The organism is Psychroflexus salinarum (assembly GCF_042677225.1).
Taxonomy (GTDB): domain Bacteria; phylum Bacteroidota; class Bacteroidia; order Flavobacteriales; family Flavobacteriaceae; genus Psychroflexus; species Psychroflexus salinarum.
Window position 1 is genome coordinate 57672 of sequence record NZ_JBHTIV010000003.1, and the last position, 57671, is coordinate 115342.

Genomic DNA, 57671 nt, shown 5'->3' on the forward strand with positions numbered 1-57671 from the left:
GTTATGGCACTGAGTTTTATTTAAAGTTAGAAAATCAAAAATCTAATGAGATTCTGTTTTTTGATTATAGTTCTAGGTATAGTAGTTCTTTCCCATTCATTACAGTAGGTTATTTTGAAAAAAATAAAGAATTATTAAAGGGAGAGAGTTTTATTTTTAGAAAAGGAATACTTGACGGCTTAAATGATATAGATACTGGAAATCTCATTACAAATGAACTTGGTCAGAAATGGGATTATGTTGATTTAACTATTGAGCAAAAATATTATACGTTGTCAGTTATCTTAGAGAATGATAAAGAAGAAAAAATAACATTTAGTTTTAGTTCAATTTACGGTGAAAATGCAAGAGGTGTTTTTGAAGCTGAAGATGCTGAAAGATATATTAGAGATTATGGAATTGAGGCTTTCAATAAAATGCTAAATGGTAAAGTATTAATAGGGTTTACAGAAGAAATGGTTGTTGATACTTGGGGCAAACCAGAAAGTATAAATAGAGCATCTTATGGTGATCAATGGGTTTATGACGGTCAGTACCTTTATTTCAAGGATGGAAAGCTAGAATCTTTCAATTAATTTTTTTTCTATTTTAGGGTAATCTCATAAATTTTAAATGAATGCTTTTAGCACTTTCTGATAAAACACTAATTCCGCCTTTTAAAAATACCACAGCTCTATGTCCTTTATGTGAATCAAAAGTAGTGTCCAAATGTGGGGAAATAAATATTCACCATTGGGCTCACAAAAATGGTGAAGGCTGTGACAGTTGGAGCGAGCCAGAAACTTATTGGCACAAATCCTGGAAGGAAAGCTTTCCTCTAGAAAACAGAGAAGTCGTAATTGATAAACAAGGTAAAAAGCATTTCGCAGATTTATGTATTGATAATGACGATGGTGATATTGTAATCGAATTACAAAATTCTAGTATTAGTTCGGAGACAATTAAAGAAAGAGAGGATTTTTACGGTGAGAGAATGTTATGGGTTATCAATGGTGCAAGATTTAGAGAGAGTATAAGTATTTGTTCAAACTTAAGTTTGCATGAAAGGATTTTGGGAGATAAACAAGATCATCCTCACATTGGAATGGATTTAAGCTTTGATAATATAAATGAAATTTTGAAAACTTCTAAAGAATTTCCGTTTTGCTGGAAAAATCCAGTTCGATCTTGGTTAATATCAAGGCGACCTGTTTTCTTAGATATAGGTGAAGACTATATTCTTAAATTTAATGAAGGGCTTGGAGCTAATCATGGAACATTTAGGGTTTATCCAAAACATACATTTTTTAAAAAATACAAAGGCGATTATTCTAAATATCAAAAGTTAAATGACCGAGAAAGGCTAATTAAATACAGTGATCTTGTAAATATTGCTAGAGACGTTTTCTTTGAATTTGACAGTGATTTTAAAACTTACAGAGATCCTCCCTTTATATCACTTCAGGTTTATAACAACCAAACAAAGAAAACTTGTTTGAATAGAGTAAGGTGGAAAGAACTCATAATTCCGAATGGTAATAGCAAAGGATTATTTTTTATGTTTTGTGTGAATTTGAAAAATCCTAATCTGATTGGTCTATATGCTCAGAATGCAAAAAATGAGACGATAAAGAAAAACATCTTAGAGATTATTGAAAAAGATGATCTTAATTCCTTTTACCATATTGATAATACCTGGAAATTAGATTGTATAGCATCTATTCCATTCAATAACTCAGACAATGAATATTTATCTCAGTTATTGCTGGAATTCTTTTTAAAAAATATCCGACAGAGAATAATGGATAACAACAAAATGGAAATTATAAAAATTACAGATAAAAGTGAATAATGTAAATTGCAGAATTTCACGTAATTAATTAAGTAAAACAATTAATAGATTGAAGTTAATAACTTGGAATTGTAATATGGCTTTTAGGAAGAAACTTGAGATAATACTCGAAGAAAAGCCTGATATTTTAGTAATTCCTGAAAGTGAAAGCCCAGACAAATTCATTTTAAAGAAAGAAATACCTAAGCCAGAAGATTCATTTTGGTTTGGAGATAATCCAAATAAAGGGATTGGTGTTTACACTTATAATGATTTTAAGATTAAAGTATTAGAAGATCATAATCTTGAATTTAGATTCATCATACCATTATTAATATCAAACCAAGAAATTGAATTTATTCTACTTGCAACTTGGTGTCAAAAACCTAAAAAAAGTGATAATTATGGAACTCATACTTGGAATTCAATAAATTATTATACTAAACTGCTTGATAACGAAAAAGTTATTATAGCAGGGGATTTTAATAGTAGTTCAATTTGGGATAAACCAAATAGAGAAGCCAATCATACTAATATTGTAAATCGGTTTAAAGAAAGAGGAATTAAAAGCACTTATCATATTTACCACGAAGAAGAGCAAGGAAAAGAAAAGCATGCTACTTTAAACTTACACAGAAAAATTGACAGACCTTATCACATAGACTTTTGTTTTGCTTCGGACTATTTCATTAAAAGACTTGAAAGAGTTAAAGTAGGTGAATATGAAAAATGGACAAACTATAGTGATCACAAGCCATTAATTGTAAACTTTAAAATAGGCGACAATTTAATTTAGTACGCAATTGAGGGCTGAGTTTATCTTATAAATATTTATTTCAAACATTTAAATAATACATATATATAACTAACTGCCTGCAAACTTAATTAATTAAAAATGAGTTATATTCGAAAAAATAATTTAATCCGACTCGATGTTTTTGTTTGATCCAACCGCCAAAGACTTCGGTAACACATTAGAAATTCACTATTGGTTTAATGACAACTCGCATTCTATGAATGCTTACGTTGAAAATAAATGTGAATATGAGTTACTGGGTATAATTAAAGAGATATCAAAAGTTTACAATGTCAAAATCACAATTGAAACTGAACCATTTGGGTCTGGTGGATTAATAAAATGGTTAAAAGTAGTATCAAAAGATGAGAACAAGAATGCTACTATTACAACTGCATTTATTATTTTCTTAGTTACTACAATACTTCTCTCACCTATTACGAAAATTACTGACCACCTAATAGATAAATTATTTGAAGACACAGAGTTAACGGAACTTCAAAAAGAAAAACTACGACTAGAAATTAATCAATTAAGAGAGAATGCGTCATTACAAGCAAAGCATCTCGAACAAAATTCTTTAATAAAAAAGAAAAAATCAAATTTCTATGAAAGTCTAGAGCATTACAGTAAGGTTAAGCAAGTATCCTATACCGTAAGTAATAATGAAAAAGAAAAAAAATCAATAGAGAAATTTGTAGATAGAGCGGAATTTAAAAAGTTCATTTTAACTTCTGATGATATAGATCCCATCAAAATTGAAAAAGCAGAAATAGAGATAATTTCACCTGTCCTTAAAAAAGGTAAATACAAATGGACAGGATATTTTAAAAGTGAACCAATATCATTTTCAATGCAGTCTCACGAGTTTAAATCACTGGTTCAAACAGGTGAAATAGAATTTAAAAATGGTTCCTCAATAAACTGCTCTTTAACTATCAAAAGAAAAATTGATAATGAGGGAATTGAAAAGATTGTTGGATATGAGGTAGATAGAGTAAATTTTTATTTCCAAAACGATAAACCAATAGAAACAAGTGAAGGAAAACATCATCGAAAAATAAAAGAAGCCGAGAAAAATCAAACGAAATTGTTCGACAACGAATAAGAAAATTTAACTGCAATTCGCCAGAAGGCAATAACGGTTATCAGGAGTGTTTTTTATTGTGTGAGTTAATTTGCTACATTTATTTCCATTAGAAAAATCCTTTAGGCTGGAAAGTGATTCTTTCTTTACAACCTTGTCTTCTTAATAGGAGACGTTAGATACAAATTTAAGACGAAAAATGCGGTAACCGAAAAGCTTATAAAATATTTATCGTCTTTTTAATTACATGTGTTTTAGGATAGATTCTATTAAGGTAAAAATAGATAAAGAGGAATTTTAAATAAAATTAAATAACAGATATAAAAGCTTTTATAAAGATGGGAATAGCAGAACAAGTAATGTTAGATAAAGAATATAATGATGATTTAATTGAGTTTTTAAAGGGGTTATTAGAAAACAATGAACTAACCGGATCAGCTCAGGGAATTTCTAAGCTTGTAATTGACAAAGGAGTCGATTCGGTATCAAAAAAACAAAAATATGTGATAGATAGTATAATAGATACCTATAGAGATAAATACGCATGCGAAACATGCTCTAATGGAAATATTGCTAGGCTAACCGACCACTTATTTATTGCAGAATATGGTTTATGTCCTATGTGTGATAATGACAGAGAAAAATTTATGGAAGATTAAATGGTTTCAACTTAGCAATGTTTTAAAGAGCCTATGAAATTTCAAAAAAAGCTTATATTTACATTCAAATTGTTCTTTAAGGTAGTGAAATAAGAGACCGCCTTTTTCTTCTAGACGGTAAAAGCTTCAATAACAATACAGCAGGGTGAGATCATCGAGTCTCGTCCAGACCGCTTTAATTTTCACAAAAGTGGAAATCTTATTAAGAAGTTGTGTTGTGAATGTGTAAAATCATTCTTAGGTTTAGAAAGTTAAACCACTAGAAGTCTTTCCAAACAGGAAGGGCTTTTTTATTTGGTGTCAATTGCAAATATAATTACTATCCTACGATGTTATCAGCCGCATAAACTGCAGGTAATAGTTCGAGTTTGATTCTTGCTTTAAAGCCTAAGGATTCTACATAACCAACAGCAGCTGTTACCACTTTATTAGATTTATATTTTGGGTTCACATTATAATCAAGGTCAATCGTATCGATTTCAATTCCATTCTCCCTTAGATATAATGCCACCTCTACAGAACGTTCAGCCTCACCCCATAGTCTTGTCCACATGTCCGATATAAGTGGAACTATTTCTTTCTTATAGATGATGTGACAACCAGAGGAAGCTACATTAAATACCAAGGTAGTTGCATAAGTGGTTTGTAAGCGATTTTGACTATCACAGCCCAAGTAGATTCGAAGCTTCTGGCCTTCATATAATGTAGAATACTGCTTTACATATCTTGCAACATCAAAAGGCTCGTCACTGGTTAGTTTTTTAAATAGCATTCTAAAAGATTTCTATTTCAAATAGGGACTGAATATCAGATAGTTTCATTGAAAATTCAATTAAATCTAAGCCTCTTAATGCTTCTTTATGAGGTTTTCAATTTCAATTTTCCCTTTATACACAATCCAACTAGAAAGGTGATGGTAAAACAATTTTTAAAATGATTTTGTTTTAGAAAACTTAATGCTTTACGATATATTTCTCAAAGCTGTTAATGACTTAACAATCCCAGTCTGGATTTATGATGTACTGAAGGTTTTACGATCATTTGAAATACAGATTTATTAAAAACTTAAATCGATGTCCAAAAATAGTCCTCTTAACTAAGCACTTTTTTTAATTTATAATGGCTTTTATTATTGCGACTAATTATTTAAGTAATAATTTAGAATTGTTGATTGTACTTCATGATAATGGGTGAATATTTTGTATTTTTTTGCTATTAGTAGAATTAATAGTTCTGCTTTAGTAATTCTCAAATAAATTAATTTGATATAGTATCTCAGTGGATTCTTATTTCCATAGAGTTAGCAGGTTCAGAGCAGAGATGTGTTGAACACGGACTAAAACACAATTTGACTTATCACATTTATTGATAAGGGGCTATTGATCTCAAGCTATAACAGGATTTAATTTTATTCATTACAACATTATAACTCATGAAAACAAAATTACTTGTCACAGTTAGTCTATTGATAATCACATTTCTTGGAAATGCACAGGTCGGAATAGGGACTGAGACACCAGATCCATCTTCTATACTAGATATTCAATCAGCAACTCAGGGAGTATTAATTTCCAGAATGACCTTGACAGAAAGGGATGCTATTGGGACTCCGGCAGATGGATTACAAGTTTATAACACCACCAACAATACTTTAGATATATTCAGTAATGGGAGCTGGAAATCGTTTGCGTATTCCACCAACTCCAACCTTGTTTATATTTATTCTTTAGATGATTTGCCTACGCCTGAAGGTGGTGCCATCACACTCGATTCTAACAAAATGTACGTGTTTTCTGGAACTGTGAATATCATCGATAATTATATAAATATAAACGGCGCTGGACTTAGGGGAACTGATCCTCAAAAAGACATGATAATTTCTGCTGTATCTGGTGCTGTATTAAGAAGCACTAATAAAGGTATATATATAAAGGAGCTAGCCGTTGTACCTGCCAGCCCAAACACTCAAGCTTACAGTTTTACAGATGATGGGACACATTTTTGTAATATTTTTTCAGGATCCTCAGTGGTGGGAGATGGAACGTCTCTGGGTGTAGAAGAAATCTCCGGGTTTGCAGCTATTACTATACTTCAAAATTATTGGAATACCTCAAATGGTGTGAAAATAGGCGGTAATGTTGGGAAATTTACTTCGGGTTACAATTTTATTGTAGATGTAACCAATGGTGCTGGTATAGAATTTTTGCCTGATCTTGATGCTAATGATGTAGATATAGCTAATAATTATTTTATTTATACTGGTCAAATCGGCTTGAAGGTAAATTCTCTTACGAAAGTAGATAGAGGTCGTCTTACTTCGAATATGTTTAGAAATGTTGGAGCTCCATTGGATGGTATAACTTTTTTTGAAATAGGATGGAGCTTTTTGCAAAACACAAACATTTCTGACTCAAGAGCAATTGGCTTTGTTTACAATAATAACAATACTACAGCAACAACTTTTACTAATACCACTGATTTTGTAAAAGTAGCTGGACCCACAACTGCTGCAGTTCAACAAAAGTTTACGGCAGAGAATAATAAGTTAACTTATGATGGCAGAAGACCAATTGTAGCTAATATTGTCGCATCTATAAATGCAACATCTCCTAGTAATGGTTCCGGATTTACGATTGCAATTTCGAAAAATGGACAGCCTATAATGGCAGCACCAGTTAATTCAATTTCTGATTTAGGAAACAACAATAAATTTCAACTTTCTATAAATACAAATATAAATTTAGAGACAGATGACTTTATTGAAATTTTTATCCGATCAGATGTTGGAACTTCACCGTTAATAGTGAGTGGACTGCAGTTCAATGCAACCGATTAAGGTACTCTTGAAAAGACGTAAATCTAAATTGAGTAAAATGATTTTTGCTATGATTGAAATCTAAGAATCCACAATTTTCGTTGCGGGTTTTCCTTTTGCGTACAAATAGGATTTACTGTGTTGATCCCAGAAACGGTATCCTGAATAAGCATAGAAATCCCAATCAGGCTGGCGCCTGCTTTTTTTTTTAATGCCTGACCTCTTACAAAAGCCTTGCTTTTGACGCGACTGGACATTAAAAAACCCACAACTTTCGTTGCGGGTTTTCCTTTTGCGGAGAAAGAGGGATTCGAACCCCCGGAGGTGTGACCCTCAACAGTTTTCAAGACTGCCGCATTCGACCACTCTGCCATTTCTCCAGTAAACCATAAATGGTTTTCTTTAGCGGTTGCAAATATACTAAGTTTTTTAGTTTAACAAAATTATTCTCATTTGTTTTTAAAAAAATGTTTCAGGAAAACTTTTCTTCATCAGTAAGGTTAGAGTTAAAAGCTATAGCTTCAGACTGTATCAAAATCAGTAAAGAATTATACCTCAGGACTGGATAGTTAAGCCACCTAAAAGCTTTAAGGAATGTATCGCTAAACATACAAATCAGTAGTGTGCAAATTCAGAATAGATTTTCAGCCAGATTATTTCAAAGTCAGAGGTTTTACTAGTATTTTAGCGTCAAACAATTGATCCATGAGAAAAATAATATTACCACTAGTAGTGGCTTTGAGTCTTATAGGCTGCAAAACACAAATGAAAGATGTCACTGAAGTTGATCCCGTTCGGTTTTCAAAATCGATAACCTCTTCAGAATTAAGTGATTATCTATACACAATAAGTTCGGACGAATTTGAAGGCAGGGATACTGGCAAAGAAGGTCAGAAAAAAGCAGCTCAATACCTTAAGAATTACTACAGCAGTTTGAATATTCAGGGAGGTTCTATGGAAGATGAGCCTTATTTCCAAACTATTGATTCTTCTTACTTCAATGGTAAATTGCCTTCTAGTGAAAATGTAATTTCTATCATTAAAGGGAGTGAATTGCCTGAAGAGTATCTTGTGATTACTTCACACTACGACCATGTTGGTATTAAGGATGGTGAAATTTATAATGGAGCTGATGATGATGGTTCTGGAACTGTAGCGATAATGGAAATTGCAGAAGCTTTTCAGAAAGCGGTTTCGGAAGGTTACAGACCAAGACGATCTGTGGTTTTCCTTCATGTTACAGCAGAAGAAAAAGGACTTTTGGGTTCTAAATACTATTCAGAAAATCCTATTTATCCTTTAGATAATACAGTGGCTAACTTGAATATTGACATGATTGGCCGTATCGATGATGATCATAAAGAGGATTCGAACTATGTTTACCTCATAGGTAGTGATAAGTTGAGCACAGAGCTTCATGAAATTTCTGAAGTCGCAAACTCTAAGTATACCAACCTTAACCTGGACTATACTTACAATGACGATAATGATCCTAACAGATTTTACTATAGAAGTGATCATTACAACTTTGCAAAATTTGATATTCCAATTATTTTTTACTTCAATGGTGTTCATGAAGATTATCATAAACCAACTGATACACCAGATAAAATTGAATACGAATTGCTAGAAAAGAGAGCTAAGCTGGTATTTTTTACTGCCTGGGAAATTGCAAATCGCGATGAAAGACCATTTGTAGATAAACCTACTTTATAAAAGACAAATATTATAACAAAAAATGGCAACTGTAAAGTTGCCGTTTTTTTTGTTTTAGATATTAGCTGATCCTTTACCTTGTCTTATTAGTTCTGGTTCTGGTTGAGTAAGATCAATAACCGTAGAAGCCATGTTATCTCCATATCCGGCATCAATGACTATATCCACTAACTTATCCCATTTTTCTACTATAAGTTCTGGATCTGTAGTGTATTCAACCACATCATCATCATCTTTTATTGATGTCGAAATAATAGGATTTCCAAGGTGATGTACAAGCATTTGGGCTATCCTATTGTCCGGAACACGTATTCCTACAGTTTTTTTCTTCTTAAAAACCGAAGGCAAATTATTGTTACCTGGTAAAATAAAGGTGTAAGGTCCTGGTAAATTACGTTTTAATATTTTGAATGTTGCAGAGTCGAGCTGAGCAACATACTCAGAAAGATTGCTTAAATCTTCGCATACAAAGGAGAAATTCGCTTTTTCAAGTTTTACTCCTTTAATTCGTGCAATTTTCTCTAAAGCTTTAGTATTATTAATATCACATCCTAAACCATATACCGTGTCTGTGGGGTATATGATTAAACCACCATCTTTAAGAACTTTTGCAATGCGTTTTATTTCTTTTTCTGAAGGATTTTCTTCGTAAAGTTTGATGAGTTCTGCCATGTCTTTTAGTTTTAATGAAACTCAATTTACAAAATTATTGATCTAAAGATGATCTTTTTTTAATGGTATTAACTTTACTAGTGATGTAAGAAATAATAGCACCAAAGATGGCAATGCCGTTAAGGATTAAGATACTCGCTGCCAGTTTTCCAGGATTAGTCACAGGGTAATAATCTCCATAGCCTACGGTTGTAATTGTGATATAACTCCACCACAAAGCATCTTCAGCGGTTTTAATGTTGCCTACATCCTGTTCGATATGCAGTACCAAAGTGGTGCTTAAAATCAAAATCACTGTCGAAATAAAAACAATCAAGCCATAAAGGCTAGACCTTTTATTACTTATGATATATGCGTAAAGAATTTTGTAGGATCTTAAAATTCTGACTATCCTGAAAATCCTCAGCATTCTAACGTAACTAAACTCAGACATGACAGGTATTGAGGATAGTAAATCGATCCATCCGTAAGTGAAAAAATATCTCCAACGTTTTTTTCTCTTATATAACTGAATAAAAAAATCGTACAAAAACACGGCACATAACCCCAGATCATAATAATGAATAAGTTTATTTAACTCCGAATTTTGATCAATAAAAAAAGTTAAGCCTAATAGTGCGATACTTAAAATTGAGAGTAAGGCAACAATAAGCTTAGTTACGGAATTCATTAAGAGATGATTTTAAGTTTTGCAAATTTCAAGATGAGATTTTTAACACCTCCATTTTCAAATTTTATAGATGCTTTTTTATCCATTCCGGCACCTTCAACATTCATAACCTCTCCTTTACCAAATCTGGTATGTTCTACAATTTGACCTGCATCCAACTGAATAGGTTTTGCTTTTTGAGCAGGAAGTTCTTCTCCTTCTGGTTTTACTTTTCTAAGTCGCCTTAATTGTTGTTCTGTAGGTTTATGACTTGGTGGCGGAGTTCCATTGGTTGGCTTGGTTTGTCTCAATTTGCTTTTGTCGACGTCGTCAAAAATGTCTTTGTCAATTAAAGATTTGTATCTGTAGTCATCTTTAGGAATCATAAAATCCAGATACTGGTCATCAATTTCTTCAATAAATCGACTAGGCTCGGCATCTATCAATTTTCCCCATCTATACCTGGAAAGCACATAAGTCAAATATGCTTCTTTTTCTGCGCGGGTTAAAGCTACATAGAAGAGACGTCGTTCTTCTTCCAATTCAGACCTTGTATTCATACTCATGGCTGAAGGGAAGAGGTCTTCTTCGAGCCCTACGATATATACGTAAGGAAATTCGAGTCCTTTAGCCAGGTGAATCGTCATTAGCGCAACTCTGTCTTCCTCTGCCGTTTCTTTATCAAGATCGGTGGCTAATGCCACATCTTCCATAAATTCTGAAAGGGATCCGGTAGAATCTACGATTTCCTTTTGTCCTTCCACAAAATCGCTAATACCATTTAAGAGCTCTTCAATATTTTCAATTCTAGCAATACCTTCTGGTGTACCGTCTTTTTTGAATTCTTGAAGCAGACCAGTTTTTTTTGCAACTATTTCAGTGATCTCAAGAGCATTCAGTTTCTCATTCTGAACCTGAAAACTTTTAATCATGTTGACAAAGTTGATCAGTTTGGTTTGAGTTCCTCTATTGATCTTTAGATCCAGCTTTGTAATGTTTTCAATAATTTCAAAAATCGTTCTTTTGTAATGATTGGCTGCTAGCGTCAGCTTATCCAAGGTGGTTTGTCCAATTCCTCGAGAAGGATAATTGATTACTCTTTTTAAAGATTCCTCATCTTTTGGATTGATAATCAGTCTTAAATAGGCCAAGACATCTTTAATTTCTTTACGCTGATAAAAAGACAACCCACCATAAATTCTGTAAGGAATATCTTTACGACGTAAAGCGTCTTCAATCGCTCTACTCTGTGCATTGGTTCGGTATAGAACTGCAAAATCACCATTTTTGGCTCCTTCCTGCATTCGTTTTTCGGTCACCGAGTTCGCTACAAATCGACCTTCCTCAGCATCATTGATAAGTCGATTGACATGAATTTTGGAACCGTTTGTATTTTGTGTCCAAACCACTTTATCCAGTTTGGTTTTATTTTTTTCGATGATGGAATTGGCAGCTTCTACTATATTTTTGGTAGAACGGTAATTTTGTTCAAGTCTGTAGGATTTTACATCACTATAATCCTTTTGAAAATTTAAAATATTATTGATGTTTGCCCCACGAAATGCATAAATACTTTGCGCATCATCGCCCACCACACATATATTTTGGAATCGGTCACTTAAAGCTCTTACGATTAAGTATTGTGAGTGATTGGTATCCTGATACTCATCTACTAAAATGTATTTGAATTTCTGCTGATATTTAGCCAGTACATCTGGAAAACGAGTTAAAAGTTCGTTGGTTCTCAACAGTAAATCGTCAAAATCCATAGCGCCGGATTTAAAGCATCGATCCACATATTCCTGATAAATATCTCCCATACGAGGACGTTTTGCCATTGCATCTGCTTCTTGCAATTCTGGATTTTGATGATAGGCTTTCACAGTGATTAAACTGTTTTTGAAAGACGAAATTCTGGATTGAATTTGCTTGTATTTATAAATATCCTTGTCGAGGTTCTTTTCTTTGATGATCGTTCTTATCAGTTGCTGAGAATCATTACTATCATAAATTGTAAAATTGGAAGGGAATCCCAATTTATCCCCTTCAAACCTCAATATTTTTGCAAACACAGAGTGAAAGGTTCCCATCCACAAGTTTTTAGCTTCAGGACCAACAATTTCAGAAATCCTATGTTTCATTTCTCTTGCAGCCTTGTTGGTAAAGGTCAGTGCGAGAATATTAAAAGAATCTACACCTTCACTCATCAAATAAGCAATTCTATAAGTAAGAACTCTGGTTTTGCCAGATCCAGCTCCAGCAATTACAATCATTGGACCATCTTTTTGTAAGACTGCCTCACGCTGGGCTTCGTTTAATTGTTCAATATAATTCTGCAAGAGTTGAATTTTTTAGATTATTACATTCACTTCAAAATTAGTGATTTTTGCAAGCATTCTTTGACTTATCACTTGTAAAAAATTAAATCAATAAAACATAAAATACGCTTTAATATTTATATTTGAAAAAAAACTTCATAATGGTATCTTTTTCTGAATTTTTAAATTATTTAGCTTACTTGCTTCCAGCGCTAATTGCCGGTGGAATAGGCTATTATTTTTTTAAAACCTATGTCGATCACCAAAAAGAAATACAATATTTAGAACTCAGAAAAGAAAATCGGAGTGAGGTATTACCAATACGCCTTCAAGCATTTGAACGTTTAGTACTTTTTCTTGAGCGTATATCCCCAGGCCAATTATTAGCCCGGGTAAAACCTGTTGGTGATAACAAATATGATTATGAAAATCTTCTTATTGCTTCTATAGAGCAGGAATTTGAGCATAATCTAGTACAACAGGTATATGTAAGTCAAAAATGCTGGGATGCTGTAAAGGCCTCCAAAAATTCTACTATTTCACTTATACGAAGAACGAGTATGAGTGATAAAATCACAAATGCTCAGAAATTAAGAGAAGTTATCTTAACGGATTTGCTGGAGAAATCATCTCCAAGCGATACTGGTATAGCTTATGTGAAAACTGAAATCAAAAAACTGTTTTAATATCTGTTATTGAAAAAGGTTTTCTCTCTTACAGAGAAATCATTTACTAGTTTTTGAATATTTGATTTATGTTTGCTAGACTGCATTAATGTGTCAAGCAATTCTCTGCAAAATTTTTTAAACTGCCACACAGGATGGAAGACACCTTCCATCAAATGTTTATAATTACTTTCAGTAAACGTATCTATCTGATATAAATATCCAAAGGCATGACGCCTTACTTGATATGGGTATCCTGTTTGAGTGTGGCTACTCAATTCAGAAAACACCGTTGACTTTTCATTAGGTTTATAATCTGGAGTTGCAAGATTTAAGGTGAGCCATAAAAGCTTTACATTTTTATCTTGAAAGCCTATGATATCACTGGTCCGATCGAGGTATCTATGTCTATCTTCTGGAAAAGACATCCAAAGATGTAATAATGCTTTTTCTATTGTCGTGTAAGATTCATCATCAAGTAAAGTCTCATAATCAGTCTTGAGGGCTCTTGGAACCGAAGAAAGGGAATTTGCGATGGCTTGACTCACATAAAGATTGTTGGTTTCGAGGGCTTTTTTATAAAGAGGAAGAGCTAATTTTAAATCTTCACTACTTAATTGATAAACCGCTTCTTGGCCTAAGTAGTCGTTTACGGGAAAATCAAGAGCTTCATCAAGCCGTTCAGTTTTAAAAGTTAATCGAGTTTCTCTAAAAGCTACCAATTTCATGTAGTCTTGAATGAACTTATTTTTTTTCAAATACCTAAGGCTTTCCCGTGACTGAAAGGCTTTTTGATTAAGCCACCGCTCCTCAAAATTGTCTAATGTTAGACCATATTCAAGTTCTACCTCTTTCATGAAATCGCTAGTATTTACATTACTGAAAGCGTATTTTTTTAAGTAGTTTTCGACTGCTTTTTCAAAAACATCTTCTCCCACAATTTCTCTTAAAATAATAAGTGCCCAAGCCCCTTTTTGATAATAGGTGAGGGAAGAACCACCTTTATTTACCAGAACTTGACCTTTGCCAGTATCACTAAGAGCTTTAAGCTCTTCTGCAGTTTTATAGATTTTAAAATAATAATAATCATCTCCAAAAATCTCTCGCTCTACTTCCAAGGCATAAAACGTTGCAAATCCCTCATGAAGCCAGTGATGTTTCGAAGAAGTTTCTGTTACTAAATTGCCAAACCATTGGTGAGCGAGCTCATGAGCCTGAACATTCACAAAGCTTCTATCGTTCGCACCTATCTCATCGACCACAAACTCTTCAGAAAACGTATTCAGCGTTGTGTTCTCCATTCCAGCATATAAAAAGTCTCTTACAGGCACTTGTTTAAAATTTTGCCATGGATAATTTATATTGATTTTGCTTTCTAGAACATTGAAAATCTTTTCATGATGCTTATAAGTCGAACTCACTTTATCTGCATGTCTGGTTTCAATATATAATTGAAGTGGAGTGCCATTCTCACTCTTACTTGCCGCTTTGGTAAAGTCCCCCATTGCAAAAGCTACGAGATAACTACTCATGGGTTGGTTCATCTCAAAAGTCCACGATTTGTGGTTCAACCGGGACCTGGTCCTTGACAGCTTTCCATTAGCGATGACTTCATAATTTTTTGGAGCTAAGTAGGTAATATTGAAAATGATCTTATCATTCATATCATCTAAGCTGGGGAGCCAATGGGAAGTATATTTACCCTGACCCTGAGTCCAAACCTGGGATGGATACTCTTTAAGATTTGAATTAAACCCAACATAATAAAGAGCTTGTTGAGTTTGACATTCGTAAGAAAATTCAGCCGTGTACTCTGTATCTTTTTTAAAATTACTGGTTATCCAAATTTTATCATTTTCTTCAACTATTTTCAAAGGGTTTGTTTCTGAAGTCTTAATTTTCATATCAACACCATCCAAGTAAATGGAGTCAATATCTTTTAGTGTTTTAAATCTGATTAGGACTTTGCCTTTGACTTTAAAATTTACAGTGTCGATTTCGACACTTGCATCCATATCTAAGAAATCGACTTTTTCGGTTTGTTGCCCATAGCAAAAACCCATTGAAAAAAGTATTAAGAATACTATTCTAATCATATTTCAAAGTTAGTATTTAAAATAAAAAAAGCTGCTAGAATTAACTAGCAGCTTTAGACTTAAGTATTAGAATTTGATTCTAATTTACATCCCAGAATAGTGGGGTTTGTTGAGTATCTCCTCCTATTGCTTGCGAAGCAGCATTGTAATTTGCTTCATTCAAGTTTTGTTCATTAATAGGGTAAGTATATCTTACAGGAACTGGATTTCCAGAAGATTCAGGTATATTAAGACTTGGCTCATCATACTTTCTCCAAGCAGACCATCCTTCTAAAGGATTATCAAACATCGCAATCCAGAACTGAGTTCCTATTAAAGCATTAGAGTCTGCAGAGTTATAAACAACTCCTGGACTAGCTAAATAATCATCAATAGCATTTTGATCATCGATGCCAGCATAATTCATAGAAGCTGTTATACCATTATTATAATGAGTTTGTGCATCACCAAAAACATTATAATTAAGTTCTGATGCAGTAGCTAAATGAAATGAAACTTCTGCAAAATCCAAAAATATACCTGGATGCGTTGGATCTCTAAAGTTTTCACCAATATGAGTTGATCCGGAAAAAGGATTTTGTGCTCCGTAAGTACCACCTTCGTAAACACCGTCACCAAGATTTTGATCAAAATAGTACGTACGTCTAGGATCATCAAGATCATTCATAATGTCAACAATTGTATTTGCCGCAACATAATCAGATCTACCACTTTGCACTAAATCTTCCCATAGAGGATTAGTATTAGGAGGAGAGCTTTGATAAGCAATAATTGCATTATCCTGATTTCCTGTGAATACACCTTTACTTGCCGCATCTTCTGCAGCATCTTGGGATAGACCTGGATTACTATCAGAAATTCTCATCGCTAATCTTAATTGTAATGAGTTGTTGAATTTACTCCATTTGCTCATATCTCCTCCAAATATTACATCTGGTCCTGTAAATCCTTGTCCAGAACCTAAAAGTGTACTTGCAGTTTGAAGTCTTTCAATAAGATCTTGATAGATAACAGCATCATCTTCATAAGCTGGCAGAGTAACTGTTTCTGCTTCTAAAGCTTCATTATAAGGGATGTCACCAAAAGTATCAACTAAAACTTGCCAAGCATATACTTGTATAACTTCTATTTGTCCAATACGTGCATCTTTTTCACCTTGAGTTAGATTTTCGCTTTCGTTGATGTAGTCTTTAGCATCGTCAAGATCTAACAATACATCTCTGTAAATTTCTGACCATTGCGACTGTGGAATATTTCTATTTGTCAAATCGTAATTTGGCTCATCAACATAAGTTGTAGCCGTCAGGTATTGACTAATAAATCTAAATATATTGATATTTACATTTGGACTAGCCAAAAAATCTCCCAAACTAACCGTTGCTGAAGTAAATAAAAAGTCTTCTGATACTTCAGTTGGGTTCTTTGGGTCTTGATTTAGCCTTTCATATTTTTCATCATCTGAACAAGATATGAAGAGAAAGGCCACTATAAATGTTACTAAGTATTTTTTCATTTTTTATTGTTTAAAAATTAAACCTAAGATTTAGCCCGTATTGCTTCATTGCCGGATACGCTCCAGATTGATAACCCTGTATGTTACCAGAACTTAAACCAGCCTCAGGGTCTGAGTAAGGTAAGTTTTTATCAATGATCCATAAGTTTCTACCAATGAATGAAATTGAAGCATTTGTGAATGGAAGCTTATCAAGGATTTTATCACCAAAGTCATAAGTTAAACTTAATTCTCTTAACTTAATATAAGATGCATCATACACATGACCTTTGTTTGCGTCTCTTGCGTATCCATAAGGATTTGCATATGTATCAAACGGAACTCTAGTTTGATTTTGCGATCCGTCTGCATTTACACCTGGTAAGATTATACCACCACTATCAGCTCCGCCTGTTAAAGGAGCCCTCATTTCATTACCAAGATCATTAATACCTGCAGTTACATCATACACACCAGTAGCCATACCGTACCATGTATCTAGTGAGAAAATATCACCACCTTCTTGTATATCAATTAAGAAACTAAATCTAAAATTTTTATATTTAAAAGAGTTTGTAATACCTGCATTCCAGTCTGGCTGGATATTACCAATTATATTGTTGTTTGAAGATGTTGTTTCATAATATCCTGCTTCATTAACAATTTTATTACCAGCATCATCATAAACATAATCAGAACCTCTTATCGCTCCGTAAGGTTCGCCTGGAGCAGCATTAATAGATACACCACCCTGAAGGCTTGCTAACTGAAGATTATCAATACCCTCAGTAAGGCTTATTACTTCATTTCTATTTCTAGACCAGTTCATGCTTACGTTCCAGCTAAAATCATTTAGTTTCACTGGAGTACCGCTAAGAAGTACTTCAAATCCTTTATTTTCGATCTCACCAGCATTTAATAATTTTCTGGTGTATCCTGTAGCATTAGAAACCGGAACCGGAGTAATTTGGTCTTCTGTTCTTGTTCTGTAGTAAGAAAAGTCTAAACTTAGTCTATTATCTAAGAAACTTGATTCCAAACCTATCTCAAAAGATTTCGAGGTTTCAGATTTTAACTCAAGATTGTTAAGTGTACTGTTTAAACTTGCAACACCTTGACCATTGAAAGGAGTTGATACTACATACGTGTTAAATACTCTATAAGGACTTGTTGAACTACCTACCTGAGCATAATTGGCTCTTAATTTAGCAAAACTCAACCAATCTCTTTCTATAATATTTGAAAGTAAAACACTGGTAGAAACAGAAGGATAAAAATATGTGTTATCATCTTCTGGTAAAGTAGAAGATCTATCTCTTCTCATTGTAGCTTCTACATAATATGTGTTTAAGTAACCCAAACTAGCTCTAGCAAATATACCGTCAAGCATTTCGTCCGCTTCATATTCTGAAGGAGGATTTAGTGGGTCTTTACTATTACTTAATGCAAAGAAATTAGGAGCATTTAAGCCTCCGTTAGTGGATGCTCTTATAGACGATTGCTCATTTCTTCTAAGGTTAAAGCCAATATTACCATCAAGATTTAAATCATCGTTCAAATCTTTATTGAAATTTAATATTAAATCATAATTGTACTCAGCAACTCTATTATCGAATCTAGAATATCCTGAGACCCCTACAGATCCAACATTTTTACGTTCTTCCTGTAATTCGCTGTAAGTATCGAATGTGAATCGACCTAATACGCTAAATACATCACTGATTTGATAATTCAAATTGATATTACCAAAATAACGATTACGTGTATCAGTTTGATAATTCTCATATCTAGTAAAGTAAGGATTATCAGTATAAATAGGGCTTAAGTTTTCGGGACCATTTGGATTCCAGGTAATGTTATTTCCTGTTGAAAAATAAGCATCACGTTGCTTGTAAAGGTCAACATTTGATTGATTCCACTGTCTAAAAGACTGCATAACATTTAGAGCGTCATATCCTGTACCATATCTTCCTTTTCCATCAGTCTTGATGAAATTGAAATTAGAGCTTACCTGAAAGTTATCAGTTAAATCGTGAGATGCTGAAAACTTTATGTTGTTTCTTGTAATGCTACTATTAGGCAGACTTCCTTCCTGATCTAAATTTGTAAAACCGATTCTGTAAGTACTTTTATCAGTTCCGCCATCTAAAGCAACAGAATTGATCATAGTATAACCTGTTTCCCATATATCATTTGGAGTATATTCTGCAGCATCCCAAGGTGAAGCTTGTTGATATGTGTCCAATTCTGGATATATAGAATTCCACTGATAGATCATTCTGTCTGGGTCAAAAGCTGCACCAAAAGAAGCATCCTCAGTAAAAGGCGTTGTCTCGTCTAAAACACCATCACCATTTACATCATAAAGGTTGAAATAACCATCTTCAGATTGATAATATGGTCCATAACCAGCTCCATATTTTCGCTGATAGTTTGGTAAAGTTTCATCATCTGCATTTGAAAACATAACCGAAGATCTCACAGTTACACCAATACCTTTATTTTTTTGACCTCTTTTCGTCTCAATAATGATAACCCCGTTAGCGGCTCTTTCACCGTAAAGTGCAGAAGCAGCTGCACCACGTAGAACGTTTATGGATTCAATGTCATCTGGATTGATATCCGCAGCAGCGTTACCATAGTCATATCCACCTTGGCCTGCTCGTTGGCCTCCGGTATTAGAGTTTTGATTGATGATTGGTGTACCATCAACAACAAAAAGAGCCTGATTGTTACCTGTTAAAGAGGCATTACCTCTTATAACAACATTGGTAGAACCTCCCATTGTCCCAGAAGATTTTACTTTAAGACCAGCAACCTTACCAGATAATGCGTTAGTGAAGTTTTGAGTCGCAACATCAGATACTTCATTTCCGCCAACTTGTTGAGTCGCGTAACCTAAAGATTTCTTCTCTCTTTTAATACCCAAAGCAGTAACAACGACTTCATCAAGTTGTCCTGTATCAGGTTCTAATGTAATGTCGAAAGAATTTTTATTTCCGACTGTTACCCTTTTTTCTTTCATTCCTAAATAAGAAAATACTAAAACAGCATCATCACCCACTTGAAGAGAAAATTCTCCATCAAAGTTGGTTTGGGTGCCATTTGCAGTTCCTTCCTCAATTACGTTGACACCTGGTAAGGGTAGTCCAGAATTGTCAACTACAGTTCCTGTCACTTCTTGATTCTGCGCCAATCCCACATGGGAGATTAAAGCGAAAATGAATAAAAAGATCCAATTTACATTTTGTTTCATTTGTTAGTTTTTTTATTAGAATTAGCCACGTCGAAACTAATAGTAATTTAACTAGTTAACAAATGCATAACGTTAAATTTACATAATTTAGTAAATCACAGTTAGATTTTTCAATTATTGCTTTGATTTTCATTGTAATAAAATATTCAAAAATTATCTAAAAACAGACCAATCCAATTTTAAGGAAAAAACATTGGAGTAGAGGGCAAGGCTTTGGTCACCAATATCGGTAAGGGCATAATCAATTTGAATTCCTTTGTATTTGAAACCAACTCCAAAGTTGGGCTGAAAGCCAATTTCAGTACCATTGCCTCCCAATTGTTCAAGATTTTGGAAATTACCAACTCCGCCGCGTAGATAAACTAAATTGACATATCCAACTTCAAAACCAAAAGCAGGAGTGGCACTTACAGATCCAGAAGAAATAATATCGTTGGTTTGAGCGAACCTCATGTCTAAATTTACTGAAGTGTTGAGATCAAAATCTCTAGTTAGTGCAGTGTTTTTTGCAACTCCAATCTGTAGTTTTGGTAATGTAATTTCAGAGGCTTCAGGTGTCGATTGATTTTGTCCGTCTATGGCATTCTGAATTGTAGCCAATTCAGAATCATCAAAAGTCCATGTATTATATGTGGTTGTGATGTCTCTTGCCATAACTCCAAAGTACCAAGAGTTTTTTTGAAATTGAATTCCAGCATCAAAACCAAAGCCCCAGGCATTGGCAAAGTCACCAATAACTCTTCTTATAACTTTGGCGTTTACGCCGTACGAAAACCCTTCGAGAGGGAGGTTTCTCGCATAAGATAAGGTAAAAGCATAATCTGCTGTAGAGAATAGACTAATGCGATTATAATCAATATTCCCTTGTTCATCAATAAGTTGGGTAGTATTTAAAATATCATCAACACCAAATCTAATTATACTGAAGCCAACAGCGCTCTTACTGTCAATCGGCATCGCACCAGCGACATAATTATAAGTAGCAATGTTGGCGAAATAATTGGCATGCATTGCAGAAACCTGATTATCTTCCAAATGAACCAGGCCTGCAGGATTCCAATATCCAGAATTTACATCTCTGGTCGTAGCTGTCACCGCATTTGCCATTCCGAAAGCAGCTGCGTCTACTCCAATATTTAAGAATTCGTTGGAATATTTTGCTGTTTGAGGAAAAGCAAAAAATGTTGAAAACGATATTAATATGAAGGTGAACCTCTTCAATACATTAATTATTTTGAGCAAATATGCTACAATTAATAATATTAAAACTTATTTTGCTATTTCTTATTGTACAAAACTATTTGACTTTATGATATTGATAAAAAGACAAATTCCAAACTTTATAACGCTTTTAAATTTACTCTCAGGTTCTGTTGCTACTGTATTTGCAGTTCAGGGAGAATTGAGTCTGGCTACTTTATTTGTTGCTTTAGGGATTTTCTTTGATTTTTTTGATGGTTTAGCTGCAAGAGTATTGAATGTGAAAAGTGATTTAGGTTTACAGCTAGATTCGCTCGCAGATATGGTAACAAGCGGGCTGGTCCCTGGGTTAGTAATGTGTCAGCTTTTATCGCAATCTATCGGTTCTTCAACAGGTTTAGTCTTTTTGTCTTCAGACGTAAATTGGATGATTTTTACAGGGCTTATAATTACATTAGGCTCTGCTTACAGGTTAGCAAAATTCAATATTGATGAGCGACAGACCGATAGTTTTATAGGTTTGCCTACCCCTGCAAATGCATTATTGATTTTAAGTTTAGCGCTCATCTTAGAGTACCATCCAGAATCCTTAATCTCATCCTGGTTTGAAAATACATATGTTCTTGTTTTTATATCTATAATTAGTACATTATTACTTAATGCAGAATTAAAATTGTTTGCTTTGAAATTCAAGAACTTAAATTTTAAAGAAAATTGGTTTAGATATTTTATTCTCGTCTTCTCAATTGTAACCTTAGTTTGGCTTCAATTCATAGCTATTCCACTCATAATTTTGACTTATATACTATTATCCATAGCACTACAGATGAGAGATTAAATTATCCTCTTCTTTTCGTGACTGCAAATAATAAAATGAATAGTGCTAAAAAATTTGAAATTCTAGGAATAAAATCACCAAACTTCACGTAAAACGTTTCGCCTTCATAGAGTGGCAGGTTGTATTTCAAAATAGTTTTTTCATTGTATTGCGACTTTTCAAGAACAGTCCCATCTTTATCTATAAACCCAGATATTCCAGTGTTTGCGCTTCTTGCTATAGCCCGTCTTGTTTCTATAGCCCTTAATCTTGCGTAACTCCAATGCTGTAAATGACCTTGGGTTTCACCCCACCAGGCGTCGTTGGTAATAATAGCTAATGCATTTGCTCCATTGGATACATAGCCATTAACAAATTCGCCATAAACAGATTCATAGCAAATAATAGGAGCAACTCCATAGCCGTTGTTCAATTTGAAAACGCTTCGTTCTTCTTGCGTTGTTTTCATGGCAACAGTTCCTCCAAGATCTATCATGATATCCCCTAGTAAAGGCTTGAGTGTAGATTGATAAGGAAAGTTTTCAACTCCCACGACTAATTTTGACTTATGGTAAAATTCATGCTCAGTATCCTTTCTTTCAAATACAGCACTATTATAATCGTTGAACCAAACTCCCTTTCTTAAAAAATTAGTTTGAGTAGAGACTTGAGTTTCATCTCGTAAAATCTGGTACATCGATATGCCAAAAAGAATATTAAGGTTTTCGTTCTGAGCAAAAAGATCCTGAGAAAATCTTTGAGCTTGAGAATATCTGTAATTTTTGATATCGACACCCTCAGCAAAAACAGTCTCAGGAGCTATAAGAAGTTGTTCTTTATCGCTAAGAAGCGGTTCAGCTAACTCTTTTAGATTCTCAGAAATTCCTTTGTTGTCTGTATTATATTTTTCAGCATAAGGGTCTACATTAGGTTGCAGACTTAATGTTTCAATTGTGTTTTCTGAATTTGTTTCAGGTTTTATTAAAATGCTGATAATAATGGGTATGGTAATTATTATTACAAACCTTAGGCCTGTGCGAAACAAAATGCTTTTATCTTTATGTTGAATGTATAGCAAAACTCCCTTAAATAGTATAAAGTTGGAAATTAAAATCCAAAGGCTTCCGCCAAAAGTCCCTGTGTATTCATACCATTGAATAAAATTTATGTCGTTTGCGAAAACATTGCCTAAATTTAACCAAGGCCAAGAGAACTCCCATCCTAGATGTAGTTTTTCGAAGCTAAGCCACAATGCAATGAAAAAAGAAGAAGCTGCTGTAAAAGCAACTCTTTTAGCAATGATATGATAAATCAGAAAAACTAAACTCATTAACAGGGAGTTTGCGAGAATAGCAAAAACTCCACCAAATGGAGTTGAGAAGTAAAGCCAATAAGTGGTGAATGTATTCCAGATCAAAAAGCTGAGAAAGGCATAACCAAATGTTCTTAAATTCGTTCTTCTGAAATTATCTTTTCTAATATCAAATTCTGCAATAAGAAGAGGTACAAATCCTATAAAACTCAACGGACTAAAACCAGTGGTAGGCCAACTTAATGCTAATAACAGTCCAGAGGTTAAGGCTAAAAGTATATTTTTCAAACTAATAATTTTTTCAAATTTACTTTAAAATTGAGGGCTTCGAAAGAAATTCTTGCAAACTAAATATTTAAATATGTGGTTCAGGAAATATATTTTATAAATTTGGCCATTATCATCCTGAATTATGAAAATTAACCAAGTCAATCATTTTGAAATTTCTGAGAGAAAGGTATTACTAAGAATTTTTGATGTAGTTTTTGTTTGGCTTGCACTTTTCATTACTACAGAAAATTCCACGTTCACTTACTTCCCCTTTAAATCTAACGTATGGACATGGTTAATCACCTTAGGATTTTATATTTTACTGTTTGGAACTGTTTTCGAAATTTATAATTTACAAAAAGCTGAATCTAGAAAAGCAACTGTAAAGAATGTAGTACTTACTAGTCTTCTTGTTACCCTGTTTTTTTTATTAACTCCAGTTTTTTCTCCTCCATTGCCAGATAATCGTTTTCAGATTATCTATTTTTTTGGAATTTTAGTGTCAACATTATTGGTCTGGAGATTCCTTTACATAGGATTAATTACTTCACCAAGATTCTTTAAACGAGTCTTGATTGTTGGTGATGATGTAGATATTGACAAAATAGGGAATGACTTATTGTTAAACGATCCCAACTATGAAATCAAAGGGTTTATAAGCACAAAAGAAAAATCATCAGCAAACTTTGCATCCTATAAATTGAACGAACTCCAAGATATCGTTCTTAAATACAAAGTAGGCGAGATTGTAGTAGCAAACTCCATGGAGGGATTAAGTTCTGATCTTTACCAAGCTTTGGTTCCTCTTTTGAAAACAGGATTTCCAATTAAAGCATATGCGCACGTTTATGAAGAAATTACAAGCAAAGTGCCTATTCAATATGTTGATAATGACTTTTATTTTTATTTTCCATTTAGTAGGAGCAATCAGAATCGACTTTACTTATTATATCACAGATTGGTTGATATTATAATGAGTTTAATTGGTTTAGTCTTTGGGCTCATTATTCTGCCATTCATACTAGTTGGAAACCTGATAGGAAATAGAGGTAGTTTATTTTATAAACAACTTAGGTTAGGTAAATCTGGTAAAGAATTTAATATTATAAAATTCAGAACCATGGTGAAAAATGCAGAAAGAAATGGAGCACAACTTGCATCCAAAGGTGATGTGAGAATCACCAAATTCGGTAATTTTTTAAGAAGAACTCGTCTCGATGAGACCCCTCAATTTTTTAATGTGCTAAAAGGAGATATGAGTTTGATAGGACCAAGGCCAGAAAGACCGGAGTTTGTCAAAACGTTATCAGAAAAAATACCTTTCTATGAAGTAAGGCAAGTGATCAAACCTGGGCTTACAGGTTGGGCTCAAGTCAATTCAAAATATGCAAACTCAGATGAAGATATGATTGAAAAGCTTCAATACGATCTTTATTACATAAAGCACAGAAGTGTTTTTTTAGATTTAAGGATTATTCTTAAGACAATAAGTACAATTATATTCTTCAGAGGTCAATAATTATTCATCGAAGGCTAAGACATCTTTAGAGTTAAAGCCAATTTTGATGGTATTTCCTAACACAGGCTCACTAGTAACAACTGTTAGGTGTTCTCCATTATCCAATTTCAAGAGCAATTGAGAGTGAGTTCCTAGAAAAGTTCTTTTAAGTATTTCAGCTTCAGATACATAATCGCAATCTTGGTTTACAGTAAGACTTTCATTTCTGATGGCGTGACAACAATCTTCTTTTAGTGGACACTTGAAGGCTGTTTGTAAACCTTTATTAAGTTGAACAGTATTTCCGAATAAGGATGCTACATAAATAGATTGAGGTTTTTTATATAAAGCAGAAGCTTCATCTTTTTGCACCAATCTACCATTTTGAAGTATCAAAATTTCATCTGCTACTGCCAACGCATCCTGAGTGTCATGAGTCACAAAAATGGCTGTAACTCCAGTTTTTTTTATGATATTGAAAACTTCATTTCTTAATCTGTGTCTCATCATCGCATCTAGATTACTGAAAGGTTCATCTAAAATTAATACCGATGGTTTAGGAGCTAGGGCTCTAGCTAATGCAACTCTTTGTTGCTGTCCTCCTGATAATTCATGAGGGTAACGTTTTTCAAAACCTTTTAAACCAACAAGACTCAGGGTTTCTAAAGCAACATCTTTTTTTGATTTTGATTTTTTTATACCATAGATTACATTCTCTAATACAGAAAGGTGAGGAAATAAGGCGTACTCTTGAAAAACCATTCCTACATCTCTTTTTTCTGGAGCTATGTTTTTTTTGATGGAAGCTACAAGTTGGTTTTCAATATGAATTTCTCCAGAATCTAATTCTTCCAATCCAGCAATCAATCGGATAAGTGTTGTTTTACCACTCCCACTTTCACCAACTACTGCGCAGATATCTCCTTTTTTGACGAAAAAAGATATGTTATCGAGCGCTTTTACCTTTCCTTGGTCATAAGACTTTGATAAGTTAGAAATGTTAAGTGTTGCTTGCATTCTTCAAAAGTAACTTATTTAAAAAAATTGCGGGAATTAATGCCGTTAATATTATGAGAAGAGAAGGAAGTGCTGCAGAACTTACCATTTCATCACTAGCGTATTCAAAAGCCTTAACGGCCAAAGTATTTACGTCATAAGGTTTCATGATTAAAGTAAGCGGTAATTCCTTCAGAATATCAATGAAGACAAGAATAAAAGCACTCAATAATCCAGTTCTTATGAGGGGAAACTCAATTTTGAAGAAGGTTCTGAAGTTTCCTTTGCCTAATACTTTAGAAGAATCAGATAAGCTTCTGTCTATTTTTAGACTAGAAGACTCTAGGGGTTGGTAGGCTACAGCTAGAAACCTTACTACATATGCATATACTAATGCAATTAATGTCGCATTCAAAATCAGTTTTGAAGTAATATTTTTTTCGATTAACCACTTATCTAGGTATAAACTAGGTATTAAAACACCTATAGCAATTATAATCCCAGGAATCGCATAACCTAAAACACCAAGCTTTGAGGTGGTTTTAAGCAATTCAATTTTATTCCATTTTGTAAAAAAGAGTAGGAGTAGAGCTATCAAAACGGTAACCGAAGCAGTTAGAAAAGCAATGCCAAAACTTTCAAGGGTAATTGAAATAAATTCAACATTCCAAACTTTAGAAAAAGTTTGTTTTACCCAGATAACTAACTGGACAACAGGTAAAATGAAACCTAAAAAAACAGGAACAAAGCAAATCATACTAAACCAAATTTGATTACTCATTTTTGGTTTTAACCTTGAGTTGTAATTTTGCTTTGAAGATTTTGCTGAAGTGAAGTTCAGATTTCTTCTTTGCCACTTTTCGAAAAGTATTAATCCGAATACAATAATCAAAAGGATGGCTGATAAATAGATAGCAGTTTCAGGCTCTCCAAGAGAAAACCAGGATCTAAAAATCCCAGTAGTAAATGTACTTACTCCGTAATAACTTGCAGCACCGTAGTCATTCAATACTTCCATAAGTACTAAGACTAATCCTGCTATTACAGCTGGACGAGCTAGTGGGAAAATAAGCTTGAAAAAAGATTTGAATTCACTTATTCCAAGCATTCTTGAAGCTTCGAGTAAATTGGTTGCCTGAGCTAGAAAAAAAGTTCTACAACTTACATAAACATAGGGAAAGAGTGAGATGCTGAGAACAAATGAGAGGCCGTAAATGTTCATGAATTCTATTCTGAAACTATCTACTCCCATTATTTCCATAAAGTTTGAAAATACTCCAGAATATCCAAAAACACCAGCATAAGCATAGGCCATAATATAAGCGGGGACCGACAGTGGTAAAATTAGAAGCCACTCCAATTGTTTTCTGAAAGGAAATTCAAACCTGGAAACCAGCCAAGCTGTTGTAACTCCGAAGACAATAACAATGATAGAACAGAAAATGGCTAATAGAAATGAATTTTGCAAATAGTCAAACAGTACGTAGTCTACTATATGATTCCAGCTTTCTCCAGGACCGTCAAATAATTTGAGGCCTATGGTGAGAATAGGGATGGCTACTACTGCTAAGATTAACAACAACAAAAGAGACCATCTATTGAGGTCTCTTTTGAGTTTGTAAAATCTATCTTTTATGTTCAACTAAGTATTATTTCCAGCCTACTTTATCAAAAATAATAACAGCTTCTTTATTATTTCTGCCAAGTTCGTTTAGTGATAATTTGTCTTCTTTAAAATCTCCCCATTGCTTCAATATATCTGAAGGCTCAACATTTGGATTTACAGGATACTCATAGTTAGATCCTGCAAATATATTTTGAGCTTCTTCTTTCAATAGGAATTCAATAAATTGAATAGCATTTTCTTTGTTTGGAGAATATTTAGCAACACCAATACCACTCACATTAATATGTGTTCCTGTTGTTTCTTGGTTTGGGAAAAATATATTAACACTATTTCCAGCTTTTAATTCATCCTCATCTTCAGAATTTAAAAGTTTTCCAATATAATAGGTGTTCACAATAGCTAAATTCCCAACACCATTAGCTACTGCTTTTACCTGATCCCGATCATTACCTTTAGGTGACCTAGCCATGTTATTAACTATGCCCTGGGCCCAATTTTCTGCATACTCTTGACCTTTATTAGCTATAATAGAGGCTAAAAGAGACTGATTATAAATATTAGAAGAACTCCTAACAAGTATTTCATTTTTCCATTTATCTGAAGTTAAATCTTCATATGTAGATAATTGAGTGGAGTCTATATTTTCTTTAGAATAAGCAATCACTCTAGCTCTTTTGGTCAATCCAACCCAGTGTCCATCTTCATCCTTTAAATAGCTGGGTACAATAGAATCTATAAGAGATGAAGAAATCGGTTGTAGTAAATCTTGAGATTTAGCTCTGTAAAGTCGACCTGCATCTACAGTTATAAGTACATCAGCAGGAGACTGCTTACCTTCAAGACTCATTTTTTGTATCAATTCATCAGCACTGGCATTCACTATATTGAGTTTGATGTTAGTTTCTTTCTCAAACTGTTTAAAAAGCTCCTGGTCAGATTCGTAATGTCTATGAGTATAAACAGTGAGTTCGTTAATTTTTTCGTCTTTTTTGTCTTCAGACTTGCAGCCTAATACAATCGTAAAAGCGAATAATAAATAAAATAATTTTTGCATGACTTTTTTTTACAAATTTAATTATCTAAACTTATTTAGACTTATTATTGATAATTTTTTTTAGCAAAAAAAAGGTCTCGACTAAGAGACCTATAAATACTTAATGTGTTTACTTATAAAGCAGCAACGTGTTTTGTTAACTGAGATTTTAAGTTAGCAGCCTTGTTATCATGAATGATGTTGTTTTTAGCCAACTTATCAATCATAGAAATGATCTCAGGAAGACTTTTAGCTGCTTCAGATTTATCTTCAGTAGCTTTCAATCTTTTAATGGCATTACGAGCCGTTTTGTGCTGATAACGATTTCTTAAGCGCTTTGCTTCGTTGCTTCTTATTCTTTTTAATGCTGATTTATGATTAGCCATAACTTTCTAAATATAAAATTTTAATAGTAGTCCGTAGGGGAATCGAACCCCTGTTACCAGGATGAAAACCTGGCGTCCTAACCCCTAGACGAACGGACCGTGTTAATAATGTATGATATGAACTTTTAAACTTGTAGTCCGTAGGGGAATCGAACCCCTGTTACCAGGATGAAAACCTGGCGTCCTAACCCCTAGACGAACGGACCATTAAATTTGCGAGTGCAAAAATAACTAATTATTTAAATTGCGCAAATGTTTTTCTGAAAAAAAATCAATAAGCTTTAGCAAATAATACCCGTTGAGAAGAAAAGTTGCCTGTTAACACGCATTTTCCGCTTTCTTTAGAGCTTTCCAAAGGTATGCATCGAATTGTAGCTTTTGTAATATCTTTAATTTTTTCTTCAGTTACTGTAGTTCCATCCCAATGTGCAGAAATAAAACCACCTTTGTTTTCTAAGGTTTCTTTAAAGTCTTCAAAAGAATCAACTTCAGTAATGTGATCGTCTCTAAATGTTTTTGCTTTGTTGAACAATTCCTGTTGTATTTCTTTTAAAAGGTTTTCAACGAGATCTTCTATTCCTTCTTGATTTTCAAATGTTTTAGAAAGAGTGTCTCTTCTTGCAAGTTCTACACTTCCCTTTTCAAGATCTTTTGGGCCAATAGCAATTCTGAGAGGAATTCCTTTTAGCTCGTACTCTGCAAATTTCCAACCTGGCTTATGAGTTGTTCTATTGTCAAATTTTACACGTATTCCTTTAGTCTTTAATGCATCAGCAATGGCATTTGCTTTTTCAGAAATAAGCTGTAATTGTTCTTCATTTTTGAATATGGGTACAATAACAACTTGAATTGGAGCTAAGTTTGGAGGTAAAACCAATCCATTATCATCTGAGTGTGTCATTACCAAAGCGCCCATCAATCTAGTAGAAACTCCCCAGCTAGTTGCCCAAACGTACTCCTGCTTGCCTTGATCTGATGTGAATTTCACATCGAAAGCTTTGGCAAAATTTTCACCTAGAAAATGAGAAGTTCCTGCTTGAAGTGCTTTTCCGTCTTGCATCATAGCTTCGATACAATAAGTCTCAACAGCTCCTGCAAATCGTTCACTTTCAGACTTCAATCCCTGAACTACAGGTATAGCTAAATAGTTTTCAGCAAAATCAGCATATAACGAATTAATGAGTTCTGCCTCTTCAATTGCTTCCTTTTTTGTGGCATGAGCAGTATGACCTTCCTGCCATAAAAATTCTGTGGTTCTTAAAAATAGTCTGGTTCTCATTTCCCATCTTACAACATTGGCCCACTGGTTAATCTTAAGAGGAAGGTCTCTGTAAGACTCTATCCACCCTTTAAAAGTATTCCATATTAAAGCCTCTGAGGTTGGTCTTACGACCAGTTCTTCATCTAACTTAGCCTCTGGGTCTACCCTTAGTTTTCCCGGACGATCAGGATCGTTCTGTAATCTATAGTGTGTTACTACGGCACATTCTTTTGCAAATCCTTCAGCATTTTTTTCTTCAGCTTCAAAAAGAGATTTTGGGACAAAGAGAGGGAAATAAGCGTTTTCATGCCCAGTTTCTTTAAATTTTTTGTCCAATTCGGCTTGCATCTTTTCCCAAATGGCAAAACCATAAGGTTTTATGGTCATACATCCTCTTACGGCTGAGTTTTCTGCTAAATCAGCTTTTACTACCAATTCATTATACCACTTGGAGTAATCTTCTTTTCTACTTGTTAAGCTCTTTCCCATTATATTTCGTTTGGCACAAATGTTGTACCTCTGTTAATGATTATTTAGTTAGCACAAAACTAACTAAATTTGATAATAGTAATAATAAAAACCACAAGTTATGATACAATCAAACAAAATTTTGAATTCTATAGCATTAGGAATGTTATCTGTGGTTTTCTTGACTTCGTGTTCATCTTACAGAAATGTAAATTCTACTTCTGATGGAATTTATGGATCTAGCGTTCCTTCGGAGACTAGAAAATCTGTTTCCAACGAAAATACTTCTCAACGAAAATCAAACGCAGAAGAAAATTTAAATAAGCAAATTCAAACTTATTCAAAGTTTTTTCAAGATCAAGGACAGATGATTTCTGAAGCTAGAAATTCTAATAACGAAGTATTCACAAATATTGATAATTATTCTTCTGATGATGGGATTTATACAGAAGAAGAAAAATATTATGAAGAGCCAATTTATAATGGTAATAACGCAGGCTGGGGATCAAATCCTACGTCGGTAAGTGTTAATTATATAAATAATGGTTTCTACGGTCCTGGTTTTGGCTGGGGTGGTTTTGGCAGCCCATTCTTTGGTGGAGGTTTTTACGGTCCTGGCTGGGGCTGGGGTGGTTTCGGAAACCCTTACTTTGGTGGTGGCTTTTATGGTCCTGGATGGAGCTGGGGAGGTTTCGGATACGGTGGCTTCTACGGTTCAAGATGGGGCTGGGGAGGATTTGGCTTCGGTAACCCTTATTATGGGGGTTTTTACGGAGGATACTATGGAAGAGGTTATAATGGTATTGCTTTCAACAGGAATAACAGGTATGGCAATGTTTATAGTAGAAATACCAGATCTCAGTTATCTTACGGAAGTGTAAATTCAAGGTCGAATGTATCTCGAGCTAATTCTAGCAGAAGCAACGTGTCCAGAGCATCTAGTAACAGATCAAACGTTAGCAGAAGTACAAGAACCAACTCTTCAAGATATTCTAACAGGATAAATAATTCAAGAAATGTTGGGGCTAGAACATCTGGTAATTACTCGAGATCTAGAATAAGAAATTCTAGAAATGTAGATGCTAGATCTAGATCAAATTCTACATACAGAAATACATCTTCTAGAGCAAGATCATATAATAACTCATCTTCTAGAACAGGCAGAAGCAGTGGAGTAAGATCTTCATCAAACAGATCTTCTAGAAGTAGTGGTGTAAGAAGTTCAAGAAGTAGTTCAAGAAGCTCTTCCGCAAGAAGTAGTGGTAGCAGCAGTAGGTCTTCTGGAAGTAGAAGTTCTGGCGGAAGATCTTCGGGTGGTAGAAGTTCTGGAAGAGGATAATAAACAATCAAAACAATTTTAATGAAAAGATTAATAGTTATATTTTTATTTATAAGTGTCAATGTGTTTTCTCAAGATATCACAGATGCTTTAAGGTTTTCTACTAATGAAGTGAACGGTACGGCTAGATATACCGCAATGGGTGGTGCCTTTGGTGCTTTAGGTGGTGATATTTCAGCAATAAATATTAATCCGGCAAGCTCTGCAGTTTTTTTGAATAATAAGTTTTCAGGGTCACTAGACTTAAAAACTATTAATAATGATGCATTTTATGGTGGAGGTTTTAATACTTCATCAGATTCAGATTTTGATCTTAATCAGTTAGGAGCTGTATTTGTTTTTACAACAAATAATAAGGATGCTTTGTTCAATAAACTTACATTAGGTTTTTCATATAATAGAACAAACAATTATGATAATGAATATTTTGTAAACGGAACAAATTCTCAGAGTATTTCAAATTACTTTTTAAGCAATGCTCAAGGTGTTCCTTTAGATTTACTTCAACCTCTTTCAGGTGAAACTCCAAGACAATTATATCGTTTTCTAGGTGAAAATAATGACTTTGTCGCTCAACAGGCTTTTTTAGGCTATGAAACATTCATTATTGATGCTGCTAATCCTTCAGATTTAGATAATAATCAGTATATATCCAATGTTTTTGGATCAAATTATAGTCAAACTTATTCAGAGGAAACTACAGGGAATTCTGGAAAGTACACAGTGAACGGAGGGGGAATGATTGGAGATAGAATTCATCTTGGGTTGAATTTGAATTTTCATTTTATGGATTACAGAAGAACAACCCTTTTTGACGAATTTAACTCAGGTTCTGGAGTGACAGATATTTTCTTTGATAATGAGTTAAGAACTAGAGGAAGTGGGTTTTCATTTCAGCTGGGTGGAATCGCAAAAATCACAAAAGAGTGGAGGGTAGGTTTTACTTACGATTCCCCGACATGGATGAATATTTCTGAAGAACTTATGCAAAGAATAGAAACGGTAAGAGTTTCAGAACAGGTTGCTATATTGGATCCTGATGTTCTTAATATTTATCCAGATTATAATTTCAAAACTCCGGGCCGATTATCATTAAGTACAGCTTACGTTTTTGGCGGTTCTGGGTTGATAAGCTTTGATTATAGTTATAAAGATTTCACGGCTATGGAATTTACATCAAGTAATTTCGATTTTCAAAATCAAGAAATTTCAAACTTAATGACAAGTGCTTCTACATATAATATTGGTGGTGAATATAGAATTCAAAACACAAGTTTAAGAGCTGGATACTTTATCAAAGAGAGTCCTTATCTAGACGAAAATTTTCTTGGAGAAACTACGGGTTATTCTTTTGGTTTAGGTTATAATTTCGGAAACACTACGTTGGATTTTTCATATCAGCGAGTAGAACAGGATAGACAGGGTATATTGTATTTTACAGGCTTGTCACAAGAATCTGATATACAGAGTTTCATGAATAATTATATGTTGACGCTTTCATTTAACCTATAGTATTAAACTTTTGAGAAGTTTTTATTATTACATATATTTCAAAATCCTATTTTCGCTAAAAAAAATAAATGGACATTTTTTTAGTAATCATAGGATTTATTCTTTTGGTAGTTGGAGGTGAGTTTTTAGTTAGGTCTTCTGTTGCTCTGTCTTTAAGATTCAACATTTCGAAAATGATTATCGGTTTAACGGTTGTTTCATTTGCAACTTCAACTCCAGAGCTTCTAGTGAGCCTACAAGCTGCTTTATCTGGATTTTCTGATATTTCACTTGGAAACGTTATTGGATCGAATATTGCCAATATTGGCTTTGTCCTTGGCTTAACTGCTGTTATTTCTTCGATAGATACAGATAAAGAATTTTTGAAATTTAATTTTCCAGTGATGATTCTTTTATCTGGATTGCTTTATTTATTTCTATATACTGGAAGCCAAATATCAAGAGTAGAGGGGGTAGCTTTATTGATTGTCATTTTTATTTTCATTTTGATTTTAATTCAAAAAGCCTTAAAAGGTCAAGTTGAGGGTTCTGGAGGAGTGGATGCAACTTTAAATTATACTTCAATATTCAAAATAATTTTGTGGCTTCTTATTGGTGCTGCTGGATTATATTTTGGTTCAGAATGGTTAGTTGATGGGGCTGTTGGTCTGGCAGAATCCTTTGATGTGAGTGAACGGATAATTTCTGTAACAATGATCGCAATCGGAACAAGTGTTCCAGAACTAGCCGCTTCTGTAATAGCGGCGCTAAAAAAAGAAAAAGGAATCTCATTAGGTAACTTAGTAGGCTCAAATATTTTTAATATAGGTTCCGTAATTGGCTTCACTGCATTAATTCAACCTATTTCTCTTCAGTCAGAAGAAGTGTTAACAAATGATATATTGTGGATGATAGGGTTCTCGTTTGTACTTCTCCCATTAGTTTTTTTACCTCCAAAACATACAATATCAAGATATAAAGGGGGGCTTATCTTTTTGACTTATATTTTATTTATTCTACTTACTTTCATAAATAAATAGAGGGGTTTTTGTTTTAAAAGTGTATTTTTTAAAATTTAACCCCCTAAATTTTATGTCATATTCTAAAATTAGTTACTTTTGATTGAATTCTAAATTTAATTCATCATGGCAATTTTAAGATTCAATGCTTTAAAAGAATCACTTGATAGAACACCAGTAAAAATTCAAGAAGACGAACGTCGTTCTGATCTTTTTGGTAGAAATGTGTTTAATCAAAAGGCAATGCGCCAGTATCTTACTAAAGATTCATTTGAAAGTTTAAAAAGTACAATTGAAAACGGAACAAAAATAGATCGTTCTCTGGCTGATAACATTTCAACCGGGATGAAAGAATGGGCAATCTCAAAAGGAGCTACGCATTATACACACTGGTTTCAGCCTCTTACAGGTTCTACTGCGGAAAAGCATGATGCATTTTTTGAAACAATTGATGATGGAGACGCGATGGAAAAATTCAATGGTTCTCAGCTAGTTCAGCAAGAACCTGATGCATCTAGTTTACCGCATGGTGGTATTAGAAATACATTTGAAGCTAGAGGTTATACAGCCTGGGATCCATCTTCACCAGCGTTTCTTTGGGGATCAACCTTATGTATTCCTACGATATTTGTTTCATACACAGGAGAAGCTTTAGATTATAAAACTCCTTTATTACGTTCAATTTCAGCATTAGATAAAGCTGCTACAGATGTAGCAAAGTATTTTGATAAAAAAATAAATAAAGTCATAACGACACTTGGCTGGGAACAAGAATATTTCTTGGTTGATTCCGCACTGGCATCCACTCGTCCGGATCTTATGATGTCTGGAAGGACTTTAATAGGTCATTCTCCTGCAAAAGGACAGCAGCTTGATGATCATTATTTTGGATCTATTCCTAGTCGCGTTCTTAATTATATGCGGGATTTGGAAAAAGAATGTATGTTATTGGGGATTCCTGTTAAAACAAGACATAACGAAGTAGCACCGAATCAATTTGAACTTGCTCCTATTTTTGAGGAGGTTAATCTTGCTGTCGATCACAATTCATTATTAATGGATGTGATGGACAAAGTAGCTGAACGCCACCACTTTAAAGTATTATTTCACGAAAAACCTTTTCAAGGTGTAAATGGTAGTGGAAAGCATAATAACTGGTCTTTAGCAACAGATACAGGTTCCAATTTGTTAAGCCCAGGTAAGACTCCTATGAAAAACATGAGGTTCCTCACGTTTTTTATAAATACTATAAAAGCTTTTTACGAAAATGAAGAGCTTATAAGAGCAACTATAGCTTCAGCTTCAAATGACCATAGACTCGGAGCAAATGAAGCTCCGCCGGCTGTAATGTCTGTCTTTATAGGATCACAGCTTACCAAAGTACTTGATGAACTTGAAAAAGTAACTGATGGTAAACTTTCTCCTCAGGAAAAAACCGAGTTAAAACTGAATGTTGTCGGTAAAATTCCAGAGATCTTGATGGATAATACTGATAGAAACAGAACTTCACCTTTTGCCTTTACTGGTAATAAATTTGAATTAAGAGCTGTAGGTTCTACAGCTAACTGTGCTGATCCAATGACTGTATTAAATGCAATAGTTACTAAGCAGCTGAAAGAGTTTAAAGTGGAGGTAGACGATCTTATCTCTGATAAAAAGATGAAAAAAGATGATGCTATATTCAATGTATTAAGAGAATATATAAAGGCATCTAAAAAAATAAGATTTGAAGGAGACGGTTATGGTGAAGCTTGGGAGAAAGAAGCAAAAAAGCGTGGTTTAAGTAATTATAGGACCACCCCTGAAGCACTTAAGGCAAAAATTTCTAAAAAGGCGATTGATCTGTTTGGTGAATTGAACATCATGAATGAAACTGAAATCAAAGCTAGATATGAAATAGAAATTGAAGATTATTCTAAACATATTCAAATTGAAGGCAGAGTTCTAGGTGATATTGCAAGAAACCACATAATTCCTACTGCTATCAAGTATCAAAATATCCTTATAGAGAATGTGAAAGGTTTGAAAGAAATATATGGTCCAAATTTCAAAGATCAAGCTAAACAACAGATGAGTATTATAGAATCTATTTCAGATCATATTGAGAAGATTAACGAAGAAGTAGATCAAATGATTGCAGAAAGAAAGAAAGCAAATGCTATGGAAGATCCAACTGAAAAAGCTTACGCTTACTGTAATCAAGTAAAACCTTTTTTTGATGATATTCGTTACCATTGTGATAAGCTAGAATTACTTGTAGATAATGAAATCTGGCCTATGACTAAGTATAGAGAACTTTTATTTACCAAATAATTAATAGAATATACTTCTGCAAAATCCCAGTCTTGGATAATTATCAAGACTGGGTTATTTTTTTATAAATTTGCCATAAATTTTTTAAAATGAGTAATCAAGATAGATATGCAAAAAGAGGAGTCTCTTCTCAAAAAGAGGATGTCCACAAAGCCATAAAAAATATTGATAAAGGGCTTTTTCCACGAGCTTTTTGTAAGATTATTCCAGATCATCTTACTGGGAGTGAAGATCATTGTGTAGTAATGCACGCAGATGGAGCTGGTACAAAATCTTCGCTTGCTTATCTTTATTGGAAGGAAACAGGAGACTTATCTGTTTGGAAAGGAATAGCGCAAGATGCTTTAATAATGAATATTGATGACCTGCTTTGTGTTGGAGCAGTAGATCATATTTTGGTATCTTCCACGATAGGGAGGAATAAAAATTTGATTCCTGGTGAAGTAATTGCTGAAATCATAAATGGTACCGAAAACCTGGTTAATGAGCTTAAGAAGCATGGTGTTAATATTTATACTACAGGCGGTGAAACTGCAGATGTAGGTGATTTGGTAAGAACTATTATCGTAGACTCTACAGTAACTGCAAGGATGCATAAAGATGAAGTTATTGATAATGCTCATATAAAACCAGGTAATGTAATTGTTGGACTTTCTTCTTCGGGTAAAGCAACCTATGAAACCGAATATAATGGTGGTATGGGAAGTAATGGATTAACTTCAGCTCGACATGATGTTTTAAACCATGAGTTAGCTGAGAAATACCCTGAATCATTTGATCCAGATGTTCCTAAAGATTTGATTTATTCAGGTACAAAATCTCTAACAGAAAATATTTCAGAAGACCTTCCAGATGTTGGTAAACTGATTTTATCTCCCACACGAACTTATGCTCCAATAGTAAAAAGAGTTTTTGAAAAAATAGGTAGAAAGTCTATAAGCGGTATGGTCCATTGTAGTGGAGGGGCTCAAACTAAAATACTTCATTTTGTAGAAAATTTGCATATTATAAAAGATAATATGTTTGATGTTCCGCCGTTATTTAAGCTTATACAAGAGGAAAGTCAAACAGACTGGAGAGAGATGTATCAGGTCTTTAACATGGGACATAGATTGGAATTTTATGTTGATGAATCTTTCGCTAGTGATATTATAGAGATCTCTAAAAGTTTCAATGTTGATGCAAAAATAGTAGGTAGAGTAGAAGCTTCAGAAAAGAAATCACTTAGCATTTCTTCAGATTATGGTCATTTCGATTATCAATAAATTTTAATGAAACGAGTTTTAGTAGTTCTATTTTTTCTGGGCTCTATTGCCCATGGATACTCTCAATCTTTTGGTGAAATCATTGATGTAGAACCTATTGGTGATAATATTTTTCCAATAGGAGCTATACCTCTTATTAAAACAAGCTTAGACCTGGTTGATAAATATGAATTCACCTATAATGAGTTGGTTCCAAGAACTGGTCGATCTAGCTTTTGGGAATCTGTGAATAAGTTCACATTGGATGTAAGTGAAGTCGCCTTTGTAAACTGGAACGCTGGAGGAGCTAATTCAGTATCTGGGCTTTATGGAATGAACTTAGTTAGAACTTACAGAAATGACGGCTTTAGATGGGATAACCAGTTTCGATTTAGATATGGGATAAACCAACAGGAAAGTCAAGAGTTACGTAAAACTGATGATGATTTGGAGTTTAGTTCTTCGTTTGGTTATGAAGTTTCCAAAAATTCTAAGTGGTTTTATACAGGTAAATTTAGATTTAAAACTCAAGTTGCTAGAGGGTATGATTATCCAGATACTGAGGTTTCAATTTCGGAATTTATGGCTCCTGGTTACATCTTTCTTGGTGCTGGAGCCAAATATGTTGAAAGTACAGGCAAATTTGAGTTATACCTCTCTCCTGTAACTCAAAAATCGACGTTTGTGTTAAATCAACGCCTAGCAAATCAAGGCGCATTTGGAGTGAGAGAAGCTGTAAGAGATAATCAAGGGGAGATTATAAAAGAAGGTGAAACCTCCAGAAATGAGCTTGGTATTCTAGTTACAAATGAGTTTGAACAAAAGATTTTTGATAGTACTATTTTGACAAGTAGATTAAGTCTTTATACAGATTATTTAAATAATTTTGGGAATATTGATATAGATTGGGAACTTGTTTTCGATTTTAAAATCAATAGTTTTATGAGAGCTAGTCTTGGTGCTCACATTAGATATGATGATGATATCAAAGTAAAAAATGAATTAGAAGATGGGACGCTTTCAAGGGGAAGTCCTAAAATTCAACTCAAGCAACAATTAGGTATTGGGATTGTTATTGACTTATAAATGTTCTGTATAACTAAGATTAAGGCGGTTTTGAAGTAAAAAAATCCCTAGAATTCACTTAAATTCGCATCACATTAAATAGATATGCTAGATAAATTAAATTTTATAAAACAACGTTTTGATGAGGTTAGTGATTTGATCATTCAGCCAGATATTATGTCTAATCAAAAACGTTATGTAGAGCTTTCCAAAGAGTATAAAGACCTCAAGGCAATCATGGATGAACGTGAAGTTTATGTTGAATTGAAAAATAACCTTGAAGAAGCAGAGGAGATTATTTCAAATGAATCTGATTCTGAAATGGTTGATATGGCGAAGCTTCAATATGAAGAAGCTAAGGATGAATTACCGAAATTGGAAGAGAAAATCAGAATGATGCTCATTCCAAAAGATCCTGAAGACGCTAAGAATGCTGTTGTAGAAGTAAGGGCAGGTGCAGGAGGAGATGAGGCTAGTATTTTTGCTGGTGATATTTTCAGAATGTTATCCAAATACTGCGAAAACAAAGGCTGGAAAGTAGATGTTGTTGACTACAGTGAGGGAACAAATGGTGGCTATAAAGAAATTCAATTTGAAGTTTCTGGAGAAGATGTTTATGGGACTTTGAAGTATGAAGCCGGTGTTCATCGTGTGCAACGTGTTCCACAAACGGAGACTCAGGGACGTGTCCACACAAGTGCAGCTACGGTGATGGTTTTTCCTGAGGCTGAAGAGTTCGATATAGAAGTAAATCCTAAAGATGTTCGTATTGATTATTTCTGTTCTTCTGGACCAGGAGGTCAATCTGTAAACACTACATATTCAGCTGTCAGGTTGACTCACGAACCTACTGGTATCGTGGCTCAGTGTCAGGATCAGAAATCTCAACATAAAAACAAAGAAAAAGCTTTTAGGGTTTTACGTTCAAGACTTTATGAAATGGAACTTGCAAAAAAGCAGGCTGAAGATGCGGAAAAGCGTGGTACTATGGTCACAAGTGGCGATAGAAGTGCGAAAATAAGAACTTATAATTATGCTCAAAGCCGCGTCACCGATCATAGAATCAATTTAACCCTATATGATCTAGATAACATCATCAACGGTGATATTGAAAAAATAATTAACGAGTTGAAACTTGTTGACAATACTGAGAAGCTAAAAAACATTTCTGACGACTTATAGAAATTAATGGACATTCAAAATCTAATTCAACAGATCGAAAAGAAAAGATCTATGCTTTGCATAGGCTTGGATGTGGATTTAGAAAAAATACCTAAACACCTTCTTAATCTTGAAGATCCTATTTTTGAATTCAACAAGAAAATCATTGAGGCTACTCAAGAGTATTGTATAGGTTATAAGCCAAATACTGCTTTTTATGAAGCATACGGGATAAAAGGATGGAAAGCTCTTAAAAAAACTATAGATTACTTAAACGAATTTTATCCAGAGCAATTTACAATTGCTGATGCAAAACGAGGAGACATTGGCAATACTTCCACAATGTATGCAAAAGCTTTTTTTGAAGATTTAAACTTTGATTCTGTTACTGTTGCACCATATATGGGAAGAGATTCGGTAGAACCTTTTTTAAAATTTGATAAAAAACATACAATCTTACTGGGACTAACTTCAAATCAAGGATCAGAAGATTTTCAGTTTTTGAAATCAAATGATATGCTGTTATTTGAAAGTGTTTTAAGAAAATCTCAGGCTTGGGCAAACAGTAAACAATTGATGTATGTCATTGGAGCTACTAAAGCAAGTCATTTAAAGACAATTAGATCAATTATACCAGAAAGTTTTTTACTCATACCAGGAGTTGGTGCTCAGGGTGGGTCAATAAAAGGTGTCTGTGAGTTTGGACTAAATGATAATTACGGATTGATAATTAATTCATCCAGAGGAATAATCTATGCTTCAAATCAAGAGGACTTTGCAGAAAAGGCTGGATTGAAAGCTAAAGCAATGCAAAAAGAAATGGAATATTATATAAAGTAAAAAAGCTTATGCATTTAAATGCATAAGCTTTTTTATAAAATCAATGTAGTTTTTGACTACATTTCTTCTTTAGTTTCTTCAGCTGCATCTTCCATAGCGTCACCAGTTTCTTCAGCAGCGTCTTCCATAGCGTCACCAGCATCATCTGCAGCATCTTCTACAGCATCTCCTGTTTCTTCCATAGTTTCTTCTACTTCTTCACCAGCTTTTTCAGCATCGCTTTTTTGTTCTCTACAGCTTACAACTCCTAAACCAAGCAGTGCAGCCATAGTGATAGATAAAATTGATTTTTTCATTTGTTTTGATTTTAGATTAAGGGTCAAAAGTATAGAAATTTCTTAAATATTTTAAAAATTACCTGGGTTTTTTATTATTTCTTTCGAGCGATTGATATGGTTGTCAAGTGTTTCCTTTTTCATCTTTTTAAGGAGACTCATCATCATGTTCATTCTTTGATTGTTTTTAAAATGCTTTTGTTTCTCATGTAAAAAATTCCAGTATAAGTTATTGAAAGGACAGGCATCGTCCCCTTCTTTTTTACTGACAGAATACTTACAGGACTTGCAGTAATTTCCCATTTTGTTGATGTAACTTCCACTAGAAACATAAGGCTTTGTGGCCACAATCCCTCCGTCTGCAAACTGGCTCATACCTCTAGTGTTTGTCAATTCAACCCACTCAATGGCATCAATATAGACTCCGAGATACCAGGCATCAACTTCATCAGGATCTGTCATAGTGAGTAAGGCGAAGTTCCCCAAGATCATAAGTCTCTGGATATGGTGAGCATATGCATCATCCAGACTTTGGTTGACTGAGTGCTTTAGACAATTCATATCTGTTTCTCCCGTCCAGTAAAAATCTGGAAGTTTATTGGTGTTTTGCAATTCATTTTTGGACTTATAGCCAGGCATTTCTTTCCAGTAAACTCCTCTCATAAATTCTCTCCAACCCAATATTTGTCTTATAAAGCCTTCAATTTGAGAAATATTAATATCATCCTTATGCTCATAGTAGTAATCTAATGTTGTTTCTATAACTTCTTTTGGAGAGAGCATTTTACTATTCATTGCAAAAGACAGTCTGGAATGAAATAAAAACTTTTGATCGGTGTGAAGTGCATCTTCATAGTCTCCAAAATGAACCAGCAGATTTTTACAGAAATAATCTAGAACATCCAGACATTCTTCTCTAGATATTGGCCATGGGAACTTGTTTTTGTCTATTCTTCCTATGGTTTTTATGTCCATGGCTTCTATTTGGTTTAAAACTGCTTCCATATCTCTGTCAAATGTTTTTGCTTTTGGTATGCCTGGCTTTCCTGTCCATTTTTTTCGATTACTTTTATCGTAATTCCATTTTCCTCCCTCAGGTTTTTTATCGTCCAGCATCATGATGCCATGCTTTTTGCGCATGTCTCTGTAAAAGTACTCCATGGTCATTTCTTTCTTGCCTTCAAAGAACGCTTCAATGTCTTCTCTTTTGGTATAGAAATGCTCTGTGTCATAGGCTTTACTAGAAATATCAAGCTTGTTGCAGAAGGTTTTTAATTTAATATCAAGTCTATATTCATCAGGATATAAGTATTCAAAATGCTCAATATTTTCCTGCTCTATGATTTTATTGAGGTTGGATGGTAAATCCTGTTCGTTATTTTTATCATCTATTTCATAATAAATAACCTGGTGCCCATTCTCTTTCAACTCGTTTGCAAAGTTTCTCATTGATAAGAAAAAAGCTACAACTTTCTGTATATGATGTTTGACGTAGCCAGTTTCCTGCTTGGTTTCTGCCATGAAATAAACGACATCATCGCTTTTTTCTTTAAACCAGGAGTGTTCAGGATTAAGCTGGTCACCCAGTATAAATCTTAATGTTTTTTTCATTTTTCAATAGAATTTATGATTAAAAAATTTATGTTGAACTTTTACTTCTCCTTAGTTTAATTCATGAATCAAGTCTTGAGCTTGGTCGTATTCCATAGCATCCTCCGTAATAAGTTCTAAATAGACTTTTGTTATTTCATAATCGCCCTGTTTAAGTTTGCTTAAGGCTGCATACCATCTTACTTGGTTGGAATAAGCATTTGGCGATTCTAAAATAGGCTTTAAAGTAGAATCAGCTTCTTTAAACTTATCTTGCTCAATTAAGGAAATGGAAAGGTAAAGTTGAAGCTCTATATTCTTGGGTTCATCTTTAAGTATTGATTTAAAAAGTGGTATGGCCTCTTTGTAGTTTTCGGTATTAAAGGCTTTTTCAGCTTTCTTTTTTAGAGGCTGGTTGCTACCTCTCACAGTTAAGTTTATCTCAGGATGGTCTGCAAAATCTTCATATTGTGGAGTGGAAGAGAACCATTGTGAATAAAACACACCCATAATGACCAGTAGTGATGCGGCAATAGCGAGTTTCCAGGGTTTGAAATATCTTGTTTTATGAAGGGCTACTTTATTGGTTTCAGAATAGGAGTGACTTATTTTGCTGAGGTTTTGCTTAAAAGCTTCCCGTTCTTGAGCATTCGAGAATTTATGACTTAAAAAATTGGAAGTAGATTGGTAGAGCTCAAAAGCCTCTCGAAAATCTTGATCTTCTTTTAAACGCTTTTCAAAATTAGCTTTTTGGCCTTCATCTAACTCATTGCTGAGATAGTCTTCAAATAAAATATAGTCACGATCTTCCATCGAATCAAGTTTTTAGGTTCTGATATGCAGGTGAATCCTGTATCATTCTTGTTAATTTCCCTATACACAGCGATTTCTTTTTCCGGGCATATCCGTAAGTTAAATCAAGTGCCTTAGCGACTTCTTCCATTGAATTTAATTGAAAACTGGTAGTCAACAAGGTTTTACAAGCTTCTCCTAGTTTTTGAAACATGTCATCAAAAAGATGTTGCTGCGTTTCTGTATGCTCGGTATCTAAAACCAATTCCTGTACGGGTTCATGGTTAGATACAATTTCTTCATTAATTGTTACCTGTTTTAAGGATGATTTTTTTAAAATATTGATCCATTTTCGTTTGCAAAGCAAGAAGAAATAAGCATCAAAAGGACAAGTGAGTTGTAAGTTTTTAGATTTTGCCTGATCATAAATTACCACAAGAACCTCTTGAATCAAATCCTGAGCTTGGTCTTGGTTACCACTGTTCTTACAGACATAGCCGATGACTTTGGGTGCAAATTTGTCATAAATAGATTGTATGATAAACGAATTATTTTGCACCAGGCCATCTATATATTTTTGATCGTCGTGTAATTTAGAATCGCTCATCGCATTCAATTTATCCAACGAAAATATCAAAGTTTTTCCATTCGAAAGCCAGAATCCATTTTTAAATACAAACCTATCTTCATATTAAAGACATAACACACCTAAAAGATGTTTCCATATTTCACATCTACCCTGTTTTTAGCTTAAGTGAATTTTACCTCTCAGTTCTTATGATCACTATCCTTTAAATTTTTTCAGAAAAAAATCAATATTAATGGGTAACAAATTTAAACCGATGTTGATATAAGGGTGAATAACAAAATTAGAAACCTAAAAATTTAGAACTCATGAAAAATTTAAAACACACATTCGCCATTTTAGTAGCAACCATTTTTGTGTTCACAAGCTGTGAAACTACCGACGACGTAGATCCGCCGATTTCAAACCCTTTCAATCCTCCCACTGCCGAAGCTTATTCTAATTTGAAGGACGAGGCTAAAGCATTAATTACAGAATTTAAAACCTTTAATGCTGAAGATGGTTTAAACTTCATCTCTTCTAATGGAGTAGATATTACACTACCCCCTAACAGTTTAACTTTAAATGGTGATGTAGTCAGTGGAGAAGTAGAGCTTGAATACAAAGAAATTTTTGATCGTGGAACCATGCTTTCCACTAATAAAACTACGATGGGAAGACATCCTAACGGAGATAAGTCTTTGCTTATTTCTGGAGGGGAATTCTATATAAATGCTATTCAAAATGGAGAGCAATTGGAATTAAACGCCGATATATCTTTAGTTATTCCTTCTGGTTTAACTGGCGGTGGAGATCAAAATATGACACTTTGGGATGGAGAAGTGGATGAAAATGATAATTTAACCTGGGAGGAAGAAGAGCAAGATCCAGCTGGTAGAGGAGGTGTGTTTTTAGAAGGCGATGGAGCCAACGGTAACTATTATGCCTATTTCGATAGTTTTGGCTGGACTAATGTCGATCGTTTTTATAATGACCCAAGACCTAAAACTATGATTCTTGTGGATGTTCCAGATGGATTTGACAATACAAATAGCGCTGTATATCTGTCTTACGATGGTGAAGGCAACAATGCATTAGCTAACTTAGATACATACGACCCGAATACCGAACTGTTTTCTGAGCATTATGGACAAATTCCAGTGGGTTTGGAAATGCATATCATTTTTGCTACCGAAGATGATGGTCAATGGAGATATGCTATTAAAGGAGTGACTGTTGCAGAAAATGATGTTTACTCATTTACTATGTCAGAAACCACATTAGGAAGTTTACAACAAATGACAGATGCTATCAATGATTTGCCATAAACAATTGAATTACAATTCATCTGATTTTTAAAATCTAAGCCATTGGACATTGACTCCAATGGCTTTTGAATTGAAGGCCTGTCTGACTTTTAAAAACTTAAAAAAAAACAAAAAAGGGGGTAACAACTATAAGGTCATATTGATATAAGGGTGAATAACAAAATTAGAAACCTTAAAAATTTAGAACTCATGAAAAATTTAAAACACACATTCGCCATTTTTGCAGTATCGATATTTACATTTACTAGTTGTGAAATGAATGACGATGTAGATTCCTTTATGCCTCCAAGCTATGAGGATTTTAGAAATATTCAGGACAATGCATTTAATGACCTCAAACAAAATGCCTCTTTTAATGCAGAAGACGGCATCAATTTCCAGTCAGACGCTGGCGTATCACTTTCTATTTCACCCAACTGTCTTACATTGAATGGTAATGCAGTGACTGGTGAAGTTGACTTGGAATTTGTAGAAGTATTTGACCGTGGTAACATGCTTACCACTAATGCGACCACCGTTGGAGAAGATGCAAACGGTGACAAAGGACAACTGATTTCTGGTGGTGAGTTTCATATTAAAGCCTACCAAAACGGGGAAGAACTAGATTTTGATGAATTTTGTGGAATGATGTTAGAAGTTCCGTCCTCTATTACTGGCGGTGAAGTTGACGGTATGGGACCGTTCGTTGGTGAAATTGATGAAAACGATAACTTGGTTTGGTTGCCACAAAACACTGAGTTTTGGGTGAATCCTGATAATGGAAACACTTACAATGCGTTTGTTGAAAATTTTGGCTGGTTCAATTGTGATGTATTTATCGCAGATCCAGACCCTAAAACCGAGATTCAAATCGCTGTTCCACAAGGCTTTGATGGTAGCAACTCTTCTGTGTATTTAGCTAGAGTAGGGGAAACCAGTAGCTTAGCCTTTATTTATGGCGAATTTCCCATAGGATTGGAAGCTCATGTCATTTTCTTATCTGAACAAGATGGTGAGTTTTTATACGCGATTCAAACCATTACTGTAGAAGATGGGCAGCAAGTCTTATTCACACAGGAAGACCTCAGTATAGCCTCAACAGAGGATTTAACACAAACCATTAATAATTTGCCTTAAACTTCAAAATCAGGTGAAAACTTTGTCCTAACCTGTAAATTAAAGTGATGGTTCTGTAAAGTTACCATCACTTTTCTATATATTTAAATTCCAGAACTTATGATAACAATGAATTCAAAATTCCTTTTTCTTGTTTTAAGCTTTTGCTCCATGTCTTTTTGGGCTCAGCAAACCAGCTCTTCAGATTCTCTGGTTCGTCAGGTTGAGGTAGAACATGACGTAATGGAAAATACAGTTGAATTTACGCCAGAAACTCCACCGCTTATTCAAGTTGCAGGCGCGCCTAAGGCTTATTATTCCTATTATTGGGAGTTTGGAGATGGCCATTTCAGCAAAGATTCACTTCCAAAACACGTTTATGAAAAACCAGGTGAGTATGAGGCTCAACTCTGGGTGACTAATCATTACGACAATGGAAAAACTCCTGCCACTAGACCGCAAAAGGTGAAGGTGAATAAAGCCACAACAGATTATAAGGAAAAGGCCTCGATGACTAGTGATATCGATATAATCCGCAATCGAGACCCCATCCCTGAGGAAGATATTGTCGTTGTAATGCGGTATAAAAATCCTAAAAACTACACCACTTCTGGTCAGCTTTATTTATTTTATAACGAGCAGAAATACAAAGCTGATAATTTCGAGCTTACAGATATCCGAACACATCATGGTGAGCAACAAAAGCAAGATATACCCCTTGCGTTTTCTGGGGTAACAGAAGAAAATGAAACTTTACTCGCTTCAGCGCAAAATGAAATCCTCCAACTTACAAAGAAATGGAAGGATAGCACCGAAAAAATCAATTTGCCGCTGACCCTCGAAGAGTCTAAAGCCTATTATAGAGATTATCAATTTTTTGAGTTTGACGATATGCAACCGGGTGAAGAACGCAATATGTTTTTTACATTACGAACTACCCCAGAAATGCTTAAAGATACAAGTGCTATCGTAACGGTAAGAAGCGTTTATGTTCCCGATCGTCAGTTTGATACGCATAAGGTCAAGGATATGGAAATGGAAATTGTCACATCCCACGATCCTAATAAAATGTCCTCCAATGCCACGGTGATGAACTATAGGTTAGCCCGTTTTAAAACCTTTAAGTTCAAAACTAAATTTCAAAACAATGGAGAAGGCCCGGCTACAACCATTCGATTGGAAACCGAAATCCCTGAGATGTTTGATACAAGCAGTATCGAAATTTTAGATACGTATCCGGAGTGTCCAATATGTCCTAAGAATAAAGAGGTTTTTTATAGTTGTATTGATACCACCTTTACGCGTCAGAAAGCTATTTTTACGTTTAAAAAAATCTACCTGCCTGGTACGGAGCAGAAGAGTGTAACCGAAATCGATTCCACAAAAGGATTTGTCAAGTACAAAATCAAGCTTGCCAAAGATTTTCATAAAAAAACAACGCGAACGCGCACCGACATTTATTTTGATAAAAATGACCCTATCACCACCAATTATGCAACCACGCGGTTTTTGCCTGGACTTTCTATAGGTGCAAAGGCGGGTTATATCATGAGTCCAAGCCTAAATAATCACGAGGAATATTTTGTGGGAGCCACCTTTTCTCCTTACAAATCTTATCGCGGCTATTTACAAGCCGAGTTGATAATTTCTGCCAATTCCTTTGATGAGCTAAATCAATTTACAGAAGAAACGCCAACAGCCGACGGTTTTGTAGAAATCTATGATATTGAGCAGTTTAGAGAGCATCAAAATATTTCCTTCTACCTTGTTCCTGCGTCTTACCGCTATAATTTGAACAACGTTTTGGCCTTGGGTACGGGCGTTCAGTTAAAACTTGATTTGAGTAGTGAAGTGGAAGAAGAAAATACAGGAGAATATAGTCTTTTTATCCCATCTGAAGGGTTTACAATACGTGATGAGACTAAAGATTTTACTAGTGTCAATACCCAAACCACTAGTTTAGATAACTTTCAGGCTGGAGCATTTGTTGGCTTTAATATAGGTGTTGCTCGCATAGGGCCTAGTGCCGGCGTTCGATATGTGTATAATTTGAACGCTCCACATAATCAACTACAATTTTATGCAATTTGGAAATTTTAATTTGGGCGTTACCCTTTCCCAATTCAAAATTGGGAAAGGGTCGGGCTATCCGTTTCAATCTTTTCCCCAACCCAATTGGGGAAAAGGATTTCCACTTCTATCCCTAGCATAAAACCCACACTTTCTTACTCGAGGAAATGATCAATAAATTAATTTTCATATTATTACTTTATACTTCATTAGGGCAATCGCAAAGTCTTGAAGATGCGATTTATGCACATTTGGATGCCTTTGTAGAAAATACAAGTTCTACAGCGCTTCAAGAATTAAAAGCTAATGCTATTGATTTTACTAAAAATGCTCAAAACACAAATGAATATTTGGCTTTAGTAGTGCTTTATGCCAATATGGGGTTTTACGACAAGCAATATGGGAATTTTCAACCTGCTATTCGCTCTTATGAAAAGGCCTGGGAAATCTATAAAAGCCACCAGTTTGAGTCTTATGATATCATTGAATACACGCTGAAGCCGCTAGGAAATATTTATACTCAACTTGGGGACTTTGCCAATGCAGAGCGGGTTATAAAGCGCTATATAGCATTAGCTAAATCCCAAAATGACTCTCAGCAACAAGTAGCAGGGATTATAAACCTATCTGTGGTATACCACAATACAGGTAAGCATTCAACCGCTATAGAATTACTTCAGGAAGGATTAGAAACTCATGGCCTAACTCCAGAACAAGTTACAGCTTTAGAAAATAATATGGCGACAAACTTACTGGCGAAACAACAGTTGAACAAGGCGAAATCCTTCCTGAAGACCACCAATAAAAATGATGTTCTAAAACTGAGAAATAAAGCTCAGTTAGCGATGAAAGAAGGCGAGTATGAGCAGGCTCTTCGCTTGTTGAATCAAGTAGAACCACAACTCATAAATGAAACTTCCATTGCTCGAGATATAGCTCGATTTTATGTGGAAAAAGCGAGTGTATTTATGGCCTTGCAGGCTGTTGAAAATGCATCGGAAACTTATCTCAAGGCCTTGAAGATCTTATTGCCTTTAGAATCCTTTGTGTTGCTTCCACCCAAAGAATTGCTGTATGCAGAACCGACGTTTATATCCATATTCGATGGTTTGGCGAATCTGCAAGCCAGCTCCACCATAGCCTTAGCTTATTACGACCTTAGTTTTTATGTATCTGACTTAATGTATGCAGATTATACTCAACAGGAAGTGAGATTGATGCATCAATCCAGTTGGAAACGCAGAACAGAAGACTGTTTAGATATTCTTTGGGATGACTACCAAACCTCACAAAATTCAGAACTTTTAAAACGAGCTTTTACTTATGTAGAAAATAGTAAAGCGCGGGTCCTTAGAGAACAGATGACACAGCAGTACCTTTTAAAATTACACCCAGAAGATAGTTTACTTCAACTGCGAAAAAAGCTAACAAACAGTCAGGAACAACTGATCAATTTGTCTCTGAAAGTACAATTAACTCAACCAAATGCTAAACGCATAGCAGCAATTAGCGACTCTCTAAGTCAGATTCATCAAGCTTTGAGACAAGTTCAGGGTCGGGTAGAAGCAAAATATTCAGACTCCCTTTCTACTTCTGTAAGCCTTGGTCAAATTCAGCAAAAACTCAGGCAGGACCAATCGATCTTATTGCTTTATTTTTCTGGAAGATCTCATATTTATCGCTTTGATATCGATGATAAATCTCTCCATCTGCATCGGATTAGTAAGGATTCGGTTATAAAACAGCAGCTATCTGATTTTATTGGTTTTTTTGAAAGTCCTACAGCTATTAATAGAGGCATAGCCGACTATCGTGAAACGGCTTATGCTTTGTATCAGAAATTAATGCCTGAAGCAAAAACAGCGAATGCCAACTTGATGATTATACCAGATGCTTTGCTTCACTTTGTGCCTTTTGAAGCCTTATTGTTTGATGCAAGTCAAAGCACGGTTTACGAACAAATGCCCTTCCTTCTTAAAAGGCATACTATAAGCTATAACAATTCTGCACGCTTATATAATCAAGCTGAAAGCCAAGGTGTTAAAAATTCAGTTTTAGGGCTTTTTCCTGTGTTTGAAGATACTTCAAAGCATCTGAGCTACTCCTTAGAAGAGTCAAAGCATCTGGAAGAACTCATGCCCACAACCTTGCTTCTTCATGATGAAGCCAGTTCAACCAATTTTAAAAGTCTGGCAGCAGAACACTCGATATTACACCTTTCTACTCACGCTAATAGTGGGACATTTACCATTCCAGCGACTATGGAATTTTATGACGATGTGTTGCTTGTTCAGGACTTATACAGTTTGCAATTAAATCCAAAACTGGTAGTTCTTAGCGCCTGTGAGACTGGTGTGGGGAAACTTCTCACAGGAGAAGGCCCTATCAGTTTAGCCAGAGGCTTTCAATATGCAGGAGCGCAAAATCTTTTGTTTAGTCTTTGGGAGATTAATGACCGTTCGACCTCCCAGTTGATGGCTTCCTTTTATAAGCACTACAGCCACAACCAATCGGTAGCAATTGCAAACCGAAAGTCTAAACTAGATTTTCTTGAAAATAAGGAAATCTCTAATGCAAATAAGTCACCCTACTATTGGAGTGCTTTTGTGTATTATGGAGCAGTAGAAGAAGCTAAAGAGCAGCCAGAGGCGTTTTGGATTTATATTGTAATAAGCCTTATGCTTGTTGTTGGTGTATTTCAAATCTACACCAAGAGAATTAAAAAAAAGGTTTAATATCAATCTAACCGTCAAATGATTTTACAAAGTTTATCCATCAGGAAACTATATTTTTTGATGGAACAATTAATCTTGTAATCTAGTTATTTAGCCCTGATAGAAGCGGCATCCTTGGAGCGGCAAGACTTAGTCGACCTCTTGCCAAAATGCGACTGTAAGAAGCTCTTTTGGTAAGCTATGAGACTTGCGTTGCTGCTCCAAGATAGAGCTGAAAGCAGGTTCCTGGCTTCTAAAACAGAGTTTCCTGTAACCAAGTTCGCTGATATTTTCCATTGGTGTCGTAACGGTCTGCCTGGCTTTTGATGTTGAATTTTCTATCACGTGGATCATTGCCAACGCCAGAATTGTACATCCAGTTGCCCCAGTTGCTGTGCACGTCGTAGTCTACCAGCATGGCTTCAAAATAGGCGGCACCAATTCTCCAGTCTTGCTTCCATTCCTTAGCCCAGTAGCTGTTCACATTCTGTCTACCCCGATTACTCATAAAGCCAGTTTCACGAATCTCGATCATATTGGCATTGACGAATGGCTCTGGCGTGTTGCCATTTACCCACTGTTTGAAGGCTTTATCGTTATTTCCCCAGTCGTAATCTTTGTTTGAAATTCCTCCGAGTTGAAAGATTTTATTACCATGTTTTAAAGAAACATATTTAAAATAATCTCTCCAAATTAGCTCGAATATCAGCCAATAGGTGTCCTGGTTTTTCTTGATCTCCTTTTCAAACCTTTTAACCTCATGGTAAATAGAAACTGCAGACATACTACCATTAGCCAGCCAGGCAGAAAACTTGGAACTGTAATCTGTGCCAAGCAAACCGTTTCTTGTTTTCTTGTAATACTGTAATTTTTTGGTGTCCCAGAAATAATGCTTTAGACGTTTCCAGGCTTCATTTTCACCACCATGGAAAGGAAATGCAGACCTTTCATCAATTTCAAACTCCTCTAAGCCCAAGTCTTCCAGGCTAGGTATTTTGATTTCTATACCAAGTAAATTATCTTCGGGAAGTGCGTCTGGTGTAGGGATTTCAGTTCTCACCTCACTTTGTTTTTCGCATTTCTTTCTAAAATTGGTATATACTTCTGGAATCTGTCTGAAGTCATCGTAAGGCACGTCATCAGGATGAAATAAAAACTGATTGTAGTGATCAATAAAGTTAGTCTCACTTAAAACTGATTTGACTTCATGTTCTACTTGTTTTTCTTCTTCTGTCCATTCAGTTTGAAAAAATACGGTTTTGATGTTGTAATTTTCAGCAAGTCGCTTCAATACATTTGCTGGCTTATCATGCTCAACTTTCAAGCTAATGTTTAAGCTCTTTAATTTATCTGAAAGCTGAGTGACCGTCTCTATCAAAAATCTGGCTCTAAACTTTTCTGTTTTTTTGAATCCGTATTTTGTGATTTCATAATGTTTAGGATCAAAACAATACAAGCCGAGCACGGTTTCCGATTGCTGACAGGCTTCGTACAATGATTTTTGATCTCTAGTTCTCAGGTCGTTTCTAAACCATACGATGTTTATGTCTTGTTTCTTCTGCATTTTTCGCTGCAATATTTGACGTTTTCCCAATTCTTTTCCCACTTTTTTCTCCAGGCAAATGGTAAACCACAAGTAGCACATATTTTCTCAGGTAAATTTGGTTTTTTATGTGCCATTATCTCTCTAGAGGTTTTAATTTCTGATCTGGTCTTGCATATTCGTACCTTTCAATAAGCTGGGTTTTTACATAGCCATCAAGACCTATTATTCCAGCTGAATTTGCTTTTGCTAGATCTAAAAATCCATCCCTATCTTGTAATCCATTTTCGAATGAAATGAGCTGAATTTCACCAATGATTAATCTACAATCATTTTCTTTTATTAAATACTCATTGATGTATTTACAGCCTATTTTTATTTTCGACTCTTTAACGAAAGGAGCTTTAAAATTTTGAATATACTCTTCTGTTAAACCAACTTTTTCAAATTCCGAAACATTTTCTTCATACTTAGCAGACGTTTGATGTGCTTTATCCACGAAATCATTGTGAATGTGATTGACTGTGAAATACGATCTCTCTTTGAAATTATCATAAGAGTGACGTTCTACAGTGGTTGGTCTCAACATGAAGCTTAACATTGGCGGATTACTTCCTAAATGAATTACTGAATTGAATACAGCTAAGTTGGAAATTCCTGATGTTGAAACAGTACCAATGAGATTTCCCGATTTAATGCCACCACATGAATTGATAAGGTGCATACGTTCAATACCTGGTAAGTTGATAATGTCTTCTTTAGAAAAATAGGGCATAAAAAAAGGTCGATTATTAATCGACCTAAAATTAGATATTGTTTAATCCTTTACTGTTAAAAATTAAACAAAATTTAGTTATTTTTCTTCACCTAATTTTGGGTAATCTGTATAACCTTCCTTTCCAGTTGCATAGAAGGTATCCTGATCCCAGTCTTGTAATTCCGCATTCTTTTCAAATCTAACAGGTAAATCCGGATTAGAAATAAACAGCTTTCCAAAAGCTACCATATCTGCATTTTCATCTTCAATGACTTTATTGCCACTTTCTTGGTCGAAGCCTGCATTGATCATTAGGTTTCCTTTGTATAAAGGTCTGAAGTGTTCTGCTATATTACTTACAAGAAAATCTTTATCACTCACATCATTAAAAGGTTCTGATAAGTGGAGGTAAGCTAAATCGTATTCATTCAATTTCTTGACAATATATTCAAAAGTTGGAATGGTTCCCTCATCTGCTTCCATACCAAAAATGCCATCTAGTGAAGGATTTAACCTTACACCAATTCTGTTTTCTGGAAAAAATACTCTTACAGCATTCAAAATTTCAAAAAGAATTCTTGCTCTTTCTTCAATGGATCCTCCATATTCATCTGTTCTTTGGTTGGATGATTTATTGAAAAACTGGTGTAGTAAATAGCCATTCGAAGAATGGATTTCAATCCCATCGAAACCTGCATCTACAGCATTTTTAGCAGCTCTTTTAAAATCTTGTACTATTTCTTTTACTTCTTCTGTAGTCAATGCTCTAGGCTCAACAGTATCTTTGAATCCTTCTTCTGTGAAACATTGCGCATTTGCATTTATAGCACTTGGAGCAACTGGTTTTTCTCCGTTGTGAAAGTCTGGATGTGATATTCTGCCTACATGCCATAATTGGACGAAAATTCTACCGTCATCATCGTGAACAGCATCTGTAACTTTTTTCCAGCCCTCAATTTGTTCTGGTAGATGAATGCCTGCCGTATTGATGTAGCCTCTTGCCTGATAGGATACTTGAGCACCTTCGCTTATGATTAGTCCTGCACTTGCACGTTGCTTATAATATTTTGCGTGCAAATCTGTTGGTGCATTGTGTTCATTATCGGCTCTATTTCTTGTCATAGGAGCCATGATGACTCTATTTTTCAATTCCATATCGCCTAGTTTGATAGGCTTTAATAAGGCCTGTTTACTCATAATCAATTATTTTTTTGTAAACTTAATATTTATTGGAATCTTGTTCGTTAAGGCAATTATAAAAGAATTCTACTTTTATCTGATTTCAATATAAACATATCTTATACCAAAAAACCAACTCATGAATACATCTATTTATAGTTTAACCTGGTCCGATTTTCAAAACGTAGAGATGAGAGTTGGAACAATAATCAAAGCTGAAACTTTTAAAGAAGCCAGAAATCCGGCCTTAAAACTTGAAATTGATTTTGGAGAGTATGGGATCAAACGTTCTTCAGCTCAAATCACAGAGCTATATAAAACTGAAGAGCTCCTTGGAAAACAAGTGATTGCTGTACTCAATTTTCCTCCAAAGCAAATAGCAACAATGATGAGTGAGTGCTTAGTACTTGCAGGTGTAGATAGCGAGATTGGCACATCTTTATTATCATTAGACCATAACGTCAAAAATGGAACTAGGATTTCTTAAACTTTAGAATTTAGAATGGTTAGGAAATTATGTCTGCTAATTTCTTCAGCGCCAAGACTTTCTAAGTGTTTGGTATAAACTTGACAGTCGATAAGGCTAATGCCATTTTTTTCCATGTTTTTGACTAGTGTAATGAACCCATATTTTGATGCGTTATCCACTTCAGTAAACATGCTTTCGCCACAAAATACTTTTTTCTCCTTCAAAAGAATTCCATAAAGTCCTCCTACCATTTCACCGTCTTTCCAGACTTCTACAGATTTAGCCAATCCAGCTTCGTGAAGTTTTACATAACTTTCAATCATATCCTCGGTAATCCAGGTTCCATCTTGACGCTCTCTATTGATATTTGCACACTTACGCATGACATATTCAAAATCCTTATTGTAAGTCACCTTGAATGCTTTTTCTTTAAAAAGCTTCTTCATCGATTTAGATACTTTCAGGTTTTCTGGAAATAATACCATTCTGGGATCTGGACTCCACCATAAGATGGGCTGTCCTTCCTCATACCATGGGAAAATTCCATTTTCATATGCAACTTTGATTCGTTCTAAACTCAAATCCCCTCCAAAAGCTAATAAGCCTTTTTCGTCTGCAAATTTGGGATGCGGAAATATGATGTCTTTAGTAAGTTTATACATGTTTTAAAAAATAAGTAAGCCTGTTATAAAAATAAAGCTGCCAATAATAAATAATATAAAAGTGAATGGGAAAATATCACTCGCCTTTAACTTGGTAATGGCAAGAAGTGGTAATGCCCAAAAGGGTTGAAGCATATTTGTAATCTGGTCACCATAACTCAATGCCATAATAATTTTGGGTAGTGGTACGCCAAGTTTTGTTGCAGATTCCAACGCAATCGGTCCTTGTATTGCCCACTGTCCGCCACCGCTAGGTACAAAAATATTTACGATTCCAGAACTGATGAATGTAAAGACAGGAAGCGTTGTTTCAGTTGAAATACTTATAAAAAATTGAGCAAAACTAACTGCCAATCCACTTTCCTTCATGACTCCAATAATTCCAAAATAGAGCGGGAACTGTATCAAAATTCCAGAGGCTCCTTTAATAGCCTCAGAAAGAGAAGCTAAGTAATGGATTAAAGACTTATGAAATAAAATACCTAGTCCAAGCATCAGAAAATTGAGCATATTTGGAGTGATATTAAGTTGCGCTAAATTCTCTGAATACACAACAAAAAAGCAAATAGTAATCAATCCTCCAAAAATCAAAGGTAAAACCATATTGTTCTCTAGGGGATGTGCTTTTCTTTCTTTTGAATTTGACCCTGATTCACTTATGAGATCTGAGCTCTTAAACTTGGAAGTGGGTTTATACTTAATGCTTCTAAAGATTATAGGAACCACTAAAAGAATTACGCCAAAAATGATGATATTACTCCAACTAAAGATAGTTTCAGAAGTAGATATTTCTGCAGGAAAATCGGCAGGAAAATTATTCATTATAGAATGTAAATGACCGCTTTCTGAAGCCTTGAGAGGTGCAGAGCCAGAAATACCACCATGCCAAACCATCATCCCAGAATAGCCTAATGCACCGATGAGTGGATAGTTAATATTCAGGTTCTCTTTTGCTGATTTTTCGCCAATTTTCCTGGCGAGTATGGCACCAAAAATCAAACCCAATCCCCAGTTAAAAAATCCCATGAGCATGGTGCTTACACTTACTAATACTACAGCACTTTTTGTATCGATAGCGCCTTTAGTAATAAGTTCTAAAAGTTTATTGACAGGAGTGCTCAAAACTAAAATATGGCCAAGTACCAAAATCAACATCATTTGGTAGCCAAAAACCAGTAAATCTTGATTCCATATTCCAGATTGCCATGCTTGCAATGTGGAAACTACCTGAGAAGTGTCACCAGAGAAATCACCAAGGAAA

47 protein-coding genes and 3 tRNA genes (2 of these 50 cut by a window edge) are annotated in these 57671 nt (G+C 34.6%); 23 read left to right on the top strand and 27 right to left on the bottom strand.

Annotated features, from left to right (window positions below):
• The 5 genes from ACFQ0R_RS01655 to ACFQ0R_RS01675 all read left to right on the top strand — a co-directional run.
• Positions 1–575 carry the 3' portion of a hypothetical protein gene (locus tag ACFQ0R_RS01655; protein WP_379656632.1) on the top strand. The gene continues 346 nt to the left of window position 1, outside the view, so the window shows 575 of its 921 coding nt (coding positions 347–921); its start codon lies beyond the left edge, outside the window; its stop codon occupies positions 573–575.
• A 41-nt stretch (positions 576–616) separates the two neighbouring features.
• Complete coding sequence (locus ACFQ0R_RS01660) at positions 617–1831, top strand: competence protein CoiA (RefSeq protein WP_379656633.1); 1215 nt, start codon at positions 617–619, stop codon at positions 1829–1831.
• Between the two features lie 49 nt (positions 1832–1880).
• The gene (locus tag ACFQ0R_RS01665) at positions 1881–2606 is read left to right on the top strand and encodes an endonuclease/exonuclease/phosphatase family protein (protein ID WP_379656634.1); all 726 of its coding nucleotides are present in this window, start codon (positions 1881–1883) and stop codon (positions 2604–2606) included.
• A 217-nt stretch (positions 2607–2823) separates the two neighbouring features.
• The gene (locus ACFQ0R_RS01670) at positions 2824–3714 is read left to right on the top strand and encodes a hypothetical protein (RefSeq protein ID WP_379656635.1); all 891 of its coding nucleotides are present in this window, start codon (positions 2824–2826) and stop codon (positions 3712–3714) included.
• Positions 3715–4031: 317 nt separating this feature from the next.
• Positions 4032–4352: a hypothetical protein gene (locus ACFQ0R_RS01675; RefSeq protein WP_379656636.1), complete on the top strand. Its 321-nt coding sequence runs from the start codon at positions 4032–4034 to the stop codon at positions 4350–4352.
• Between the two features lie 319 nt (positions 4353–4671).
• Here ACFQ0R_RS01675 and ACFQ0R_RS01680 read toward each other — a convergent pair whose 3' ends face one another.
• On the bottom strand, positions 4672–5124 hold the full coding sequence (locus tag ACFQ0R_RS01680; RefSeq protein ID WP_379656637.1) for a ribonuclease H-like YkuK family protein: 453 nt from the start codon (positions 5122–5124) through the stop codon (positions 4672–4674).
• A gap of 660 nt (positions 5125–5784) precedes the next feature.
• On the opposite strand from ACFQ0R_RS01680, the gene ACFQ0R_RS01685 reads away from it, so the two are divergent.
• A complete protein-coding gene (locus ACFQ0R_RS01685; protein ID WP_379656638.1) occupies positions 5785–7188 on the top strand; it encodes a hypothetical protein in 1404 nt (467 codons plus the stop codon).
• 274 nt (positions 7189–7462) lie between these two features.
• Here the strand turns inward: ACFQ0R_RS01685 and ACFQ0R_RS01690 are convergent.
• Positions 7463–7547: transfer RNA gene (locus tag ACFQ0R_RS01690), tRNA-Ser, on the bottom strand.
• Positions 7548–7872: 325 nt separating this feature from the next.
• Here ACFQ0R_RS01690 and ACFQ0R_RS01695 point away from each other — a divergent pair.
• Entirely contained in the window at positions 7873–8883 is a 1011-nt protein-coding gene (locus ACFQ0R_RS01695) for a M28 family metallopeptidase (RefSeq protein WP_379656639.1), read from the top strand.
• A gap of 54 nt (positions 8884–8937) precedes the next feature.
• On the opposite strand, the gene ACFQ0R_RS01700 is transcribed toward ACFQ0R_RS01695, so the two are convergent.
• Genes ACFQ0R_RS01700 through ACFQ0R_RS01710 form a run of 3 tightly spaced genes read right to left on the bottom strand, consistent with a single transcriptional unit; the run spans position 8938 to position 12543 of the window.
• Positions 8938–9555, bottom strand: coding sequence for an L-threonylcarbamoyladenylate synthase (locus ACFQ0R_RS01700; protein WP_379656640.1), 618 nt, complete (start codon positions 9553–9555; stop codon positions 8938–8940).
• Positions 9556–9589: 34 nt separating this feature from the next.
• Entirely contained in the window at positions 9590–10225 is a 636-nt protein-coding gene (locus tag ACFQ0R_RS01705; protein WP_379656641.1) for a potassium channel family protein, read from the bottom strand.
• On the bottom strand, positions 10225–12543 hold the full coding sequence (locus tag ACFQ0R_RS01710) for an ATP-dependent helicase (protein WP_379656642.1): 2319 nt from the start codon (positions 12541–12543) through the stop codon (positions 10225–10227). Before ACFQ0R_RS01710 ends, ACFQ0R_RS01705 begins: the two co-directional genes overlap by 1 nt.
• 140 nt (positions 12544–12683) lie before the next feature.
• Here ACFQ0R_RS01710 and ACFQ0R_RS01715 point away from each other — a divergent pair, with 140 nt between their 5' ends.
• Positions 12684–13208, top strand: a complete 525-nt coding sequence (locus ACFQ0R_RS01715; protein ID WP_379656643.1) for a DUF7935 family protein — start codon at positions 12684–12686, stop codon at positions 13206–13208.
• On the opposite strand, the gene ACFQ0R_RS01720 is transcribed toward ACFQ0R_RS01715, so the two are convergent.
• The 4 genes from ACFQ0R_RS01720 to ACFQ0R_RS01735 form a co-directional block, all read right to left on the bottom strand.
• Positions 13205–15283, bottom strand: coding sequence for a M1 family metallopeptidase (locus ACFQ0R_RS01720; RefSeq protein WP_379656644.1), 2079 nt, complete (start codon positions 15281–15283; stop codon positions 13205–13207). The two genes, ACFQ0R_RS01715 and ACFQ0R_RS01720, sit on opposite strands and share 4 nt — an antisense overlap.
• Positions 15284–15362: 79 nt before the next feature.
• Entirely contained in the window at positions 15363–16796 is a 1434-nt protein-coding gene (locus tag ACFQ0R_RS01725; protein WP_379656645.1) for a SusD/RagB family nutrient-binding outer membrane lipoprotein, read from the bottom strand.
• Positions 16797–16806: 10 nt separating this feature from the next.
• On the bottom strand, positions 16807–20031 hold the full coding sequence (locus ACFQ0R_RS01730; RefSeq protein WP_379656646.1) for a SusC/RagA family TonB-linked outer membrane protein: 3225 nt from the start codon (positions 20029–20031) through the stop codon (positions 16807–16809).
• 153 nt (positions 20032–20184) lie between these two features.
• On the bottom strand, positions 20185–21252 hold the full coding sequence (locus tag ACFQ0R_RS01735; protein WP_449314338.1) for a putative type IX sorting system protein PorV2: 1068 nt from the start codon (positions 21250–21252) through the stop codon (positions 20185–20187).
• 88 nt (positions 21253–21340) lie between these two features.
• Between ACFQ0R_RS01735 and ACFQ0R_RS01740 the strand changes: the two genes are divergently transcribed.
• Positions 21341–22069 carry a CDP-alcohol phosphatidyltransferase family protein gene (locus ACFQ0R_RS01740; protein WP_379656647.1) on the top strand — a complete coding sequence of 243 codons (729 nt, stop codon included), beginning with the start codon at positions 21341–21343 and terminating at the stop codon, positions 22067–22069.
• Position 22070: 1 nt separating this feature from the next.
• Here ACFQ0R_RS01740 and lnt read toward each other — a convergent pair whose 3' ends face one another.
• On the bottom strand, positions 22071–23648 hold the full coding sequence (gene lnt, locus ACFQ0R_RS01745; RefSeq protein WP_379656648.1) for an apolipoprotein N-acyltransferase: 1578 nt from the start codon (positions 23646–23648) through the stop codon (positions 22071–22073).
• Positions 23649–23772: 124 nt separating this feature from the next.
• Between lnt and ACFQ0R_RS01750 the strand changes: the two genes are divergently transcribed.
• A complete protein-coding gene (locus ACFQ0R_RS01750; protein ID WP_379656649.1) occupies positions 23773–25149 on the top strand; it encodes a sugar transferase in 1377 nt (458 codons plus the stop codon).
• Here ACFQ0R_RS01750 and ACFQ0R_RS01755 read toward each other — a convergent pair whose 3' ends face one another.
• The 7 genes from ACFQ0R_RS01755 to proS all read right to left on the bottom strand — a co-directional run bounded on the left by ACFQ0R_RS01755 (position 25150) and on the right by proS (position 30920).
• Positions 25150–26145, bottom strand: coding sequence for an ABC transporter ATP-binding protein (locus ACFQ0R_RS01755; protein WP_379656650.1), 996 nt, complete (start codon positions 26143–26145; stop codon positions 25150–25152). It lies immediately after the preceding gene.
• Positions 26129–27766 (bottom strand): ABC transporter permease, encoded by a 1638-nt coding sequence (locus tag ACFQ0R_RS01760; RefSeq protein ID WP_379656651.1) that lies wholly within the window; start codon positions 27764–27766, stop codon positions 26129–26131. Before ACFQ0R_RS01760 ends, ACFQ0R_RS01755 begins: the two co-directional genes overlap by 17 nt.
• A 7-nt stretch (positions 27767–27773) precedes the next feature.
• A complete protein-coding gene (locus ACFQ0R_RS01765; RefSeq protein ID WP_379656652.1) occupies positions 27774–28805 on the bottom strand; it encodes a Fe(3+) ABC transporter substrate-binding protein in 1032 nt (343 codons plus the stop codon).
• A gap of 113 nt (positions 28806–28918) precedes the next feature.
• On the bottom strand, positions 28919–29170 hold the full coding sequence (rpsT, locus tag ACFQ0R_RS01770) for a 30S ribosomal protein S20 (RefSeq protein ID WP_379656653.1): 252 nt from the start codon (positions 29168–29170) through the stop codon (positions 28919–28921).
• Between the two features lie 27 nt (positions 29171–29197).
• Positions 29198–29269 (bottom strand) — tRNA-Glu (locus ACFQ0R_RS01775).
• 35 nt (positions 29270–29304) lie between these two features.
• Positions 29305–29376: transfer RNA gene (locus ACFQ0R_RS01780), tRNA-Glu, on the bottom strand.
• A 65-nt stretch (positions 29377–29441) separates the two neighbouring features.
• Positions 29442–30920 carry a proline--tRNA ligase gene (gene proS / locus ACFQ0R_RS01785; RefSeq protein ID WP_379656654.1) on the bottom strand — a complete coding sequence of 493 codons (1479 nt, stop codon included), beginning with the start codon at positions 30918–30920 and terminating at the stop codon, positions 29442–29444.
• A 100-nt stretch (positions 30921–31020) separates the two neighbouring features.
• Here proS and ACFQ0R_RS01790 point away from each other — a divergent pair, with 100 nt between their 5' ends.
• The 8 genes from ACFQ0R_RS01790 to pyrF all read left to right on the top strand — a co-directional run bounded on the left by ACFQ0R_RS01790 (position 31021) and on the right by pyrF (position 41371).
• Positions 31021–32238: a hypothetical protein gene (locus tag ACFQ0R_RS01790; protein WP_379656655.1), complete on the top strand. Its 1218-nt coding sequence runs from the start codon at positions 31021–31023 to the stop codon at positions 32236–32238.
• 21 nt (positions 32239–32259) lie between these two features.
• Positions 32260–33750 carry an OmpP1/FadL family transporter gene (locus tag ACFQ0R_RS01795; protein WP_379656656.1) on the top strand — a complete coding sequence of 497 codons (1491 nt, stop codon included), beginning with the start codon at positions 32260–32262 and terminating at the stop codon, positions 33748–33750.
• Positions 33751–33818: 68 nt separating this feature from the next.
• Positions 33819–34769 carry a calcium/sodium antiporter gene (locus tag ACFQ0R_RS01800; protein ID WP_379656657.1) on the top strand — a complete coding sequence of 317 codons (951 nt, stop codon included), beginning with the start codon at positions 33819–33821 and terminating at the stop codon, positions 34767–34769.
• Positions 34770–34874: 105 nt separating this feature from the next.
• Positions 34875–37061, top strand: coding sequence for a glutamine synthetase III family protein (locus tag ACFQ0R_RS01805; RefSeq protein WP_379656658.1), 2187 nt, complete (start codon positions 34875–34877; stop codon positions 37059–37061).
• An 89-nt stretch (positions 37062–37150) separates the two neighbouring features.
• Positions 37151–38326 carry an AIR synthase related protein gene (locus tag ACFQ0R_RS01810; protein WP_379656659.1) on the top strand — a complete coding sequence of 392 codons (1176 nt, stop codon included), beginning with the start codon at positions 37151–37153 and terminating at the stop codon, positions 38324–38326.
• Positions 38327–38332: 6 nt separating this feature from the next.
• Positions 38333–39391: a DUF3078 domain-containing protein gene (locus ACFQ0R_RS01815; RefSeq protein WP_379656660.1), complete on the top strand. Its 1059-nt coding sequence runs from the start codon at positions 38333–38335 to the stop codon at positions 39389–39391.
• Positions 39392–39475: 84 nt separating this feature from the next.
• Entirely contained in the window at positions 39476–40552 is a 1077-nt protein-coding gene (gene prfA, locus ACFQ0R_RS01820) for a peptide chain release factor 1 (RefSeq protein WP_379656661.1), read from the top strand.
• A 6-nt stretch (positions 40553–40558) separates the two neighbouring features.
• The gene (gene pyrF, locus ACFQ0R_RS01825; RefSeq protein WP_379656662.1) at positions 40559–41371 is read left to right on the top strand and encodes an orotidine-5'-phosphate decarboxylase; all 813 of its coding nucleotides are present in this window, start codon (positions 40559–40561) and stop codon (positions 41369–41371) included.
• Positions 41372–41427: 56 nt separating this feature from the next.
• Here the strand turns inward: pyrF and ACFQ0R_RS01830 are convergent, their stop codons facing one another.
• Genes ACFQ0R_RS01830 through ACFQ0R_RS01845 form a run of 4 tightly spaced genes read right to left on the bottom strand, consistent with a single transcriptional unit; the run spans position 41428 to position 44635 of the window.
• The gene (locus tag ACFQ0R_RS01830) at positions 41428–41667 is read right to left on the bottom strand and encodes a hypothetical protein (RefSeq protein ID WP_379656663.1); all 240 of its coding nucleotides are present in this window, start codon (positions 41665–41667) and stop codon (positions 41428–41430) included.
• Positions 41668–41718: 51 nt separating this feature from the next.
• Positions 41719–43257: a cryptochrome/photolyase family protein gene (locus ACFQ0R_RS01835; RefSeq protein WP_379656664.1), complete on the bottom strand. Its 1539-nt coding sequence runs from the start codon at positions 43255–43257 to the stop codon at positions 41719–41721.
• Between the two features lie 51 nt (positions 43258–43308).
• A complete protein-coding gene (locus ACFQ0R_RS01840; RefSeq protein ID WP_379656665.1) occupies positions 43309–44049 on the bottom strand; it encodes a tetratricopeptide repeat protein in 741 nt (246 codons plus the stop codon).
• Between the two features lie 4 nt (positions 44050–44053).
• Positions 44054–44635 carry an RNA polymerase sigma factor gene (locus tag ACFQ0R_RS01845; protein WP_379656666.1) on the bottom strand — a complete coding sequence of 194 codons (582 nt, stop codon included), beginning with the start codon at positions 44633–44635 and terminating at the stop codon, positions 44054–44056.
• Between the two features lie 287 nt (positions 44636–44922).
• Here ACFQ0R_RS01845 and ACFQ0R_RS01850 point away from each other — a divergent pair, with 287 nt between their 5' ends.
• The 4 genes from ACFQ0R_RS01850 (at position 44923) to ACFQ0R_RS01865 (ending at position 51821) form a co-directional block, all read left to right on the top strand.
• A complete protein-coding gene (locus ACFQ0R_RS01850) occupies positions 44923–45921 on the top strand; it encodes a hypothetical protein (protein ID WP_379656667.1) in 999 nt (332 codons plus the stop codon).
• Positions 45922–46110: 189 nt separating this feature from the next.
• Positions 46111–47037 (top strand): hypothetical protein, encoded by a 927-nt coding sequence (locus tag ACFQ0R_RS01855; protein WP_379656668.1) that lies wholly within the window; start codon positions 46111–46113, stop codon positions 47035–47037.
• A gap of 99 nt (positions 47038–47136) precedes the next feature.
• Positions 47137–49116, top strand: coding sequence for a PKD domain-containing protein (locus ACFQ0R_RS01860; RefSeq protein ID WP_449314336.1), 1980 nt, complete (start codon positions 47137–47139; stop codon positions 49114–49116).
• Positions 49117–49253: 137 nt separating this feature from the next.
• Positions 49254–51821 (top strand): CHAT domain-containing protein, encoded by a 2568-nt coding sequence (locus tag ACFQ0R_RS01865; RefSeq protein WP_379656670.1) that lies wholly within the window; start codon positions 49254–49256, stop codon positions 51819–51821.
• Between the two features lie 232 nt (positions 51822–52053).
• On the opposite strand, the gene ACFQ0R_RS01870 is transcribed toward ACFQ0R_RS01865, so the two are convergent.
• From ACFQ0R_RS01870 to ACFQ0R_RS01885, 4 genes are all read right to left on the bottom strand, one after another.
• Positions 52054–53364, bottom strand: a complete 1311-nt coding sequence (locus ACFQ0R_RS01870; protein ID WP_379656671.1) for a DASH family cryptochrome — start codon at positions 53362–53364, stop codon at positions 52054–52056.
• Positions 53343–53480, bottom strand: coding sequence for a DUF2256 domain-containing protein (locus ACFQ0R_RS01875; RefSeq protein ID WP_379656672.1), 138 nt, complete (start codon positions 53478–53480; stop codon positions 53343–53345). The genes ACFQ0R_RS01870 and ACFQ0R_RS01875 overlap by 22 nt, the downstream gene beginning before the upstream one ends.
• A complete protein-coding gene (locus tag ACFQ0R_RS01880; RefSeq protein ID WP_379656673.1) occupies positions 53480–54118 on the bottom strand; it encodes a flavin reductase family protein in 639 nt (212 codons plus the stop codon). The genes ACFQ0R_RS01875 and ACFQ0R_RS01880 overlap by 1 nt, the downstream gene beginning before the upstream one ends.
• Positions 54119–54196: 78 nt before the next feature.
• A complete protein-coding gene (locus ACFQ0R_RS01885; protein WP_379656674.1) occupies positions 54197–55297 on the bottom strand; it encodes an alkene reductase in 1101 nt (366 codons plus the stop codon).
• A gap of 121 nt (positions 55298–55418) precedes the next feature.
• Between ACFQ0R_RS01885 and ACFQ0R_RS01890 the strand changes: the two genes are divergently transcribed.
• Positions 55419–55766: a tRNA-binding protein gene (locus ACFQ0R_RS01890; RefSeq protein WP_379656675.1), complete on the top strand. Its 348-nt coding sequence runs from the start codon at positions 55419–55421 to the stop codon at positions 55764–55766.
• Here the strand turns inward: ACFQ0R_RS01890 and aat are convergent.
• Positions 55763–56410, bottom strand: coding sequence for a leucyl/phenylalanyl-tRNA--protein transferase (gene aat, locus ACFQ0R_RS01895; RefSeq protein WP_379656676.1), 648 nt, complete (start codon positions 56408–56410; stop codon positions 55763–55765). The genes ACFQ0R_RS01890 and aat overlap by 4 nt on opposite strands.
• Positions 56411–56413: 3 nt before the next feature.
• On the bottom strand, positions 56414–57671 hold the 3' portion of the coding sequence (locus tag ACFQ0R_RS01900) for a short-chain fatty acid transporter (protein ID WP_379656677.1). Its footprint extends 95 nt past the window's final position; only the last 1258 of its 1353 coding nucleotides appear in the window; its start codon lies beyond the right edge, outside the window — the gene reads right to left on this strand; the stop codon is at positions 56414–56416.

Bases quoted from the DNA above. Each gene is read 5' to 3' on its own strand.
- ACFQ0R_RS01660 (WP_379656633.1), top strand. From the start codon at position 617: ATGCTTTTAGCACTTTCTGATAAAACACTAATTCCGCCTTTTAAAAAT.
- ACFQ0R_RS01670 (WP_379656635.1), top strand. From the start codon at position 2,824: ATGAATGCTTACGTTGAAAATAAATGTGAATATGAGTTACTGGGTATA.
- ACFQ0R_RS01675 (WP_379656636.1), top strand. From the start codon at position 4,032: ATGGGAATAGCAGAACAAGTAATGTTAGATAAAGAATATAATGATGAT.
- ACFQ0R_RS01680 (WP_379656637.1), bottom strand. From the start codon at position 5,124: ATGCTATTTAAAAAACTAACCAGTGACGAGCCTTTTGATGTTGCAAGA.
- ACFQ0R_RS01685 (WP_379656638.1), top strand. From the start codon at position 5,785: ATGAAAACAAAATTACTTGTCACAGTTAGTCTATTGATAATCACATTT.
- ACFQ0R_RS01695 (WP_379656639.1), top strand. From the start codon at position 7,873: ATGAGAAAAATAATATTACCACTAGTAGTGGCTTTGAGTCTTATAGGC.
- ACFQ0R_RS01700 (WP_379656640.1), bottom strand. From the start codon at position 9,555: ATGGCAGAACTCATCAAACTTTACGAAGAAAATCCTTCAGAAAAAGAA.
- ACFQ0R_RS01705 (WP_379656641.1), bottom strand. From the start codon at position 10,225: ATGAATTCCGTAACTAAGCTTATTGTTGCCTTACTCTCAATTTTAAGT.
- ACFQ0R_RS01715 (WP_379656643.1), top strand. From the start codon at position 12,684: ATGGTATCTTTTTCTGAATTTTTAAATTATTTAGCTTACTTGCTTCCA.
- ACFQ0R_RS01720 (WP_379656644.1), bottom strand. From the start codon at position 15,283: ATGATTAGAATAGTATTCTTAATACTTTTTTCAATGGGTTTTTGCTAT.
- ACFQ0R_RS01725 (WP_379656645.1), bottom strand. From the start codon at position 16,796: ATGAAAAAATACTTAGTAACATTTATAGTGGCCTTTCTCTTCATATCT.
- ACFQ0R_RS01730 (WP_379656646.1), bottom strand. From the start codon at position 20,031: ATGAAACAAAATGTAAATTGGATCTTTTTATTCATTTTCGCTTTAATC.
- ACFQ0R_RS01740 (WP_379656647.1), top strand. From the start codon at position 21,341: ATGATATTGATAAAAAGACAAATTCCAAACTTTATAACGCTTTTAAAT.
- ACFQ0R_RS01750 (WP_379656649.1), top strand. From the start codon at position 23,773: ATGAAAATTAACCAAGTCAATCATTTTGAAATTTCTGAGAGAAAGGTA.
- ACFQ0R_RS01755 (WP_379656650.1), bottom strand. From the start codon at position 26,145: ATGCAAGCAACACTTAACATTTCTAACTTATCAAAGTCTTATGACCAA.
- ACFQ0R_RS01765 (WP_379656652.1), bottom strand. From the start codon at position 28,805: ATGCAAAAATTATTTTATTTATTATTCGCTTTTACGATTGTATTAGGC.
- rpsT (WP_379656653.1), bottom strand. From the start codon at position 29,170: ATGGCTAATCATAAATCAGCATTAAAAAGAATAAGAAGCAACGAAGCA.
- proS (WP_379656654.1), bottom strand. From the start codon at position 30,920: ATGGGAAAGAGCTTAACAAGTAGAAAAGAAGATTACTCCAAGTGGTAT.
- ACFQ0R_RS01790 (WP_379656655.1), top strand. From the start codon at position 31,021: ATGATACAATCAAACAAAATTTTGAATTCTATAGCATTAGGAATGTTA.
- ACFQ0R_RS01795 (WP_379656656.1), top strand. From the start codon at position 32,260: ATGAAAAGATTAATAGTTATATTTTTATTTATAAGTGTCAATGTGTTT.
- ACFQ0R_RS01800 (WP_379656657.1), top strand. From the start codon at position 33,819: ATGGACATTTTTTTAGTAATCATAGGATTTATTCTTTTGGTAGTTGGA.
- ACFQ0R_RS01805 (WP_379656658.1), top strand. From the start codon at position 34,875: ATGGCAATTTTAAGATTCAATGCTTTAAAAGAATCACTTGATAGAACA.
- ACFQ0R_RS01810 (WP_379656659.1), top strand. From the start codon at position 37,151: ATGAGTAATCAAGATAGATATGCAAAAAGAGGAGTCTCTTCTCAAAAA.
- ACFQ0R_RS01815 (WP_379656660.1), top strand. From the start codon at position 38,333: ATGAAACGAGTTTTAGTAGTTCTATTTTTTCTGGGCTCTATTGCCCAT.
- prfA (WP_379656661.1), top strand. From the start codon at position 39,476: ATGCTAGATAAATTAAATTTTATAAAACAACGTTTTGATGAGGTTAGT.
- pyrF (WP_379656662.1), top strand. From the start codon at position 40,559: ATGGACATTCAAAATCTAATTCAACAGATCGAAAAGAAAAGATCTATG.
- ACFQ0R_RS01830 (WP_379656663.1), bottom strand. From the start codon at position 41,667: ATGAAAAAATCAATTTTATCTATCACTATGGCTGCACTGCTTGGTTTA.
- ACFQ0R_RS01835 (WP_379656664.1), bottom strand. From the start codon at position 43,257: ATGAAAAAAACATTAAGATTTATACTGGGTGACCAGCTTAATCCTGAA.
- ACFQ0R_RS01840 (WP_379656665.1), bottom strand. From the start codon at position 44,049: ATGGAAGATCGTGACTATATTTTATTTGAAGACTATCTCAGCAATGAG.
- ACFQ0R_RS01845 (WP_379656666.1), bottom strand. From the start codon at position 44,635: ATGAGCGATTCTAAATTACACGACGATCAAAAATATATAGATGGCCTG.
- ACFQ0R_RS01850 (WP_379656667.1), top strand. From the start codon at position 44,923: ATGAAAAATTTAAAACACACATTCGCCATTTTAGTAGCAACCATTTTT.
- ACFQ0R_RS01855 (WP_379656668.1), top strand. From the start codon at position 46,111: ATGAAAAATTTAAAACACACATTCGCCATTTTTGCAGTATCGATATTT.
- ACFQ0R_RS01860 (WP_449314336.1), top strand. From the start codon at position 47,137: ATGATAACAATGAATTCAAAATTCCTTTTTCTTGTTTTAAGCTTTTGC.
- ACFQ0R_RS01865 (WP_379656670.1), top strand. From the start codon at position 49,254: ATGATCAATAAATTAATTTTCATATTATTACTTTATACTTCATTAGGG.
- ACFQ0R_RS01870 (WP_379656671.1), bottom strand. From the start codon at position 53,364: ATGCAGAAGAAACAAGACATAAACATCGTATGGTTTAGAAACGACCTG.
- ACFQ0R_RS01875 (WP_379656672.1), bottom strand. From the start codon at position 53,480: ATGGCACATAAAAAACCAAATTTACCTGAGAAAATATGTGCTACTTGT.
- ACFQ0R_RS01880 (WP_379656673.1), bottom strand. From the start codon at position 54,118: ATGCCCTATTTTTCTAAAGAAGACATTATCAACTTACCAGGTATTGAA.
- ACFQ0R_RS01885 (WP_379656674.1), bottom strand. From the start codon at position 55,297: ATGAGTAAACAGGCCTTATTAAAGCCTATCAAACTAGGCGATATGGAA.
- ACFQ0R_RS01890 (WP_379656675.1), top strand. From the start codon at position 55,419: ATGAATACATCTATTTATAGTTTAACCTGGTCCGATTTTCAAAACGTA.
- aat (WP_379656676.1), bottom strand. From the start codon at position 56,410: ATGTATAAACTTACTAAAGACATCATATTTCCGCATCCCAAATTTGCA.